Origin of the sequence: Thermobifida cellulosilytica TB100 (assembly GCF_001517975.1) — a bacterium.
Classification (GTDB): Bacteria; Actinomycetota; Actinomycetes; order Streptosporangiales; family Streptosporangiaceae; genus Thermobifida; species Thermobifida cellulosilytica.
This window is the reverse complement of record NZ_KQ950180.1, coordinates 1,284,357-1,337,617: the sequence shown is the minus strand read 5'-3', so window position 1 is coordinate 1,337,617 and position 53,261 is coordinate 1,284,357. Positions and strand designations below refer to the sequence as shown.

The following is a 53,261-nucleotide window of genomic DNA, read 5'->3' as shown; positions in this document are numbered from 1 at the left end:
GCAGACGGCGCACCCCCCGCGGGCGCGGGAGCCGCCGGAGCAGCAGCGGGAGCCGCCGCGGGCGCTGCCGCAGGTGCGGCGGCGACGCCGCCGCGCTCCAACCGCTCCAACCGGGCCGCCAGCGACAGCTCGTCGCCGGGGTCGACCGCGGGCAGCAGGATGCGCGAGCACATCAGTTCCAGCAGCAGCCGCGGCGCGGTGGCCCCGCGCATCTCCGTCAACCCCTTGTTGAGGATCTCGGCGGCGCGGGTCAACTGCGCCGCGCCGAGGCGGCCCGCCTGCTCGCGCATCTGCTCCACCGCATCGGGCGGCACGTTGATCAGGCCCTTGTCCAACGCGTCGGGCACCGCGTTGAGCACCACCAGGTCGCGGACGCGCTCCAACAGGTCGGCGGCGAACCGGCGGGGGTCGTGCCCGCCCTCGACCACCCGGTCGATCAGTCCGAACACCGCCGCCCCGTCACGGGCGCCCAGCGCGTCGACCATCTCCCCGAGCAGGCTGGAGTCGGTGTAGCCGAGCAACTGCACCGCGCCCTCGCGGGTGATGCCCCGCTCGTCGGAGCCCGCGAGCAACTGGTCGAGGATGGACAGCGAGTCGCGCGCCGAACCGCCGCCGGCGCGCACCACGAGCGACAGCGCCGCCGGGTCATAGGGCACGCCCTCCTCGGTGAGGATCTCCTCCATCAGCTCGCGCAGCGTGCTCGGCGGGATCAGCCGGAACGGGTAGTGGTGGGTGCGCGACCGGATCGTGCCGATGACCTTCTCGGGCTCGGTCGTGGCGAAGACGAACTTCAGGTGCGGCGGCGGCTCCTCGACGAGCTTCAGCAGCGCGTTGAAACCCTCGCGGGTCACCATGTGCGCCTCGTCGATGATGTACACCTTGTACCGCGAGTTCACCGGCGCGAAGAACGCGCGTTCCCGCAGGTCACGGGCGTCGTCGACACCACCGTGCGAGGCGGCGTCGATCTCGATGACGTCGATGCTGCCGCCCCCGTCGGGAGCCAGCGCCACGCACGAGTCGCACTCCCCGCACGGGTCGGGCGTGGGACCCTTCGCGCAGTTGAGGGAGCGGGCCAGGATGCGCGCGCTGGACGTCTTGCCGCAGCCGCGCGGACCGCTGAACAGGTAGGCGTGGTTGACCCGGCCGTTGCGCAGCGCCTGGCGCAGCGGCTCGGTGACGTGCTCCTGACCGCGCACCTCGGCGAAGGTCGCGGGACGGTACTTGCGGTACAGGGCGATGCTCACGGCGCGCTCACTGCTCCCTCCGCGGACCGGCGCTGTGGGGTCACAGGCTCCTCGGTGGCGTCCACGTCATCCATTCAACCCGGTTCCGGGGACAGGCGGGGCCTGCTTGCGCGCGATCGGCGGCCCGAAACGCGAAAGACCCCTCGCGCACCCGCCAGAGCCTACTTATCCTTGCTGCCTTCCGGCCCTGGGGAGGTTCATAGGATGACGCCGCACGAGGGGCTGCCCCAGAGTCTATAGGCCGCCGTGAGGTTTCGCGAACCCGGACACCGTGCAGGTCCGGGCCGTGGAGGCCCGGCGGGACCGGATATCGGTTCGGAGCACTGTCCGGTTCCATGTAGAGTGGTCCACGGAGGATTCGCCTAGTGGCCTAGGGCGCACGCTTGGAAAGCGTGTTGGGGGCAACCCCTCACGAGTTCGAATCTCGTATCCTCCGCACCGCCTGAACAGGGCAGCACGAAGGCCCCGGAGCGCACAGCGCCCGGGGCCTCGTCGTGTTTCCGTCTCAGTCGACTTGTCCGGACAGTCCTGTCCCCTGCCAAGCAGGCCGGGACGCGAGCTGTCAGGGGGCAGTGACTCAGCGTGTAATGGGAGACCCTCGTTGCGGAGGAAGACGAGCGGGGCAGGTTGATGCGTGCAGGTAAGAACGGAGCGGTGGGAACCTCGGGTGAGTCAGAGGTCCTGGCCGAGTTCCAGCGGCTTGGTTGGGCCGGTGTCATCGATGCCTGGCATGACACAGGCACGGACCTCTACCTACGACCGCGTGACAGCCGTCGGTACGAGTTGGGTGCTGTCATGAGAGCGCAGGTCAAAACAGGTCCGCCAGCGCCGGGGGCAGGGTGGTCCGCTGATGGGTGAGACGCCGGTCTCGGGAAGGCCCTCAGGGGCTGTCACGCTCCCTGAGGGCTTCGCACCCGTCACACGGCCTTGTCGGCCCTGACGTGTATTTCGATCTGTTCGAAGATGTCGGCGTCGGTTTCCTGCTGCCAGGCTGGCAGGTCGTCCCAGTCGGCGACATAGGAGGGCTTGGGGTCGGGAAAGTGCTTGTAGATCTGGCCGATCCAGCACAGGGCGACGAACCGGCCCTTCTGGGATCGGGTGAGTTTGGCGGTGGCGCCGTTGGTCGTCTCGACGAAGGCGGCGACCTGCTCGTAGACGGCGGCCGCGGCGGCCCGTTCCCAGTCGGGAGTGTCTTCCCAGGGAGCGATGTAACTCGGTTTGGGGTCGCCGGGATAGTGGTTCTTCACCCCGGCGATCCACGCGTCGCGAAACAGCCGGCCTCGCTCGTCGTGCACTTCAACTCCTCTGTCGATTATCCGGATGCAGGTCTGGTGAGGGCGGTGATGTCGTCGTTGAGCCGACGGATGCGTCTGTCGCGGAGCAGCGGTAACAGATACTGCTGGAGCCCTCGCAGTTTGCGGTTGATCACGCCCGATCCGGTCTGGCGGGCCGCCTCCACCGCCTCGGCGGTGAAGGCCACCACCTGCTCTGGGTCTCGACGCTGGACGCCGAGAAGCGCGAGGTCGGTGAGCACGCCTGCACGGCGTCGCACAGTAAGGGGTCCGCTCAGGGCCTTGGTGAGCGCTGTCTCGGCGAGGTCGGACCGTCCCAGTGCGACATAGCAGGTGCCGCGCTCCTCAGCCAGGCGCGAGCCGTCGAAGCGCAGCCAGCCACCGTTGTGGACCTGGCCGGGCAGGTCCAGAACCTGCTCCGCGGTGTCCAAAGCCCGCTGGCAGGCGTCTTGGTCTCCGAGACCGGCGAAGGTCTCAGCCTGCACGGCGGCGACCCAGTATCGGGTGGACAGTGTCGAGTCCCCGCGGCGTGCAAGGGCCGCGGCGAGTTCCAGCAAAGGGACCGCTTGGGGGAACTGCTGTTCATAGACCGCAACGAACGCGTGCCGTGTCAGTGCGCACGCCCAGAGGTCGAACGCTCCGGCCTCCTTGGCCGCAGAAGCGGCGAGGGAGTAGCAGTGGGTGGCGTCGGTGTAGTGGTTGCCGTCGAAGAAGATCTCTCCGGCCAACTGGAACAGGTCCGCGGTAAGAGAGCAGAGCCGCTGGCGGGCGGCCTCGTCGTGGGGCTGTTTGAGCTTGTCGGTCAGCACGTCGAGTTGGGTGCGCACCAGGGACAGCACCTGGCTTTTGGACGGGGTCAACCCGAAGACGCGCCATAGGTTGCTGTTCAACTGCGTGTACTCGTCCAGTGCGGTGGCATCCAGGCGCCCCGACCGTCCTGGAATAGAACTGATCGTTTGGTCGATGCCCGGTACGAACCCGGCAGATGGCAGGGCCAGCAGTGTGCCGGTGACACTGAACAGGCGCAGCAGTTCACGGCGGTTCATGTCGTCATTCTCCGGAGCACCCGTCTGGCCGGGCCACACCGGGAGCAGACTGCGGTCGTTTTGCGGATCCGGGCTGGCCTTCCTGGAGAGAGGGCGCTGGGGGAGTGGTTGTCCCACGGGACCGTTCGAGTGAAACCCCTCGACGGCGGGAGTGGTACAGGTTCTCGCTGAGATGTCCTCAGCATCCGACGTGTCGAGCGGTGCGCCTGCACCCGATGGTCCCGCCCTCATAGTGGAAGCTGGAGGGAGGATACCGAGGCCTTCCAGAGCCCTGCGCTTCTTGGCCGCATCGCGCAGGGAGCGCTTCCCCGATTCCATCTGCGAGACCATGCCCTGGGACAGGCCGGTCATGTTTCCGATGGCCTCTTGCGTCAACTCCGTATGGGTGCGCAGCAGCCGCACGATCCGCGTCACATCCGAGCGCGCCACCGCCTCGCGGACGTCAGCGCGCTGCCAGAAAGCGACGGGAATGCACTCGCATCTCCCCTCGGCACGGTCGTGCCCGCAGTGGCCGCAGATCACGGAGGCCATGATCTCCTAAGGAAGCCAGGTACTCCATAACAGATTATTACGGCCTGCAGCCTGGGCTCGGGTCTCCCAGCCCTCGCAAACCAGCGCAGCCAGACTGTGCGAGCACACAACACGTTCTTCTTCAGTGGACGAGGACCGGAACGAGTTGGGGAGGCCGCATGCCTGCTGGGTTCGCGGAGCCGGAGAGAATCCTCGGATCGACGAGGAGATCCACCGCAGGATCACCGACCTGGCCGACCCGAGCCGTCCCCGCCACTGGCACCCCTACTGACCCCGCCGTATCGGCAACCTGCCGACGACCGGGACTGAGCGGTCCAGGAATTCTCGCACCGCCGGGTGGGCAGAGTGCGCGGTGAAGCGTCGGACGAGCGAGTCGAGACAGCCACGGACACGGGCCGAAGCGGTCCGCTCGACCAGAGGAAGGACGGCCGTGCCGAGTGCGGCGGCCTCGTCGAGTTCGTTCTGAGCGAGTACCGCCGCCACACGCACTATGTGGGAGAAGGAGCGGCTGCGCGCGTAGTCGTCCCCCGTGCTCAACCTCAGACACTCCTCGGCATGGGTACGAGCTGCGGCAGCGCGACCGAGGTCGCGGTGGCAGTGGGCGAGTTCGTCGGTGAACTCGCAGGCGTCGAAGTATCCGATCCACTCAGGATCCTCCTCCGGCCTGCTGCGGACGAACTCCGTCTCGGCCGCGGCCATCGCCCGGGTGCAGGCCGCCGCGTCTCCGGCAGCGGCGGTCGCACGGGCCTCCATTATGAGGAACCGCGCCTTGATCGATCCGCGTTAGCCCCGCCACTGGCATCTCTACTGGTTTTAGTGGTTATTCCAATGTTTGAGACATTAGAGTCATCACACTTTATTGCAATCATTACCGGAGTTGTGCTTGTCCGATCCAGCGGTTCGAGGAACGCTGTAGAGCACCGACAGGAAAAACGTTCTACTCAGAAGCAAGGCGTCATCGCCCCTCATACGGGAGCACCGGTTGTGCGGCCCGGAGAGAGACCAGTTCTGTGACGTCCTGCTGGAAGCGCGGCACGATGTGCCAGAGTCTGAGACCAACTCGCCCTGAGCCGAGGAGAGGCCGTGCACCTGTTGACCGATCATCCGGGCTGGACCGACTCCGGAGTCCGCGTCGTCCGCACGAGCGACGGGCCGCGAATCGTCTCCGCTGTCACTCTGCCGCTCCAGTCCTGGGACGGAACGGCCGGACTCATGGTTGACGTCTACGATCCCGTAAACCTTGGCGAAGGCGTCCCTGAGCGGTTGCGGAAAGTGCTGTACGGGCGGGGCCCGGTCGCTCGGTTGCGCAACCCCGACCTGTGGGATGCCCTGGCCACCGCGATCATCCGACAGGTCATCCGCGCCGGCCAGGCCCGTCTCATGTATCAGCGGTTCAGCGCAGCTTTCGGTGAGAGCGTCACCCGCGATGGAAACCGTCTACGCGCCTTTCCCGCCCCGGAGACGGTTCTGGCGGTGAGCGACGCCGAGTACGCGCGCCTGGGCATGGCGTTCAAACGGCGTCCGCTGCGCGCCGCCGCCGAGGCGTTCCTCGACCTCGGTGACAAATGGGCGAGTCTGCCCCCCACCGACCTGGTCACCCAAGTGCAGTCGGTACACCGGATTGGCCCGTGGACCGCCGGTGCCGCTGTCGCCGACCACACCGGCGACTTCTCCCGCTACCCCTGCGGCGACCTGGCGGTCCGTACCTGTGCGGCTCAGGCTGCCCCTGGCCTGGCCTGGCCCGACAGCGAACCCGAGTTCGCCGCCCGCTGGAAGCGCTGCACCACCACTCCCCGCGAACTGTCGACCCTCACCGTGCTCACCCTGGCTCTGGGAGGACGCCGTGCACAGGAGTACGCCCCCGACTGACCCCATCCGCGGCCACAACCCCGACCACGCCCTGGACGCCCTGTTCGTCAACACCCCGCTGCGCGACTACGCCCAGCGTCCCCGCGTCAACGACTTCACCCTTCCCGTGCTGGGTGTCGGCTACATCGCCACCTACGCCGCCCACCGCGGGTTCAACGTGGGAGTGCTCGACGCCGAGGCGCTCGGCCTGTCGGTCGCCGACACTGTCGCCGCGGTCAACCGGGCACGGCCCCGCTGGGTCGGATTCAACCTGCTGGCCCCCACCTACGAGATCTCCGCGACCATCGCCTCGGGCCTCGATCCCGACATCAAGGTGATGGTGGGCGGCCACCAGGCCAAGGCCATGCCCACCCAGATCCTCACCGATGAACGCATGGCCCGCTGTGCGGCCCTGGTCATCGGCGAGGCCGAGACCCGTGTCGCTGAACTGCTGGACGACCACCACCGCCGCGCCGACCTGCCCGGCGTGATGTGGCTCGACCCCCTGCTGAAGACCCCGGTCACCGGAGGACGTCCCGGACATGGCCACCACCTCGCCCCGCCCGTCGACGGACTACCGTTCGTGGACCGTCGCTACCTCGTCCAAGACCCCTACTCTGACGCAGGGCGATGGGAGGCCGCCATGGTCGCAGCGCGTGGATGCCCCTACGACTGCTCGTTCTGCGGTGCCGCTGTCTCGGCCAATCCTGACGTCACCATCCGGGTGCGCAGCGCCGAGGGCATCGTCGCCGAGATGGAGCAGTTGCGCGACAACCTCGGCGTGACGGCGTTCCGCTTCGTCGACGACCTGTTCCTGGGCGCCCGGCGCGTCATCGACCAGATGACAGTCTGCTTCACCAAGGCGCGAATCGGTGACTGGGCGGTGTGGGACGCCACCGGCCGCATCAACGTACTGCACCGGCTCGACGAAGCAACCCTGGACCTGCTGGCAGCCAACGGGCTGCGTGAGGTCGCCTTGGGCATCGAGTCCGGCAGTGAACGGGTGCTGACCTACATCGACAAACGCATCACCCGCGACATGGTCCGCTCTGTGATCGTCCGCCTCCTTTCTCGCGGAATCAACGTCAAGGGCTACTTCATCCTGGGATTTCCCACCGAAACCCGCGAAGAGATGGCCGAGACTGTCGCCCTGGTCCACGAACTGTGGGACCTCGCCGACAGCGCTCCGGGCCGGTTCCGCTCCTCTGTGTTCGAGTTCCGGCCCTACCCTGGCACACCCGAATGGCGCCGACTGCTCGCCACTGGCCGCTACACCCCCACCCAACTGCTCAACTACACGGCGGTGGACCTGACCGATCAGGGAGTGGACGTGGCCCTGCACCGCCGCGACGAATTCAACTTCTCCACCGGCATCCAGTTCGGCGAGCCCACCGTCGAGGAAGTACGCGCTGCGCTGGTGGAACTGTCCCGCAGCGAGTACATGCGGAGGGCGGCGTGAGCGGTCTGTTCGTTGCCTTCGACGGTCCCGGGGGCGCTGGGAAATCCACCACCGTGAGACTCTTGCGCGAGCGACTTTCCGAGGAAGGGCTGCCGGTGGTCGCCACCACCGAACCGTCGCACTCCGCACTGGGCCGCTTCACCCGTGCCCACACCGGCGACTACCGCGGCCTGTCCTTGGCCTGCTTGGTCGCCGCCGACCGCTACCACCACCTCGACACCGAGATCCGCCCTGCTCTGGCAGCAGAACAGTTGGTGCTGTGTGACCGCTACCTTGCCTCGTCCCTGGTCCTGCAAGCCGGAATCGACGGCGTTCCTCCCGAATTCGTCCGCGCCCTCAACACCCACGTCGATCTTCCCGACCTGAACGTCATCATGACGGCCCCACCCGATGTGCTCCGCGAGCGGCTGACCACACGCGGCTCCCACGGCCGTTTCGAGGACGATCCCGCCAACACCGACCGGGAGTTCGTCCTCTACCAGGAAGTGCTTGCCATGCTGGAGGGTATCGGCGTTCCCACACTGGTGATCGACACCGGTTCTGATGTGGGAACAACGGTTTCCCGTCTCGCCGCAACCATCCAGGCGCTATGGTCGCACCGACATCTCTAGTAAGCCATCCCAGGTGAGGCCAGCCATGCCGGAGCGCTACCGCAGCATTGTCGACGTCCACGTCATCCTGCACCGGGACGGGGAGATCCTGCTGCTGGAGCGGCAGAACACCGGATACTGCGACGGCATGCTGCACCTGCCCTCCGGCCACCTGGAGGAGGGCGAACCGCTCCACCACGGCGCGGCCCGCGAGGCCCGAGAAGAAGTCGGGGTCGCCGTCGACCCCGACGACCTCGCCCTGGCCGCGGTCCTCCACCACCGCCAACGCCCCGACCTGGCCCGCATCGGCGTGTTCTTCACCGCCCGGAACTGGGAGGGGGAGCCCTACAACGCCGAACCCCACAAGTGCGGCAAACTCGTGTGGGCCGATCCCCACCTGCTGCCCCACAACACCATCGACTACCCCGCCCAGGGCATCCGCGCCTGGCTCGCCGGCACCGGGTACGCGCCCCACAACTGGCCGTCTTCCGTCGGCGGTCGACTCATTGATCTGGAGGAGAGGAAGAAGAGGCCCGTTTCCTGACAGCACCGGAGCACCTGTGATGGTCAGGGCCCGTATCTGCTGGTCGAGGGCGATATTGGTTGGGAGCTCCTGTGCCGGGTGTGACCGAAGCTGTCATGAAGAGGCGGAGTCCCGGCTTGTCCCTGTCTGTTATTACGTCCGCTATTGAGCTGGTCTATCACTCCTGCGGCTGCTGCGAAGCAGCTTGCTACTACCGAACCGGCAAGGATGATCCGTATGGTTGACCACTCGTTTCTCGCTCGACTCACTGCCGAGGCCGAGACCGACGGCGTACAACAACTCGTCGTCGGTGCAGTCGTCCAACACGATGGCAAGGTGCTGCTTCTCCAACGTCCTGAAGACGACTTCATGCCCGGCATCTTCGAACTCCCCAGCGGCAAGGTTGAGGCGGGCGAACAGCTTGACGCCGCGCTGGCCCGCGAGGTCAGAGAAGAAACCGGCCTGGACCTCGTCGCCGTCCGGCAGTATCTCGGCAGCTTCGACTACACCAGTGGCAGCGGTAAGAAAAGCCGACAGTTCAACTTCGCGGTGGACGTGCGCGAACCGGGGCCGGTCGTTCTCCAGGAGCACGACGCCTACACCTGGGCAGCCCTCACCGAGGACCCGCCCGTCACCGATGCCGTGAAGGACGTGCTGAGCAGGTACCGGGAGGTTGTCGGCGGCTGAGTCTCTGCCCCTCGGCATCTGCGGGTGCTGCTCTGTTCAGCAGCAGAACGGGATGAGGCGGCTCTGGTCTGTCGCATCCGGTTAGGGAGAATCTCCTCGTCTTTGGGGCCGGCTGCCCGCCCTGCCGCTGGCCAGTGCCCCTCGCTGTCCGGAACCCACCCGAGTTAGTCCGGTGAGCCCGCCCTCGCCCGCCTGGTCCTCGCGCCCTCCGGGGTGTCTCTCCCGGCCGAGGGCTCCGGGACTGGGGGAGGAAACCCCGGTACAGCCGCCCCTGACCGAGGCCACCTCTGGGGCAGCCCGTCCCGCAGGGCGCTGTGCTTCGGTGCCTCGGTGCTGTTCGCCGTGGGGACGGCCGGTCGCCTCGTCGGGATGTGGCGGTCTGCTGGAGGGTTTGCGGTCGCGCCTTTTTCCGTGGCGTTGCCGGAGGATGCACGCAACGTAGTGGGCTGTTGCCGGTCGCAGTGGCTGTCGCACGAGTTTTTTGCTGTGTACAATAACGTTTGGTGCCGTCCGAATTTCTTCCTGTGAGGCACAGAGCAGCTCTCTCTATAAAAGGAACCGAGAATCTTCGGTTGGGGCGGGAAGGATGTTTCGTTCCGCCGTTTTGCGGTAGGAGACCAATCGTCACTGCCGCGCAGGCCGGTGCTCCACAGACCGCGCGTGGGACGCACTGCGGCCGGAGACGGTCACGGGTGCTGTCGTGCGCGCAAAAGGAGGGCCCCCAAACGCGTGGCCGGAGAAACCTCTGCGTTTGAGAGCCCTTGCCGGGGCCTCGGTCTCAGAGCCCCAGGAGGATCATCGCCCAGCGGGTGAAGATCTCCAGGAGGTCTCCGAGGCCGAGGCCTCCTTCTTGGGTGCGGTCGTACACGCTGATCACGTCAACGATCAAACGCGCCACGTAGTTCCCGTAACGGACGGCCTCCAGATAGTCAGACCATACGTTCACCGACTTCTTGCGGTGCTTTCCGATGTAACGGGTTCTTCGCACCCTGTTCCCCTCTCTCTATGACCGCTCGGTCGACCGGACGGCCGACCGCTTCCTCCGGCTGGGATGCCGGAGAAAACCAGGACTTCACTGTTTGCGGTGCGGAGAAGGGACTTTCCAGGAGAGGGCCTGTGTCACCTTCCCGTCCCGGAGACGGGTACAGGAAAGCAAGACCGGCTCTTCCCTTTGTTGACGGGGTGTCAGGAAATTTGTCTGGGGAGACGGGAGGCACTCCCAGCTTTCAGGGTCCCGGAGTCCTCCGATTCACCCGGAGGTCTTCCAGCGCCCTGCGGGCCTGCACGGGTCTAGGTGCAAAGAGGGGGTATTCCGTCCGAGAACGCTCCCGGTCCGACGGACCCCGGCGGTCCACACAGTTTTCCTCGATGTCCTTTCCGTGGGACGTTGCTACCTGACGGACGATCATATCTTACCGCTTTGCCCCACTCGTCCCTTTGATGCATATGCACGTGCATATGCTAGAGATATACTTATAACTGCACGTTGCTGACTTCCTGATCCGAGATGAAAAGTCATAGTGAAAACCGGACAAGAAGCGTCAGACGTTCGCACATGTGCAAAAAGGGGATGGGATGTCGTGGTTGGCGGAGCGGAGTCGGAACTTCTACGAGTCTGATGCGCGGCGTTTCGCCGAATGGTGTCGGAAAAGAGGAGAAGATCCGCTTCCAGCCAGTGAAACGACCATCAGATCCTATGTAGCCCACTTGAGAGAGCATGGAAGAGCCGCCGCGACCATCAAACGGGCGCTCACCGCGATCCGGTACACACACCGCGCACACGGACTGGCGTTCCCCGACTGCCCCGTCGTCCTGGCCCCGCCGCCCCGCACCCGCAACAGCTCCGGACGGGCGCGCCCGCTGCGACTGGAGGAGCTGAGGCGCCTCGTCGACTCCCTCCCCTTGGACACCCCCGCCGGCCTGCGCGACCGCGCCCTGTTCCTGCTGGGCTTCTTCAGTTCGGCCCGCCCCCGCGAACTGCTGCTCCTCGACGTCGATCACCCGATCCACGCCCCCGACCCCTGGGCCCCCCTCCCCAGCCGGCGAGGCAGCAGGAGAAACACGCCGCTTGTACTCTCCGCCCTCCCGGACATGGCGGAACTGAACCCCCTCATCGCCGTGCAGGAGTGGAAGCGCCAACTGGCCGCACAGGGCATCCACGAGGGGCCGCTGTTCCGCCGGATCGACCGCCACGGACGCGTCTTCGGAGGAGACCGGATTCCGGCAGGCCGGTCGGCCGGAGACGGCCGCCTCAGCGTGCGGGGGTACAACGGCATCGTGCGCACCCGCGGTGCCCAGGCCGGTCTCGACCTCCGTGGCCTGTCCACCACCTCGTTGCGTCTCGCCGACCCGGCCCGACAGGCCAGGGAAAGGCGCCGCATGCACGCCGCTCGCAACGGTCGACCAGCGCTGAAGAGCGAATGGCGGTCAGTGGCGTCGGAATACCAGTTGACGCAGCGGAGGCAGCAGGAACTCCCTCGCAGCGGTTCGCCTTCCACCGATGGCCGACCGTCCGCTCCTCCCCACGTGGACGGGGCCCCGCCCGAGGCAGCGGGCGCGGAACCGCAGATCACGGGCCACCGCTGTCAGGACCGTGGTGGTCGGACGGCACGGTGCGAAGGCCCCGAGCGGCCGCGGCCCGAGTGCCGTGACGGGTTACCCTGTCCCCTCTGGTCCGGTGGACGAGGACGGGAAGCGGTGGGCACGAGCGATCCTGCGGCTCAGTGGCGGGTCGAGTTCGACGCGGAAGTGGTCTTCAGCAACGGTGGTTCCCTGCGGACGGAGGGCTTCCGCCTCGACATCCCCGGTGACGACATCAGTGACGCCGAACTGGGCGAACTGCTGGTGCGCCACCTCGGCCTCCTGATGGTCGAACGGACGACTATCACCCGCAAACAGCTCATCCGGGAACCCCACAAGGGCTCCCGGGGCACCGAGGGCAGCAACGGGGAGCGGACGGTCGTCGACCTCACCGGTGAGGCGACGACGGCCGCCCTGCCCAACGGCCTGGAACTGGAACGGTCGGTGGACCTGCCTGTCGCTCTGGTGCGGCTGCTCGGTGCGGAGAAGCCGGTCGCGGACCGGCTGGCCCTCGCCGCCCTGGAGCTTGCGGGGCACGCGGTCCTGGTCCACACGGGAACAGACGGCCCCTTCCTGACCGACGAGGCCGCGGAACTACTGGTGGAGTGGGGAGCGGCCCTGGTCGCCTCCGACGCGCGAGGCCCGGTGCCGGACCTGCTGCCCCGGGCCGGAGTCCCGGTGGTGACGGGACTGGCGAACCTCGACGCGCTGCCCCCGTTCGGTACCCGGCTGCACGCGGTGCCGTTTCCCGGGGCGGACGGGCCGCCCCGCGTGCGGGTCTACGCCGTCGCCGGAGAGTGACCCGAAGTCGGTTGCGCCCCGCACGAAGCCGTCCTCACCGCCGATTTCCCTTGTTTTGACGATGCAACTTTAGAGTGAAAACACTGTCATGGGAGTCCTCCTAGGCGGTTCCAGTTTTCAGGGAGGACTGCATGGCTGACACACTGCGTCCTGACATCCAGGCCGCGAAGGACCGGCTTCAGACGAAGATCGGCGCGAACCGCGAGATCAACAAGTTGGTCGAGTACCTGTGGGAGGGGGAGCAGGTCCAGTTGCTCGCGGCGGGAACCTACGGGGCCGGGCAAGGGCTGGTGGCGCTCACCGACCGCAGGGTGCTGTTCCTCCACGACGGGTGGCTGTCCAAGACCACCGAGGACTTCCCGATCGAGAAGATCTCGTCCGCGCAGTGGTCCTCGGGGCTGATGTTCGGGACGCTGACCATCTTCGCCTCGGGAAACAAGGCGGAGATCTCCCAGATGGACAAGAAGGACGGCAAGGCCCTGGCCGACGCGCTGCGGAACCGGCTGTCCGGCCCCGGCCAGCAGCAGACCGCTCCCGCGGCGCCGGTGGACTCGGCGGGCTCGTCGTTCGAGATGCTGAAGGCGTTGCGCGACCGGGGCGTGCTCACCCCGGACGAGTTCGCCCAGTTCGTCACGCGGCTGTGAGGTCGGGGACGATGCGCGGACTGTTTCTGGTCGGCATTGCCCTGGCGGTCGGCGGGATCGTGCTGGGGACCGTCCCGGTGGAGAGCGCGGGCAGCGGATGCGGCAGCGCGTTCGTTCCCACGAGCGGGTTCCACGACATCCTGGTGGGCAGCCAGGGGTGCTCCGAGGTGCGCTCCGCGCTGCTGCCGTGGGCGCTGTCGCTGCTCGCCATGGGAACCGTGCTGGTCATCGGCGCAGGGCTGGCCGTGCTGCGTGGGGCGTGCGGGAAGCCGAACACCGCGAACACTGGGGAGAAGGGGGAGGCGGCGGAAAGCCCCCAGGCTTGAGCACCCCGGGCCGTGCCGGGACGGCGGGTGCGCCGTCCCGGCTCACAGTTCCAGGTCGATGTCGTCGGCGCTGGTGGCCGCGTTGCGTTCGGGTTCGGTGAGCTCGGTGGCGGTGATGGTCAGCGAGTAGTGGCGGCGCGGGTCGAAGTCGGGGAACTCGTCGACGCGGTCGAGGACGTCGGCGACGAGTTTGCGCAGGAACACCCGGGGAGCCACGCCCACCTTGCCGCCGAGCTCGCCGGTGACGGCGGTGGCGAGTTCCGCGATGTAGGCGTTGTCGACCACGTCGGTGATCCGCTCGGGGTCGCGGGCGCCGCCCGCGTACAGGTCGCGGACGCGGCGGCCGAGCTCGCCGAGCCGTTGCAGGTCAAAGCCGGGCAGCCGCAGTTGGACCGCGCGCGGCGAGTCGAACCTGGGGTCGGTGGTGAAGTCGGTGGTGAGGCGCTGGGCGAGCGGGGCGAGGCGCTGCACGCCCTGCGGCCCGTCGTAGAAGGCGGGGGTGCCGGTGATGACGAGGAACAGGCCGGGGAAGCGTCCGGAGTCGATCTCGTCGAGGAGCTGGCGGAGCGCGTTGAGGGCTTTCTCGCGGACGTCGCCGCGGACCCGTTGCAGGGTTTCGATCTCGTCGAGGACGAGCAGCAGCCCGGGGTGGCCGCAGTCGCGCAGCACCCGCAGCAGCCCTTGGAGGAAGCCAAGTGCGCCGTAGTGGTCGAGGTCGCCGCGGACGCCGGCGGCGCGCCGCGCCGAGGCGGCCACGGACTTCTGCCCGCCGAGCCAGGCGAGGAGCGCTTCGGCGGTGGCGGCGTCGCCGTTCTCGCGGGCGGTGTGGTAGCCGCGCAGCGCCGCCGCGAAGCTGGGGGTGGCGACGGCGACGTCGGCGAGCCGGGTCTCCAGCAGCGTGTCGACGGCGCGGGCGAGGGCTTCGGGGTCGTCCTCGGTGGCTTCGCCCGCTTCGAGGACTTCTTCTTCGAGGGTGAAGAACCAGGAGTCGACGACGGCGCGCAGCGCGCTGGGCGGGTGGGTGGCGGTGGTGAGCCGTTCGGTGAGCCGCCGGTAGACGGTTTCGAGCCGGTGCAGCGGGGTCTCGGTTTCGGAGATCTGGATTTCGGCGGCGGCCAGTCCGGCGCGTTTGGCGCGTTCGGCGAGCCAGCGGGCGAAGAAGGTCTTGCCGGAGCCGTATTCGCCGCGGATGGCGTGGAAGGCGGCGCCGCCGCGGGCGACGGTGGCGATCTCGTCGTCGAGGGCGCGTTCGAAGCGTTCCAGGCCGACGGCGAACAGGTCGAGTCCGGCCTGGGGCACGGTGCCGCGCCGCAGCGCGTCGACGACGTCGCGGCGGCGTGCCGCGCTGACCTGGTCCGCCGGGGTGGTCACTGCTTCTCACCTCCGTGTCGTGGGGGTTGCCACCGCCGAACATACGCCACGCCGGGGCGCCGCCGTGACCGGGCGGGGCGGGCGGTGTCCGTGCGCCGTCCACAGCCTGTGGACGGCGCACGAAGAGGAGAGCCCTACTCGTCCAGGCGGAACTGCTGGCGGGCCAGGGGGACGTTGAGTCGCAGGCGCGCGCCGTTGTCGATGATCTCCAGGACCGGGTAGCTCTCCACGTTGAGCAGGCGTTGCAGCACGGTCATCAGGCCGTCGGTCTGGGTGCGCCGGAAGTCCGCCCGGCTGGCGGCTGCCATGGCGGACATCGTCCCTCCGGCCTCGACGAGCGCGTCGATCACCGCCGCGACCCTGTCCGGCGTCCACCGCTTGGCGGGCACGTACTTGCGCTGCTCCTTGTACACCTTCGACTCCACGATCTGCCAGCCGAGGGTGGTGCGCGTCTCCTCCGGCTCGGGTTCGGGCGCGGGCACGGCGGCGGGCTGCTCCGCGCGCGGCGGAGCGGAGAGCGCGGCCGTCCGCCCGGTCGGCGCGGCCGACGCGGCGGCGTCCTGGGGTGCGGGGCCGCCCGTCCACCAGGCGGGGGTCACTCTGTGTCCTCCCAGCTCCTCCCATTCGCCCGACAGCAGGTCGGGGGAGGGCGAGAACGCCAGGACGGGCACGGTCATCTCGGCGAGCGACACGCCACCGTGGTAGCCGCCGCGGCGCTGCGCGTAGCGGATGTCCTCCCGCCACGGCACCACGACCGTCCCGCCGCCTTCCCGCACGCGCGGCCCCGACACCGCCACCTCGCCTTCCTGCGGGGTTCCGGTACGCCAGCGGGCCGCTTCTGCCTGGCCGTCGGGGGTGCGGGCGGGGGTGCTGTCGCCGCGGTCCAGCACGTGCCCGTGGTCGGAGACCAGAACCACGGGCCGCCCGTAGGAGCGGGCCGCGTCGAGGAGTTCTTCGAGGTGGGTGATGTCGCGCAGCCGCCACCCGGTGCGGTTGCCCTGCGGCGAGTGGTCGAGGGCCTCGTCGATGGTGTTGAGCACCACGCCCACGACGGTCGAGGTGTCGGCGAGCGCGGTCTGGAGTTCGGTGGAGAACCGCTGCCCCGGTTCTCCGGCGATGTCGGCCTTGTGGAACAGGGCCGCGGTGGTCCGGCACTTCCGCCAGAACTCGGCGAACTTCTCCTTCTCCACGGCCTGTCCGCCTTCGTCGGGGGCGCCGCTGAGCAGGGCGGCCCGGCTGGTGCGGGTGACGGAGGGAATCATCGCGACGGCCGCCTCGCGTGCGCCCCTGCCCTTCTTGGCGACCTCGATCCAGGTTCCGGCCTCTGTGACCTCGGCGGCGAGGGTGACGGCGACGGCGCTGCTCATGCCGTCCAGGACGATGACGAGCGGCGCGACCCGCTGGTCCTTCCGCGGTGTCTTCTGGTCCTCGTACAGCGGCACGACGATCTCAGCGAGTACGTTCTCCACGAGCAGGCAGCCGCCGGTGGTGTGCGCCTGGTCGGCGGTGCGCGCCCACTGGGCGAGCCGCCAGGCGAACTCCGCGTCGAGGTCGGCCCGCCACTGCCGGACCCGGCGGCAGACGGCGGTATAGGCGGCGGCGACGTGCGCGTCGGCGTCCGGGTCGCCCGCCCACAGCACGGTGAGCGCGGCGTCGGCCCAGCCCCAGTCGGCAAGGTGGCGGGTGACGCCGTCGGCCACCGACGTGGGACCGGCACCGGGGTGGGCGAGGCGGCGCACCAGGCGCACGGCGGCTTCGGCGGTGCGGACCCGGTGCCGCCACAGGGGGGCGAGCCGGTGCTCGTTGAGCCGGGAGAGGGCCTCCTCGGCCTCCTCGGGGGAGCGGGAGAGGGAGTCGGCGAGGCCGCGTAGGCGGGCTTCGAACGCCGACGGCAGGTAGAGGCTGGCGGCGAGGTCGTTGCTGAGCCCGGCCTCGGCGGCGAGCGCGTCGGCCCGCCACAGCACTTCCAGCGCCCGCCCTCGCAGCACAGAGCGGTCCTGCCGGTGGTCGGTGAGCCAGCGGGCGAGGGCGCCCTCCACAGCGGCGGCGAACGGTGCGAGGCCGTCGGTGGGGACGCCGCGGCCGAACAGGGAGCCCAGGGCGAAGCCCGCTCTGGCCAGGTCGACCCCGGGGCTGGTGTGCACGGCGGAGGCGACCACGCCGAGCGGCATGGCGTCGCGGCCGCGCCCTTCGGCGACCAGGGCCATCAACGGGCGGACGGCAGGCCCGGCGACCTCGACCAGCCAGTCGGTGATCTCTTTCTGCTCGGCGGGGTCGAGCGCGGCGAACCACCGGGGGCCGGTGCTGGTGAGCGACCAGGCGAGCAGCGTGTCCGCGTCGGGCACGGCGTCGCGGTCGGACAGGTCGAGGCGGGCGGCGACGAGCGCGCGCAGCGCGGTGGCGCGGGTGAGGACGCCGCCGGTCTGCGGCCATCCGTCGCGGGGTTCGGCGTCGAGGAGAGCGTCGACGAGCCACCGTTCGGTGCGGATGCGCGGGTCGAGGCGGGTGGCGCCGAACCGCTGCCGCACGATCTCGACGCGGTCGGCGTTGAGGACGCGGCCGCGCACGGCGTGCCCGCGCAGGTCCCAGCCGATGGCGGCGTCGGGCACGTCGGTGACGACCACCAGGATGCTGTCGCCGTCGGGGTCGGCGGCGCGGTGGTCGTGCCAGGCGGCGGCGATGCCGAGCACCGAGCTGTGCTGGGCGACGGTGACGTCGCGCGGGCTGCCGTCGATGCGGACGGTGAACTCGGCGGAATCGGCGGGATCGTAGCGGCCGTGGACGAGGACGAGCCGCCGCCGCGCGTCCGGGTGGTCGCCGTCGCGGCCCGCGGCGGACAGCCGGTGGGCGAGCAGCGCTTCGAGGATGCGCCGTCCCAGCAGGGGCACGGCGGGTGCGTCCTGCGGGGCAGCCATCAGGCCTCCTCTCCGTCGGTCGGGTCGACGCCCCGCCAGGTGACCTGGATCTCGGCGTTCGGGTGCTGTTTCGCGTACGCGCGGATCTCCCGGAGCAGGTCGCCCATCTGCTGTTCCAGGGTGGAGGGGACGCTGCGCGCGGGGATGCGGCGGGTGGCACCGCTGCGGACGGCGGTGGAGGGCACCGGCGGGTCGCCGTGTTCGGTGAGGCTCACCTGCTCGGGGTCGGTGACCACCTTCTCCGGCGGGACGACGGGCGGCTGCGGGACGACGGACGGCGTGGGGGTGGCCAGTTGCAGCGCCCGGGCGACGAGGTCCCGCCCCTTCCGCTGGGCGCTGGCCAGCGCGTCGGCGAGGTTGTCGGAGAGGGCGAAGCCGCGCGCGGTCCCGACGAGGGACTCGACGGTCTTCCGGGCGTCGTCGCCCACCGAGTCGTCGCGTCCGGCGAGGGAGTGCACCTGGCCGAGGAGCTGCCAGTCGGTGGTCTCCAGGGCGCGTTTGACCTGTCCGGCCGAGGCGACGGCCCGGCCGAGCGTCTGGTCGTCGACGTCGTAGGCGACCGCGGCGAGCTCCCGCACCAGCGGCGTGTCGTCGTTCTGCCGCAGCACGCGTTCCACGAGGTCGACGGCGTGCCGGGCGGCGAGCGGCCGCGGGGAGTCGAACGCGCCGGTCAGGCCGAGCACGGCGGCGTGCTGTTCTCGGGTGAGCAGGGAGTACACGCCGTTGACGTCGGCTTCCACTGCGCGGGCCCGCTCCCGCACCGCCGCGGCGAGCCGGGCGACGTTGCGCGCGAACAGCACCGGCGGGACTCCGCCGACGCCGAACAGGGCTCCGGCGCGGTTCAGCGCGGTGGTGAAGTCCGCCTCGTCGGGCAGTTCCTGCTGGCGCAGCAGGTACCCGGGGTCGATCCTGCCGATCTCGGGCGGGGTGGCCGCCACCCCCCGGTACGGGTGGACCCAGGCGCGGTCGGAGAGCAGCGCGTAGGTGGCGATGATCAGGTCCTGGACGGGCGTGTCCAGTCCGGTCCAGCCGAGTTCCTCGATCCACGCGCGGAGCTGCGCCACGGACAGGTCGCGTCCGGCGTTCTTCTGGTGGGCGATCTGGTCGATGCGGCGGCGCCACTCGGTGCTGAGCACCAGTGGACCGTCGTGGACCTCGCCGAGTTCCAGCGGGTGCACGATCCGTTTGACGAGCGGGAGCTGGCCGCGGTCGACGGTGACGCGCTGCGACCCGTCCTCCATGGCCCGGCTGATCCAGGAGTGGACGGCGCGCAGGTCCCGCAGTTCGACGGCCTTGCGGGTGCGGCGGGGGTCGAAGTCGGGGTGCTTGGGGTGCAGGTGGTCGAACAGGCCGTCGACCAGCCCTTCCAGGGTGGTGGCGAAGCCTGCGCCGGCTTCCAGGCGAGGCCGGTGGTCGGGCAGCAGGCTCATGACGTGCCCGTCCTCGGGCGGGGGCGTGCTGGTGTTGGCCTCGTCGAGCCGGGCGATGCCGTAGAGCTGCGCGAGGACGGTGGTGAGCTGCGTTTTGAGGCTGTCCTGCTGTGCCTTGAGCTGGTTGCGCAGCCGTATCCGGTCGTCGGTGGACAGGTGGGCGGCGTAGTCGTCGAGGCGGTCGTGTTCCAGTAGGTAGTTGATGCGTATGAGGCGGCCGAGCTGGGCGGCGCGCTGCGGCGACATGTGGACGGGCAGCCACACCACGGTGGGGTGGTGGTTGCGTTCGTCCTGCCGCAGCCGGTGGACGCGCTGCGCGTCGTCGCTGGGGTAGTGCCCGGGCTTGTCGAACGGGTAGTCGAGGACGAACCGGACGTGTCCCGCGACGCTCGGCTCGAACTCCTGGTCGGGGAGGTCCTGGCTGTCGCGCACGTTGCCGAACACGAACTCTGCGGTGCGCTGGCTGCCCCGCCACACCACCTCGCGTCGGCACACGAACTCGCCGGTGTCGGTGACGCCGAGCTTCTGCCACAGGGTGTCGCGGACCCAGCGGCGGCGGGCGCCGGGGCGGTCCTGTTCGGCGACCTGGTCGAGCAGCGGCTCGACGTCGAGGTCGGACAGGTGCAGGCTGAACATGGGGTCCTCGTCGCCGTCGGCGCGCAGCTCGCCGAACTCGGCCTGGAGCTCCCGCAACTGCCGGGTGGCGAGGCGGGCGTCGTCCAGGGTACGGGTGCGTTTGACAGAGCCGTGGTTGAGCGCGGCGAGCCGCCGCCCGGTGAGCCGGGCGAACGCGGGGACGTCGGGGGCCAGGTAGGCGAGCAGCAGGGTCTTCACCAGGCGCAGGACGCCGGCGTAGTGCGGGTTGTCGGCCCCGTACTTCTCCCGCAGGTGCGCCTCGACCCGGTGGTAGAAGTGGACGGCCTGTTCGCCCTCCTTCTTCAGCCGTTCGGTGAACGCGCCGCCCATGCCTGCGGCGAGCACGTCCCACAGGTCGCCGAGCGGGATGACCTGGCCGATCTTCAGGTCGTCGCGGCGGCGGCCCAGCAGGTCCTGGATGAGTTTGAGACCGGTGCGCTCGCGTTGCAGCGCGCCCGACAGCGCGACGAGCACGTTGAGCAGGGCGGGGGTGAGTGGGTAGACGGCGCGGAAGTCGTCCCAGTCGGCCCCGGTGACGCCCTGGGCGTCGAGGAGCGCGTCGCGGACCTCGGCGCCGGCCCGTTCCACACCGGTGAACGCGGCGTCGATGATCTCGGCGGCGCCGGGCCGGGGTTTGAGGACGCGCTCCTTGATGATGGCGGGCAGGTTGCGGTCCTCCAGGTTGATCACGTCGAACCGTTCGGCGAGGTACTCGACCTGGGCTTCGAGGTTCTTCACCTCCAGGCCGGTGACGTCCTCGCCGACGAGCTGGGAGAGGTTCCGCTGCCGGGAGATGAAGGAGACGATGGGCACGGGCCGGTCGGCGTTGCCGGACTCGATGATCTTGACGAGCTTGTTGACCTCGCGTTTCACGAAGTCCTGGTCGGACATGTGGGATTGCAGCCACAGGATCAGCTCGTCGATGAACAGGACGATGCCGTCGTAGCCGAGCTGCTGGGCGTGGCGGCTCATGACGGCCAGCCCGTCGTCGAGCGGCAGGAAGGCATCGGCGTCGCCGCTGGCGCCGCGCGCGTAGGACTTCATCGGCCCGGACAGCAGTGCGGAGACGAGCCGTTCCCGTAGCGGGTCGCCGTGCGGCGCGGCGAAGGCGCGGTCGAGGAGTTCGCCGGTCCACCCGGTGGCGGGCTCGTCCAGCGGGGCGAGGTCGTCGTCGAGGGGCGCCAGGTCGTCATCGTCGGGGGCGGGGCCGCTGCTGTGGGCGAGCTTGCGGATGAACAGCTCGTCGCCTTCGACGGCGCGGTTGGCGCGGGCGTCGTCGAGGAGCGCGTCGGAGCGGTAGACGGCGGGGGTGGGCGCGTCGGGGTGCTGCCTGCGGACGGCGGCCACGTATCCGCCGAGCAGCGCCGAGTCGAGGTCGGTGGCGCCGACCAGGTGGTAGGGCACCATCAGGAAGCGGCGTGCGCGCAGCCAGGAGTCGTGGTCGGCGATGATCTCGCGCAGTCGGGGCTTGGCGAGGGTGGCGGGGTGCCGGTTCAGGACGGCGTGCAGCACCGTCATGAAGTGGCTCTTACCGGAGCCGAACGAGCCGTGCAGGTAGGCGGCGTGGGACACGTTGTCGCGCACGGCGGCCCGAACCAGGCTGAGGGCCTGCTGGAAGGCGGTGCGCAACTGGTCGGTGACGACGTACTCGTCGACGCGAGCGGCGGTCTCGTTGAATCCGCCGGACAGTTCGACCTTGAAGTCTCCGGCGTGGACGTCATCGGGGGCGGGGATGTCCAGGACGTCGCGGAGGAAGACGTCGGTGGTAGGCGAGGGGGTGGGGGACATACGTGGTGCGGCTTCCTTCTGGCAATTACTACCGGGAGTGTTCGAGAGGGGTGGTCCTTGGTGCTAGCTCGGGACGCCGGTGGTCTTGAGGAGACGGAAGACAAGCACTGGGTTGTTGCCTGATCTCATGGACTAGTGGCTCCGTGTTGTTGTTCATGGGCGCCAGTCGGCGAGGTCGGCGTCGGTGAGGTGGTGGCGTTCCTGCTGGTCGGCGAGCCACTGGGCGATCTGCTCGGCAGGGCTGCCGTCCCAGTCGGGGTCGTAGTCGCTGTGCCACTGCTTCACCCACGGCAGCAGCTCTCGGACCCCGGCAAGCAGCGGCGTGACCTGCTCCCTGGTCCAGTTGTCGCGCTCCCCCCGGTCCTCGACCAGCCGCATGAGCGCCTCGGCCTGCTGCTGGTGGTTCCATCCGGCCCAGCCCACCACCAGGGTGGGGTCCGAGGCGGGACCGGCACCCGGATAGGAGATGAAGCGTTCCTTGGGCACGTCGAGCTTGCCGCGGTTGGCCCAGTACGAGGGTTTGCGGAAGTCGGCGGAGGTGTACTTGGGCGGCACGGGGATGTCGAGGCGCTTCTCCTTCTCGCCTTCGGCGAGATTGGCATTGAGCGCGTCCTCTTTGCGCTGTAGGTCCCAGACCTTCTCCCACTGCTCGCGTTTGCGCAGTCCGGAGGGCTTGTAGCGCAGCGCCGCCAGGTAGGGCACATGTTGGTCGGCCGTGATCTTCTCCAGCACCTCGACCAGCCGTGCGTCGGGACGGCCCAGGTGGTCGGCGGCGTACATCTCGGCGACGGACACCACCTCGTCCCCGTTCGCTCTGCGGGTGAGCGCGTCGGCCAGCTCGGCGAGCGTCATCGCGCAGGGCACGTCGGCCAGCCCGTCCCGGTCCCGGAACCACAGGGCGCGGTCCTCGCACCGGTCCAGCAGCCAGGATTCGAGGGCGGCCTTCTCCTTCTTCTCCCACGGCTCGGACTGCCAGCGCCGCTTGTACTCCGGGCGTTCCAGGAGCGCGATGTCCTTGCGGGACTCGATGACCTCGATCCGCTTGGCGACGACCTTCTTGTAGGCGTCGGGCCAGTGGGCGGGGATCTCGGTGATCGGGGTGGAGCCGTGGCGGCTGAACCACTCGGTCTTCGCTTCCCCGGAGGAGAGCTTGCGGGCAAGCACGATCTCGAAGGCCCGCTCGCCCAGCTTGATGTCGGGAACGTCAGCGGTGTCGGGCAGCACCAGCTCGGCGAACTCGGCGTCGTTGAGAAGGCCGTAACGGTGGTAGACGTCCCAGTCCAGCTCCTCCTGGAGCGCGATCATCCGGGAGCGGACGGCGGTGTACTCGGCCCGGGCCTCGTTCAGGCGGGCACGGGTGGGGGTGGCGGACTCGATGGCTGCGGAGGGTTCCAGGGAGGACAGGCGCTGGGCAAGGGAATCAAGCTCGCGGGCACGCTCCAAAGGGAAGGAAGTGGGGAGCGGGAACTCTTGGAGTTTAGTTCCGGTGAATTCGTAGCTATGAGACCAAGGCTGGTCTGAACTTCCACCCCCAGAGTTCGCAGATCCACCTTTCTTCTGGCTGACTTGTTTCATCCAGAAGCACGCTGTTGAGGAATTCAATAATCCAAGCAGCTCTAGGTGCTGGTCTTCTGTGGAATCTTTGGGAAGTTTGATCACTGGAGCGGATTGTTTGAAAACTTTGTTGTCGCGATCCAATGAGAAGTGGTTGTGTGTGGAGACGAAAGAAAAAGGAATGGCCCAATTATGGGCGTTTTCATCCTTGGGTATTTGGTGCCATTCATACCATGGCCGACTGCTCTCAAAATAGGTTCTTCCGTTGAAGGTGATACGCCTTCCAAGTGAAGTGCGAAAGTTCCACATATGTCTAAAAATTGAACTAGCGTCAAGCTTGACAAGCCTGCGATTTTTGTCGTAAGGAAAGAATATGGAATTGGGTGAAGAGAGGCTCCAATTTCTAACATCTTCTCCCGTGGTCAGAGGTTTGATTAGGTGGCTGTTGGCGGCAGATCTTTTCCATTGTTCGGCTTTCATTTGCATGATCTCGTCGGCATGGGTCATGCCCATGAATCCGATTCGGGTCACTTTGTCTGAAAGTTTTCCTCCAAGTGATTTTTCTATTCTTTCCTGGAGGTTGGGGGCCCCGCTGCCGCTTAGGTTCCAAGGGTGTTCTTTGAAGTTCTCCCAGGGCAAATCGGCTACGCTCACCCATTCACTCTCGTTTCCTGGCTGTCCGAGTTGCTTAACAATGGCGGACCAAACAAGTCCTTTGGCCGGGGTCTTCGGCTGGGATGGTTCTCCTCGAATGCCGAGAACTGTGCGTACTTTCGCGGTATGGGAATTCAGTATGTTACGACCGACGAGGATGACTGTAGGGGTTCCGTGGCCTGGTATATAGGCTCCTGAGGTGTCGATAATATGTGTTAGGCGAACTCTATTTCGAAAGAAGTTGTTGATGAGTTTTTTGCCGAACTCGCGTTTCATGAAAGAATTTGCGGTGATCTGTCCAACAAATCCGGCGTCGGTCTGGTTGCCGCCGGAGCGCTTGGCCAGGTTGAAGAATCGCTCGGCAAACGGGACCGACAAGGCGTAGGTCCCCGAACATGATCCATAAGCGGAACGATAGTTCTGATTCTCTTGTTTATCCTTGACGGTGATGTAAGGTGGATTTCCCACGACCACGTGGTAACTATTAATGCCGAGAAGGTCTACACGCTCGGTGTAGTCCAATACGTCCTCAGTGGAGTAGGTGAAAATCTGTCGATCCACTGTGAAAATGTCCTCATCGGGACGCCATGCATCTCGTCCATGTATCAGTGAATCACCTACTGCGACGTGGATGGGAAACTCCGGAGCCTGGTCCAAGCGTCGAACTCCTGCCTCTTTGAGGACAGCGACGAGTAGGCGGAACCGGGCAATGCTGGCCGCGAACGGGTTCTTGTCGCAGCCGTGGACTGAGTTCAGGGACTTACGGATCAGTTTCCAGTCGTCAACTTCTGTCCCGGCAGCCTCGCGGTGCTCCTTCAACAGGCGAGTGAAGAGGCTGATCAGGAAGTGGCCACTGCCACAAGCGGGGTCGATGGTGCGTAGGCCCTTGTGGCGCCAGATCACTTCACCGGAAGCGTTTTTTATCTCAAGTTCTGGCTCCAGTCCGAATTCATCGATGGCGGGAGTGAGGGTGAGGTCTAGGATGAAATCGATAACAAATTGGGGAGTCTGCAACAGGGCGTAGGTCTTGCGAGCGTGCTCGCTCAGGTCCTGGTAGAGGTCGCCAAGGAAGCGGGTGTCCAGGTTCTCCCGGTCCTCGAAGACGTGGACGAGTTCACCGTCGGGACCGCGTCGTCGCCAGAAGGAGAGCAGAGCACTCGCAGCCTCGTAGCTGGGAGTGATCTGCCACAGCGGGTTGTGTTTCCGATCGAACAGTCCGGCGACCGTGGGGTGGCAGTCGGCCAGGTGGGTGAAGGCAGCGATGAGCCAGTCACGGTCGTTGTATTCAGGATGCTCCCGGAAGAAGGCTTCATGCCGAGCCTCAGCCAGCTCCAAGCGGTCGCCCGGTCCGGCGATCCAGGGGTGTTCGATCAGTTCGTTGTCCTCACAAAACCGCACAAACAGCGTCCCCAGCACCCAGGCCACCGCAACCTGGGTCACTCGTTCGTCCCGCCAGGACTCGTAGGTGGCAGCGGTGCGGCCCGCCTTGCGTGCCTCTTGGTACTCCTCGTCGAGGGAGATCCTGAACGCTGGTTCCTCGCTGCGAGAGCGCAGATCCCCTTCCAGCAGCGCGATCTGCTTACGCAGATCACCTAGCAGCCCGCCGTGCTTCGCTCTCCGGCCCACCACCGGCGCCTCCCTGTCCAGTTCACGTCTCCTGGGTCACACGACCTCCCATCTTGCCGATCTTCCGCTATTTTTGTTGGCTATTTTCTAAATATCCTGTTCAGGGCATGTCCTGCTCGAGGAGAGGAAGGACGGGACTCCGCGGTAGCGGTTCTTGACTCTACGAACGGCGGTGACACTAGGGACGTCGGCGATCGCGACGCGGTTCTGCTGCTGGGGGTGGCTCAAAGTACGCCAGTGGGTGCTAGCGTCGACAGGGTTGCGGCGGGCTCTGGGCTGGCGTCCCTCCGTCCTGCCAGCTCATGAGGCCTTCTTCATGGCCACAAATCGGGATAGCATGACTGTGGAACGAGTACACGGAAGCCCTCGGTGACCAACGTCGCCGAGGGCTTCCGTTCGTTTGGTCAGAATGCGTCCTGCTTGACAGCATCGATGAAGGCACGCCACTCGGCAGAGGAGAAGAGCAGGCTTCCCTGGTCACGGTTCTTGGTGTCACGGACAGCGGTGACTCCGGGGTGTCGGCAACCTCGACGCAGTTCTGTTGCTGGGTGTAACTCGAAGTACGCCAGCGAGCACTTTCAGGAAACACGTGCATGGTGTTCTCTATGAGGAACTCCTCCAGGAAGGCAACCGAGTCCTCGACCGACAGCACGGTCTTCTCCAGCGCCGTGAAGAGCCGTTCGTAGTGCTGTACCTCTTGCTCCTCTTCGAGGAACAGACCGTCCAATGGCTGCTCCAGGTAGACCACCGGCAGGTCATGAGGGAAGCTCATCACGACGAACGAGCCGCCCATCGCAGGATGTGGACCGATCGAGTTCGGCACGATGCGCACCTGGACGGTGGGACGCTGCACAGCAATCAGGTGCCGTATCTGCCCCGGGGCCGTCTCGCGCGGGATCTTGTGGATCGCGGCCTCGTCGACCAGTGCGGTGAACAGCGGGGCGTCAGAGCGCTCCAGGACCTGTCGACGCATCATGTGTGCTTCCACCCGACGAGTGATCTGGTGTTCATCGATGACCCCGGAACCCCGAACGAGCGCTTCCGTGTAGTCCGGGGTCTGGAGCAGGCCCGGAACGCACAGGGCTTCGTAACTCCGCAGTTCGTTCGCCTCGGTCTCCAGGTCGATGTAGGTGCCGGTGCCGAGGATGTCGCGGTAGCCGATCCACCATCCGGTCTGCCCGACCTCCTTGGCCAGCTTCACGTAGGCGGCGCGTTCCTTCTCGTCGTCGACTCCGTAGACGTCGAGCAGGGTGAGCAGGTCAGCTTCTCGCAGGCGCTGGAGCTGCCGGTTCTCGATGCGGGTGATCTTGGCGGCCGACCACGGACGTTCAGGGCTCCGCTTCTTTGCCTCTCTGGCTGCGGCGTCGACCGTGTAGCCCTTGTCGGTGCGCAACTTGAGCAACCTGTCGGGCAAGACGCCATCGGCGGAGCGTGGGACTGGCAGCCACCTCGGGGCTCTTCGCTGGAGGCAACGTCGAGTGCACGGGGCAGCAAAGGGGAACCTGAACCGTTCTCCTGTCGGCGGCTTCCGCTGCTGCCTCACCTCTACTAGCTAACCGGCCTTCTCCGGCCCGTGTCTCGGTTTCCACAGCCCGTCCCACGTGACACGCACGCCGCCGATGACGGACGAAGGTGTGACAGGGCTGGCCGACTTCGACCGCTGCCCCGCCGGTGCCCGACTGTCCACGGTGCCGTTCTCTAGGACGGACAAGCCCGGGGGCGGGCTAACGGCGTCGCCGACGGGTGACGGAGACTTCTCCTCCGGTCCCAGGGGGGATAGCATGGCGGCGGGAATAGGTTGCGCGAGGTCCCGGCCTGGCCGGGACCTCGTGATGTTTCAGAGTTCGTTGTTCTTGAGCGTGGTGAGGAACGCCTGCCACTCTGCGGCGTCGAACACCAGGTGCCCGAGCTCGCGGTGTTCGGAGTCGCGGACAGCGGCCCCCCGCTTGAAGCGGGCCACCTCGACGCAGTTGTTCAGGTCGCTGTAACTGGACTTGCGGAACCGCAGTTCACCGTCTGGAATCAGGTTGCCCATCGTGGCCTCCTAAAGCATCTCCTTCAGCATCTGAAGCGATGCGTCCGGGGGACAAGCAGATGTTGTGATGTGGTCGAAGATGCGTCTGTACCGGTCGACTTCTTCCTGATCTTCCAGGTAGAGCCCGTCGGCGTCGGTCTCCAGGTAGACCACGGGATTCACGTCCGAGGGGAAGTCCATGATCACAAACGGCCCTCTGAGACCGGCGTGCATCCCCGAGGAGAAGGGCAGGATCTGGATCGTCACCGTGTTGTCGGCTTCCGCGACGTCGATCAGATGCTGGACCTGCTCCCGGAAGACCTCTTTCGCTGGGCGGAATCTCAGCAGCGCGGCCTCGTCGATGACCGCCCAGAGTTCGGGAGCGTCGTCGAGGTCCAGCAGCGCTTGGCGCCTACGGCGAGTTTCCAACGTGCGGTCCACGTCGACAGGGGTGCGGCGAATTAGCGCTCGCATCATCAGCCGGATGTAACCGGGAGTTTGGAGCAGTCCCGGGATGATCGCCGGCTCGTAGGTGTGGATGCTGTGGGCCTCGGCCTCGAATGCGGGGAAGTCGTCGGTGAAGACGTCGTTGTACTTGGACCACCAGCCGCGTTCGCGCGCCTGCCGGGTGAGGTTGAGGATCGCTTCACGACGCTGCTTGTCGGTGACGCCGTAGATATCCAGCAGGCCCTTGACCTCCATGACGGTCGGGCGTAGACGAGCGCCGGTCTCGATGTTGCTGATCTTGCCCGCCGACCATTCGGTGGCGTTGGCAACGTCCTCGATCGTCATGCCCGCTTCTTGGCGGGCACGCTTCAGCTCCGCGGACAGACGTCGGCGACGAATGGACTGCCGCTGTTCAGCCATGCTCTCGCTCCCAGGCTCCGACCTGCTTAAACGGATGCTACGGGGCGGACTGTGAAATACGCTAATCACTCATTCTTGAATTTTTCAGGCATGAAGAAGTGGAGATTGATGATTCATCTATGAGAAATTTTTCTATGTAGATTGAAAATCTGAAGATTCAGGTTCACGATGGATGGGCAACCTGTTCCTCCGCCGGACCTCCCATCCGGCCTGTCATGCGTGAGGAGACGCCCATGCGTCTGGTCCACACCTTTGTTCCCCTGCTGGCGGCGCTTCCGCTGCTGCTGGCCCGCGCCCTGCCGCGGACGCGCCGGCCGGTCGCTGACCGGCCCGACCCGGCTCGTGCCCGACGACCGCAGGTGGCCCGGCCCGCGCCCCGCGTCCCACGGCCCCGTCCCTACGTGCCGCGGCACGCCGTGCCGCCGGTGGTGGACGACGCCGAGTTCCACCGGGTCGCCCGGCGGCACGCGCCGCTGTGGCAGTTGAGCTACGAGCCGCACGACCTCGTGCCGTACCTGGCGCGCCACCGGGTGCTGGGGGACCTGCTGGTCGGCTGCACCGACCTGGACGCCCTGGACTTCACGCTCACCGAGTTCACGCCGCCCGGGTACGCCCGCGCCTACCTGGGCCACCACCGGTGAGAGGAGCGGCGAACATGCTGAACCTCACCCCCGAGGAGGCGCGCCTGCTGCGCGACCTCGCCGACAGCCTCGTGGCGGGCACGCGGGACCGCACCTACTGGCTCACTGGTGTGCGGCACACCTGCCTGACGCTGCTGCACCAGATCGCCCTGTGGCTGGGCGAGTCCTGCGGCGAGTGCCACCCGCTCACCGGCACCGGGTGCGTCCGTCCCGACGGCCACGTCGGCTTCCACACCGACGTGTTCGGCCACCTGTGGCCCCAGGACCAGAACGGGACCACACGGACGGAACCGGAGCCGGAGTCGTAACCGTCGTCACCGAAGCCGCCGTGCCCCGACGGTCGGAGAACCCCGACGGGAGGACGTCGGGGCGCGCCCCTCCGCCGGTTCCCGTCCCGGTCCGTGCCGGGACGGGGGCCACTTCGTCGTTCCGGAATCCGTCAGGCCGCCGCGGAGCCGTTCTCCGCCAGGCGGGACAGGAAGTCCTCGCGCAGCACCGCGCGCTCGTGGTCGCCCAGCACCTCGACGATGCGGCCGTCCAGGCGCGGCGCGGCCTGCGGGGCGTCGGTCGGGCACAGCAGCCACAACCCGTGCGGGTCCGCCCCCGACCGGCGGGCCGCGTTCTGCCACCCGGTCAGCAGCGCGTGCCCGCCCGCGTCCGCGTAGCGGGTGGTCAGCCCCGCGTTGTGCAGCAGCAGCACCGTGCGCGGCCCCGCCTCCGCGACCCGCTCCCGCAGCCGCTCCTCCGTCCGCTGCCAGGCGGCCCGCACGTAGGAGCGCAGCCCGCGGCTCAGCTCGCCGGAGGCCGCGAACCGGGCGTCGCTGCGCAGCACCGCCTCCCACTGGCCGCGCTCGTCGGCGATGCGGCGCAGCTCGCCGAGGAACACCGCGCCCAGGTCCACCGGAGTCAGCGGATAGGCGGCGGCCAGCAGCTCCGCCACACCCGGCAGCTGTCTGCCGCGCAGAGTCAACGCCAGGAAACCGCCCCGGCGCAGCGACTCGCCCAACCGCTCCGCCAGCAGCGCCACCGGGTCGCGTCCCGCCGCGGCCGCCACCACGGCCAGGTCGGTCGCGACGTCGGTGTGCCGCCCGGTGGTAAGGGACGACAGTCCGCTGCCGGTCAGCGTGACCGCGGGCGGCAGGAAGCGGCGGCTCTGCGGGTCGTACTCCAGCGAGAACCCGGCCTCGCGCAGCGCGTCCTGCACCTCCATCCGCGTGGGCTCCCCCAACTCCAGGTCGGGGAAACGGGACCGGATCCGCGCCAGCAGCTCCTCCGCACTCACCCCGTGCCCGGGAAGCACCCCCGCCGCAGCCTGCGAGATCCGCAGCGCCCGCACCAACCCCAGGTCCTTCGGGTACAGCTCAAGCCGCGGCGAGTACCGGGCGTTCCCGGAGACCGCCGCCGCCAACGCCACCAGGCGCGTGTCGGCCAGCGGCGCCATCCCCTCCGGAACCGGCACCTGGCGCAGGTTCCGCAGCACCGCCGAACGGTCGGGCAGCGGATCCGCCGCCACCAACCGGGTCGCGACCTCCCCCAGCCGCTGTGCGTAGTCGGCGAGGTCCGCGGGAACCGGGTCGTCGGTGCCGGGCAGCGACTCGGCGGCCACGAACACCCGGCCGCCGCGGCGCAGCACCGCCAGCCGGGGCTGGTTCTCCTCGTCCTTGTTCTTCTCCCACAACTCCGTGTCCAGGGCGGCGCGCACCACCGCCGACGCCAGGGCGGCGACCCGCCACGGATCGTCGGCCCCCTCGCGGGTCCCCCGGCGCATCCTCAGCTCGGCCGCCAACTCCTCGACGACCACCACACCGCCGGCCGCCCGCACGTGCTCGACCAGCTCGTCGCAGACCTCCCGCAGCTCCGGCAGCGCCGCCCACCGCTCGATCGCGCCGCGGTGGTACGTGGACACGGTCGGCTGCTTGACCCCGAGCCGCTCCGCCACTTCGAGCTGCGTGCACCACGGCGCCAACGGCGAAGGAGACCCGTCCGCCGCGGGCAGCCCCAGCAACAGCCGCACCGCCTCCGGCCTGCGGCCGCGCTCCTCCGGCTCGGGGGCGACCAGGGCAGCCAGCTCCTCCACGCCCAGACGGCGTCCGGCCCCGGCCTCGCCCGCCTGGTCCGCGGTCGCGTGCGGGGCCGCAGCCGAGGCGGGCTGCTCCGGGCGCTGCCCCAGCCGGGTGCGCCACTGGCGGTGGCGGCGGTTCAACTCCCTACGGACCAGCGTGCCCGTGCCGCGCGCCCGGGAGATCAGGTGTGGCGGGATCTCCAGCAGCTCGCCCACGGTGGTCGCGCCGAGCTGGTGGGCCGCCGACTCGGCTGCCGGAGACAGCCCCGCCGCCCCCAGCGGCGTGTCCAGCTCGGCGGCCTCGGCCGCCCGGTCCCGCGCCTCCTCCACCGACACCGAGGGGGAGGCGTCCACCGTCGCGGGAGTGCTCGGCGGAGCGGTCGCGTCGGCGGTGGCGAACACCTTCCGCCACGCCTCCCGCATCTGCCGGAGATCTTCGAAGCGGCGGTGCGCGTCGCGGTGCAGGGCTCGCTCGAAGAACTCGACCAGTCCCGGGCGCAGCGCCGGGTCGAACAGCTCCACCGCCAGCGTGGGAACCTCGTCGTCCCTCATGGCCGGGTTGGCGGTCTCGTCCCCCCAGCGGGGGCGCTCCCCCGACGCCATCTCGTGCAGCGTCACCGCCGCCGCGTACCACTCGGCGTGGTCGTCGTAACGGCTGCGGCGCGGATCGGCGCCCAGGAACGGGTCCACGTAGCCGGGGGTGCCCGCCCGCAGGTTCTCGTCCGACGCCTTGGTCAGCGAGAAGTCGAACAGCTTCAACTCCCAGGAGCGGTCCGCGCGGCGAAACAGCCCCAGGTTGTCGGGTTTGATGTCGCGGTGGCGCACCCCCTGCCCGGCCAACTGGTCCAACGCCACGAACAGGTCGTCGCCGAACCGGGCCAACTCGTGGTAGGTGAGCCGTCCCTCCGAGCGCAGCCGCTCGCCCAGCGACCGCTCCCCCGCGTACTCCAGCAGCAAGACGGTGCGGCCGTGCATCTGGCGGGGGCCGTCGATCAGCCGCACCACGCGCCCGCCGCCGACCTTCTCCAACGCCTCGGCCTCGTCGCGCAGCCGCGCCGCGCGGGCACCCTCGTCCAACGCCACCTTGAGGACCCGCGTCTCCGAGCGCATCTCCCCCTCGGGGGTGACGACCTCGGCGCGCACCAGCAGCACCCGCGACGTCGCGCCGGTGCCGAGCACCCGCTCCACCGTCCACCCGTCGGCCACCTGCTGGCCCGGCAGCACCTCCAGCGGGTCCACACCCGCCGACGCCGACTGCTCGACGGCGGTCCGCTGCTGCTCGAAGGCGTCCAGCTTCTCGAGAAAAGCCGCCACAGATGTGAGGCGGTCGGCCACGTCGGCCCGCGTCACCGAGAAGACCAGGTCGTTCAGCTCGTCCGGCACCTCGTCGGCCACCGTCTGCGGCCGCAGCCCGCCGTCCACCCGCAGCCGCTGGAGCAGCTCCGAGCGGTTCGCCGCGGGCGGGCGACCCGTGAGCACCAGATAGGCGACCGCGCCCAGCCCGAACAGGTCCAGGTCCCCCGGATCGGCGTAACGCTGGTCGAACTCGGGGGCCAGGTACACCTCGGCGGCGTCCGCCACGTGCTCGCTGTGGAGGCTGGACCTGCCCACGGGAGACAGCGGCGTGGTGTCGAAGTCGCGGGCCGCGACCTGCCAGTCGGTGACCCGCAGCACGGGACGGGAGCCGTCGTCGCGGCACGACACGTACACCGACCGCGCCGCGAGCGCCCGGTGGTACAGGGACCGGTCGTGGGCGTACCGCAGCGCCTCGGCGAGCTGGCGCACCAGGTTCAGGCGGTCCGCCAGCGACAGCGAAGTGCCGTACGTGTCCAGGTAGGAGTCCAGGCGCAGGTCGGAGGAGCGGTGCCGGAACAGGATCGCCGGGCAGCCCCGGTGGTCGCGGAACTGGAGGGCCTGGACGATGCCCCGGTGGTTGATGCCCTGGAGGACCTGGTACTCGCGTTCGGCGGCGCGTTCCACGGCACGCCGGGCCTTCTCGTCGGCCTGGTCGCCCACCAGGTAGATGCGGACCCGCCCCTCCTCGCGGATGGGGTGCTGTCGCACCGCCAGCCGGTCCTCCCAGGTGGGGCCGCCGTCGATCGGGCTCTTCGACAGCTCCCAGTCGTCGTCGAACCGGAGGTGGGCGGTAGAGGCGCTCACCCCGATCTTCTTCATCAGATCGGGCAGCAGTTGCGCGAACCGGAACAGTTCCCGGCGGGCCGTCTCCGAGGAGGACTTCGGCGGCAGTGCGAGCAGGTCGTCCCAGATCCGGGGCAGCCCCGTGTCGCGGTCGTTGCGGCCGTAGACGTTGATCCGCTGCTGCTCGTCCAACTCCGAACGCAGGTCGCGTGCGGACAGGAACACCGCGGCCTCGACCCGGGGAATGACGACGTGGGACCCCGACGCCTTTGCGGCCCAGACCAGCCGGTCCTTCAGCTCCCGGGCCTTCATCTCGGTCAGGTGCAGCGGGTTGCGGAGGGTGCGGACCCGGTCCGCGTAGTGGAAGTTCCAGGTGCCGCCGTTGTTGACCAGACGGCCGGAGTGCGCCTTCAACTCCAGCAGGAACAGGCCGCGCGGCACCAGGATCAGTAGGTCGCACTCGTTGACCCGGCCGCTGCCGGCGGTGAAGCAGAAGGTGGCCCAGGCGCGGAACGGCTCGGCCGGAGGCATGAGCTCGCGGATGTGGTCGAGCGCCTCCTGCTCGTGCGGGTAGGGGGAGGGGCGCTCCTGGAACCAGCGGATCACCCGCGGCGGGGCGGGCTTGGGGATGCGCTTCAACCGGGAGGGGTCTCTGCTCGCTGCCGCCATCGTCCGTCCTCCACGAATGCTGCGACCTGCTGCCGACCGGCGTGAGGGAGCCTACCGGCCCGGCCGGACAATTCGCCAAGAACAGACGGCAGCCCGGTGACGGGCGCGGAGCCCCGGGACGTTCGGGGCCCGGGGCTCCAATGGGGCGTCTGTGCTGAGGGCGTCGGGGCCTGGATCACCCCAGCCGCACTTTGCGGCGGGTGACCCGGTAGATCGCCCGCCGCCACCGGGCGCGCGGCAGCGGGGGAAGGCTGGCCAGCCTCCGCTCGTACCCGGGACGGTTCAGGTCCCACAGGTCCTCCGGCGCCGAGGAGGCGACCGGGTTCGGCACGACCGGGGGAGGCTCCGGCAGAAACCCGGTGAACTGGACCGTCGTCGGGATGTCGTCCGGCTCCGGTGCCGGGGAGACGGCCTGGAAGGGCTCCTGGGCGGGTTCCGGCCCCGGCGTGGAATTCGGATCGATGACCCGGGCGAACTCCTGGACCAGCCCCGCATCGGGCTCGGGGGCCGGTTCCGGTTCTGGAGCGGGGGAGACGGCGTGGGGCGCTTCCTGGACGGGCTCCGGTCCGGGTTCCGGCGGGGTGGCCTGGGCCGTGACCTGGGCGGGCTCCGCTTCCCGTTCCGGTTCCGGCAGCGGCGGAGCGGGCTCCGGCTCAGGCTCCGGGGGAGGAGCGGTGATCCGGGCGGTCTCCCGGACAGGCTCCGGTTCGGGCTCCGGCTGCGGTTCGGGTTCGGTGACCGGCTCGGGAGGCGGCGCAACCGCCCGGGCGGGTTCCGGCTCCGGTTCCCGTTCGAGAGCAGCCTCCGGTTCGGGAGTCGGATCGGTGACGCTGACGGTCTCCCCGACCGGGTCCGCTTCCGGCTCGGGGGCCGGTTCCGGTTCTGGAGCGGGGGAGACGGCCTGGGCGGTCTCCTGGACGGGCTCCGGTTCGGGTTCCGGTGCGGTGGTCTGTGCCGTGACCTGGGCAGGCTCCGCTTCCGGTTCCGGTTCGGGCGTCTCCAGGGCCGCCGGGGCGGTCTCCGGCTCCGGTTCCGGCTGCGGGGCAGGCTCCGGCTCGGCGGGCTGCGGCGCAACATCCTGGACCGGTTCGGGCTCCGGCTCCTGGACCGCCTCCGGCTCCGGAACAGGGACGGGAGGCGGGGCAGGAGGCTGCGGCACCTGCGGGGGTTCCGGGGACGGCGGCACGTCCGCCACCGGCTCGCGGACCGGCTGCTCCACCGTCCTCGGCGGCTCCGGGGGCCGCGGCGGCGTGGGAACCGGCGGCGTCGGGACCGGAGGCGGGAAGGCCACCGGGGTTGGCTGCGCCTCGACCGGCGGGCTCGGCGGAGGAGCGGTGTGCGCCGCGGACCGGGGGTACCGCGGAGGTTCGGGAGACAGCGGCTCCGGCGGCGACACGGGGTGCCGCGGCACGGCAGGGCCGGAGAGGAACGCCTCCGCCGCGGAGTCCGCGGGGACCGCCGTGACCGGGGCGAAGCCGAGAGGATTCGCCGCCCCCCTCGCATCCTGGGGGCCCGAAGGCTGGTCGGAGGCACCCCGGCGGCGCGGGCGGGGCCGCGGCGGCGGCTCGGGCCTGCCCCACGGCGGGGGCAGCGGAGTCACCCGCGGCCGGTTGCCCGCCCAGGACGCGGAAGGTCCGGTCGACCAGGAGGAGGCGGAGGCCCGTGGGCCGGTCTGCGGGCCGGTGTCCGCTCCTTGCTGGTGGCTCGCCTGCGGCCCGGTCTGCGCCTGCTGCGGCCGGTTGCCCGCCCAGGACGCGGAAGGTCCGGTCGACCAGGAGGAGGCGGAAGCCCGTGGGCCGGTCTGCGGGCCGGTATCCGGTCCCCGCTGCGGCCCGGTCTGAGGTCCCGTGGGATACGGGGGCACCGGTTCCGGGGCCGGGTGGTGGATCGGAGGGGGCGGGGGAGGCGGATACGGTCCGGGGACGCGCGGCGCGCCCTGCGGGCCGGTGTCGGACGCCGCCCCCTGCTCCCGGCCGTGGCGGCGGGGCTCCTCGGGACGCGGCCGCCGGCCGTCGGGCTCGGACTGGTCCGGCGGCGGACCAGCGGGAGGACGTGGCATCGTCTCCTTCTCCTTCCGGAACTTCCCCCGACCGGTCGTCACATCGACCGGCGGAGCACCTCCGCGGCCACCTGCGTCACGGTGGTGTGCGTGGCCCGGGCGAGGCGGCGCGGGTCGATCACCGAGGTCGCCGACAGGTGCCGGTCGCGGCCCAGCCGGAAGACGCCGATCCCGTCCCCGCGCAGCAGGTCGACCGCGCCCGGCAGGTCGTACGTCGGGTCCGTCCCGACCTCCGGGGCCACGAGGACCACCACGGTCCGCCCGGGCGCCGAGTCGTCGGCGGCGACCAGGCGGTCGAGGATCCGGCCGACGCCGACCACCCCGTCCCTGGTCTCCTCCGCCACCAGCACGTGGGCGTGCGCGTCGGCGGCCACGGAGTCGCGCAGCTCCGCGGGCAGGCCGCTGCCGGAGCGGATGACGGTGACCCCGAAGAACCGGGACAGCGGGAGCAGCGCCTTCCGGTAGGCGCGCACGTCCAGGCCGACCCTGCCGCCCGGGCTGCCCGGGAGCAGCCACAGCCGGTCCCGGACGGCGGACAGCAGCGGCTCGACGGCGTCGAACGAGTCCGGCGGGGCCTCCCGCGCGATGTCGACGAGCGACTGCCGCGCCTGCGCCCCGAACCGCCGCGCCAGCGGGGCCTGGCCCGAGGCGACGTCCAGGGCCAGCACCCGGTCCTGTCGGTAGTGCGCGAACACCAGGGACAGCAGCGCGGCCACGGCACCCCCGTCGGCGGCGTCGTGCGGGCCGTCCACCGCGATCCGGCGGCCGGTCACGATCGGCCGCTGCACCGCGACACCCGTCTCGACGGCGGAGAGGACGTCGTTGACGGGGCCGAACGCGCGGACGAGCCAGCGGCCGGCCCGGCGGGGCAGCGGGTCCCCGTGCACGGCCGCCGGAGCGGCGGTGTCACGCGACTCCAGGACCTGGCCCATCTCGTCTTCCCTCCCCGGCGGCGGATCAGAACGTGTCGAGCAGACGCTGGTAGGTGCCGAACACTCCGAGCGCCACCGGCACGAGCACGACCAGGGCCACCGCCTCGCAGAGCCCGGCCAGGCGCCGCAGCCGGGCGCGGACGTGCTCGGGCGGGTCCGTCATGAGCGCCAGGACCGGGAAGACCAGGGCGGCGCCCAGCACCCCCGCGGCGGGCCACACCGTCCACCCGGTCGCACCGGCCCAGGCGAGCGCGGGGGCCGCCAGGACCACCACGGTTGCGGCCAGCAGGGACGCCTTCTCGACGACCAGCGGGAACATGCGGGAGCGGCTCGCCACCACGATCGCGAGCAGTCCGGCCAGCGCTGCCGTCCACCCGTTGAACTCCGCGGCCAGCCCCACCCCGGCGGTCGCCGCGAACACGGCCACGGCGACGGTGGCGAGCGCCATGCTGCGGTGCACCTCGGTCAGCGCGCCCAGCACGTCGGAGCGGCCCACCTCCGTTCCCGCGCTGCGCCGGTCGTCGAGCGCGGACAGCCCCGACAGGGCCAGCGCGGTCCGCAGCAGCACGCTGAGCAGGACCACGCAGGCCACGGCCGTGGCCGCCGCGATGTGCGCGGGCTCCAGGCCCAGCAGGTGCCCCGCCGACCACAGGGCGGACAGCAGCAGTGCCAGGCCGCCGCCGACCAGGCCGGCCCGGCCGAGCGGGCCGAGGCCGAGGCTGAGCACGAGCAGTGCCGCGAGCGCGGTCCACCCGCCCCACAGCGTCCAGGAGGGCAGGTCGTTCAGTTGCGCGGCGTACCACAGTGCGAGCCCGCCCAGGGCGCTGCCGGTGAAGGACAGCGCGGTGCCCAGCGGCTCCCGCCAGAACCGGCCCAGCAGCGGTCCGAGGAGGAACAGCGCCGCCGCCGCGCCCGCGACCGCTGCGAGGCCGGTCGCGCCGCCCCACCCCGTCCAGACGACGTCGGCCAGGGCGAGGGCGAGCACCGTCGCGGCCGCGGTGGCGGTCCACCGGGCGGCCTCCGGGGTCCACCGGCCGCGGTGCTCGTCGAGGGCGTCGCTCACCGTCTCGGGGACCTCGTGCACCACCGGGGCGGGCAGCGGTTCGTCGGCGCTGACCAGGCGCAGCACCGCGCCGTCCGGCACGCCCTTGTCGGCGAGCGTGGTGTCGCCGTCGAGGATGACCCCGGAGGAGGTCGTGAGGTGGCGCAGCCGGGGCGGGTTCTCCACCGGGTCGCCGAGCAGTTCCAGGACCTCGGGCAGCAGCGCGCCGATCGGCTCCTGGGAGGGCAGAACGGCGTCGACCCGCCGCCGTTCGCCGACGAGCGTCACCCGGCTCCAAGACGTCATCGGGCTCTCCCAATCTTCTTCCGGGCGCTGGGCCTCGGGGACTCCTCGGATGTCGGTCTAGTCGGGAACACCGGTCACCTCGACCCGCTCCAGGTAGCCGTTGCGCAGCAGCCAGCGGATGCTCGGCAGCGGCACCACCTGGGTGAAGCCGCTGGAGTCGATGGTGTAGCGGACCGCGCCGCCCGGGTTCGCCCCGGAGGCGGGGGACAGCGAGGCGTTCACCATGAACGGGTAGATGACGCGGTACCGATGGTAGACCGGGGAGACGGTTGCGGGGCCGGCCGTTGCGGAGGGGGAGGAGCCGACCTCACCGGAGGGGGAGGAGCTGGCCTCTGCGGAGGGGGTGGCGGAGGGCGAGACCGAGGGGAGGACGGAGGGGGTGCGGGCGTACTCGGGGAGGCCCCGCTCCGCGAACGGCGTCCCGTCGGGGAAGAGCACGGAGCCGCTCTCCGGGCCGAACGCGTCCACGAGCAGTCCGGGCTCCAGCGTCACCTTGGCGGAGTTGCCCGGGTTCTCCGACAGCCGCATCTCGACCTGCGCGACGAACTCGGCGCCCTGCGCGGCGGCCTGCTGCTCCTCCTCGAAGGTGAGCCGGTCGGGTGCGGACTCCACCAGCGCCAGCTCCTGGTGGAGCCAGCGGGCCGTCTCGTCCTCGGTGAGGAACTCCGCGCCGGTGCGGCCCTGCTGGAACTCGATGATGCTGACGGAGTAGCCGTCGACTCCCCCGGTCACCAGGTAGTAGCTCGCGACGCTGTCGGGGGCGGGGCGCGGTTGGTCCGGCAGCACGTACAGGTCCCTCGGGACCCCCGCCCGGTCGAGTTCTTCGGCGAGCATCTCGAAGGTGACCTGGGTGCCCACCCAGTCGGCGGGCAGCGGCGCCGTGGCGGTGCTGGACGGCCCGGTCGCGAGCTGCTCCTGCTGTTCCTGCTGGCTGCGGAGCTGGCTGCTGGCGAACGACCAGCCGACGGTGCCGGCGCAGGCCACCGCGGCCAGGCACACGCTCGCGACGATCTTGGAGATGCCCTCGTCCAGGCGTCGGCGCGTGCGCTGTCCGCCGAAGAGCACGGCCTCCCGGAGGCGCTTGCGGCGGACCGCGACCGACTCCAGCAACTGGCTGTCGTAGTCGCGGGCCATCGGACCTCCCTTCCGGGGACGTGCGGGCCGTGGGACGGGCCGGACAAGGCTGGGGAGGGGCGCGGTCGGCCCCTCCCGGAAGTATGGAGTGAGAACGGTGTGGGTGTGCGCCCCGGTCAGATGGCCTGCACGGCCGAGCGCGCCTTGCTGAGCGCGTTCTGTGCGGTGCCGTCGTTGGCCTCCAGGGTGCTGCGCACCAGGTCGATGATGTCACGCACCTCGTTGGCGGCGCTGTGCCACTTCAGTTCTTTCTCGCTGTACTCGTCGGAGACGCCGGTGGCCTCGAAGTCGGCGAGCGCCCGGTCGACGTCGGCGTCGCGCTCGCCGATGATGGCCTCCAGGCGGCTCATGATGTTGTGGAGATTGCCCTGCGCCTCCTGGGAGGCGCCGACGTCGTAGCTGTTGCGTCCGTCGCTCATCGGGGGTCCTCTCTGGTCGACGGGTCAGGCCGTGCGGAACTTGGCGGCGTCGAAGTTGGCGGCGCTCATGTTGCGGTTGGCCTCGTCGGCCATGGTCTGGCTGCCTTCGGAGAAGGCCGCCTGCATTCCCCGCTGTCCCTGGTTGATCGACCCGAGGCCGGCGTTGAGGTCCGCGGTGATCTGGTCGGCGCGGGCCTTGAACGAGTCGAACGCGGCCTTTCCGGGGCCGTTGAACTTCCCCGACAGCGGTTCGGCGGCCTGGATCAACTGCTTGATCAGGTTGCCCAGTTCGTCCTGGGAACCCGAGGTGTTCTGCGCCAGGGTGACCAGGGTCTGGTCACCGAAGTCCCAACGGGATGACGACATCTGCTCACCTACTCCTCGCTGAACCTGCGGCGGGACGTCTGCCGGGTGAGACGCTCGCGGGGAGCGTTCGGTTTCCGGAAAACCAATCAGATTTTATCGGAGGGAGATGAGACAGTAGAAGGAGGTTCAAAGGACTGCATAATACATGGAGAAAGCAGATCGGAGAACCGGCGGCGGAACGGGAGCCCGGGGGCGGTGAAATGAAGTTCGAGCTGGTGGAGCCCGCCGACTGGGACGGCGGGGAAGAGCAGGAGGAATCTGCTGACGAGACGCGAGAGGAGGAAGAGAACTCTTCCGAGGAAAACGTCGAGGCGGTCGGCGAGGAGGCCGAGCCGTCTCCGATGGACCGCCTGAGGGCCGCCACCGCGGAATTGAAAGCCGATGTCAGAGCAAGTGCGGCGCAGCTCGGCCCGGTGTTGGCCCGGTTGCAGGAGTGCGTCGCCTCGTACGACTCTGGTGCGGCCGTTTCCGGCCACGGCTCCGGGGTCCGTCCCCCCAGCAGTTTCCGGGCGGAGAGGTTCGGCGCGCCGGGCCGGTGAGACCGCACGTCGGGCACGGATCCGCGGCACGGCCGGACACGTCGGAGAAATGAGCGAAAGGAGACGGGCGCATGTCCGGATGGGATCTCAACCCCCGGGAGATCAGCGTAGTTCTGCAGAACGTCGGAAACCACGTGGGCGGTGAGGACGGCAAGGGCGGTCTGGTCGGCCTGCTCGAGACCTTCGGCACCCATGTCGAGGAAGCGGGAACCGCGTGCGAGAGCGGTCCCATCAGCATGGCCCTGGGGGAGTTCGTCGAGGAGTACAGCGGAAAACTGAAGGGGATGGTCAACAAGAGCATCAGTGCCATCACCGGTTGCAGTGACGCCACCATGGCGTACGTGAACGGCAACCTCGAAATGGCGGAAAGGGCCCAGCAGAGGGTCAGTCAGACTCCGGAGCAGCTTCCGGTCTGATCCGGTCGACCGAAACCCGCTCCCGCGGTTCCGTGTTCTCCCTGGTCATCGGGGATGTGAAAACAAAGGGCGGAAAAAGGGGAACCTCGCGGCAGCGGAGAGTGTCCAAACCTGGCGAAGAGAAACGCCGGCCGGGGCGTGGCCCGGTCGGTTGACGGGGACTCTGGGGTGCGGTGATGAGCGACGGAGTGATCGATCCGGACAAGATCTCGATCCCGAACGCTGATCCTGACGCGATCGAGGCCGTGGGGAAGGCGCTCAAGGACGACGGTTCCGATATCGGTCAGGCCGGTGCCGACATCAAGGCCGCCTGGTCGGGGTTGGAGGGGAACTACATCGCGCCGGAGTCCGAGGAACTGCTCGCGGCGGTCAACCCGGTGGCCGACGACGCCGATGCCATGGAGACCAACATCCGGACCGTCGGGCAGGCGCTGGTCGACTTCGCCGCCGAGATCCGCCCCATCCTGGAGCGGTGGCGGTCGCTGAAGGCCGACGCGGTGACCCTGGCCAACCGGATCAGGGGCGACGACGACTGGCGCAAGGACGAGGACACCGTCGAGGAGCACAACCAGCTCAACGACGACCTGCTGGCCGTGCAGAACGAGTACATGGCGGCCGAGCGGGAGTGCGCCAACAAGATCACCGCCCTGTTCGGCGGCACCCGGTTCGTCGCCGCCAACCCGGACGGCTCCACCACGGTCCGCGACGGCGAGCAGCTCTACGGCTTCACCGAGGCCCCCACGGGCATCGAGACGCCGTGGGCTACGCCCCAGGAGTACGACGCGCCGTGGTGGGAGGACGTCTGGGACGGCATCGCCGACTTCGGTGTCGGGATTGCCCAGGATCTGGCGGGCATGGTCGGCCTGTACAGCGAGGAAGGCGGCTGGGGCGTCAGCTCGTGGAGCGAGTGGGGCTCCAACCTGGGCGAGTACTGGGGCGGCACCCTGGAGGGCCTGGGCAGCCTGGTCGGCCTGTACGGCGAGAACGGCTGGGGCGTGGGCTCGTTCGGAGAGTGGTGGGGCAACTTCTCCACCGGGTGGACCGAGTTCGCGCACGCCATCGTGCCGTGGCGGGAGTGGGGCGACCGGCCCGGCTACGTGATCACCCAGACCGTGCTCAACATCGGCAGCATGTTCGTGGGCGGCTCCGGCGTGGTCAAGGCGCTGGCGCAGGGTGCGCGCCGCGTCGGCGGCCGGGGCCCGGACGCCCCGGACGTGGACGCGCCGTCGTTGAGCCGGGTGGACGCCTCCGACCTGTCCGGCGGCCTGGACTCCGGCCAACTCCGGGCGAACCTGGGCGACGCCGTGGACGGGCTGGACATCGACACCTCCCGGCTGGGCGACCTCAACAACGCGCTGGCCAGGGCCGACGCCTTCGGCGACTCCGGTTCCCCGTCCCGTCCCACCGGCGGCACCACGTCCTCGCCCACCGGCACGGCCACCGACAGCCCCTCCTACACCCCGACCTCCTACAACAGCAGCAGCACGCCCAGCGGCACGGGCGGCACCGGAGACACCCCGGGCAGCACGAACGCCGACGCGCCCGCGCCGTCCCGCGGCGGGGACGGCACCCCCACCCCGGACACGGGCGACAGCGGTGCGGGCTCGCGCGGCACGGACACCCCCGCCGTCGTCCACTCGGACGCCCCCGGGGCCGACCGTTCCGGAAGTGGCGACCGCACCGGTGACCGCGACACCGCCGACACGGCGGCCGACCTGCCCACCACCGAATGGATCGAGAACCAGGTCAGCCAGTTCCGCAGCGAACTCGACCTGGCCGAAGTGGACGGCGGCATCGCCAACCGGCTGGCCGAGGACCGCCAGCCCGCCCTGGTCCACGCCGGAGCCCCCGAGGCCCGCATGGAGATGGGCGGTCACAACTCCGGCGGCAGCAGCTCCCACGACCTCTCCCCCAGCGCCCACCACACGGACCCCGGCGGTTCCGGTGGAGGCGGCGGGTCCGGTCCCGACGGCCCCGGTGGAGGCGGCGGCTCTGGCCCCGGAGGCGGCGGGCCGAACGGTCCCCATGGGCCGGACGGTTTCCACGGGTCGGGCGGAGACGGCGGCCGTGGCGGGTCCGGCGGTTCTGATGGTCCCCACGGGCCCGACGGGCCGGACAGGGGCAACGGCTCTGGTGGGCAGGGCGATGGGCGTTCTGATGGGGGCACGTCCTCGAACGACGGCTCTGGTGGGCAGGGCGACGGGCGCTCTGATGGGGGCACGTCCTCGAACGACGGCTCTGGTGGGCAGGGCGACGGGCGCTCTGATGGGGACACGTCCTCGAACGACGGCTCCGATCCCGATGTCGAGGGTGCTCCCGGAACTCCGGAGAGGGTCGGCAAGACCTTGGAGGAGCTGCAGCAGCAGGGGCCGCTCGGGGACAAGTTCACCCCCGACGTGGTCGAAGCCCCGAACGACCCCTTCAAGCCCCACGAGCGGGAGATCGCCGACCTGCGTGCGGAAGAGGGGAGGCACGTCACCGGGCTCCCCGAGGACCACTCCAGGCACGGAGAGGCCCACCCGGACGCCTTGGAGCGTTCCGGTCCCGACGACCCCGGGCAGTTTGTCGAGTACAAGACCCTCGAAGGGGAGAGTTGGAGGTCGGTGGACAAGACGGTCCGCAAGGCCCTGAAGAAGTTCAGTGAGGACAGCTACGACACCATCATCGACAGCGGGGACATCGTCCTGGACGGCAGGAAGACCGTCAGTTTTGACAACGCCCTCCAGGGAGTCGAGAACCGTCTCCGCCAGGAACTCCAGAAGAATTCCTCGAAGCTCGACCGCGTGGGGAACATCGACGTCTACACGAAGGACGGCCACAAGCTGACCTATCGTGACGGGGTCATCTACAAGGACGGGGAAGCGTTCAAGAAGTGGGAGAACGGACGATGGGTGGAACTGTAGACTTCTACATCCGGGACTTCCCCGGGCTGGTGCGGCTTTCCGTGGCGGCCGCCAGGGCCTTCCGCTCTCCCGCGCTCATGGCGGGCGCCGAAGAGGCGCGTTTCTTCGTCGACCTCGAAGCCCTCGTCGGCGTCCCCGGCACCGCCGAGGTGACCGTCGAGGAGCTGCTGGACGAGAGTGGCGAGGGAGAAGAGATGTTCTCCGGCACGGCCCTCGAATCCTGCAGGTACGAGATCTCCGTGGAGTTCAGCCGCCGTACCGAGGCCGAGGCTCCCGGGCAGGGGCGGAGCATCGGGCGGAAGCTGTTCCAACGGCTCGTCGCCCTCAACACTCCGATGGTCTATGCGGTACACGACGCGGAGGCGCTCGCCGCGGAGTTCTCCCCCGAAAACGGGGTACGGGACTTCACGCCCCCCGTGGACATCACCGACGAGTCGCTGAAAGCGGAGTCGGTGCTCTCCTCGCCCGTGCCCAGGCCCTCCCCCGGAAAGCCCGGCCCGACGGCCGCGAACGTGTCCTTCAGGGTCTCCTCCTTCGGCAGGCTGGTGATTTTCGAGCCCCTGGAGGGAGACGGCGGTGCCGCACTCGGCCCGATCATCGAACTCAGGTCCTCCCCGGAGGAGACCGAACTGGTCGGGAACGCGGCGGAGGCGGTGGTCGACTACCTGTCCGGAGGAGAACTCGGCGGGCGGGTGGACGACCCCCTCGGAGTGATCGCCACGACGATCGGGACGACGCCCGAGAATTTCACAGACCAGGCGCCCTGCTTCCTGGTCACGGTCGGGAGCGGGGAGGCGGCGGTCGCTTCGTGGCGCTTCCGGGGAGGTGCCGGGGCGCCCGGTGGCCCCGGTCGCGAGGTGCTCCGTGCGGCCCTCCCCGCGGACAGCGGGGCATGGGGTGCTCTGCTGCGGCAGGCGTTCGGCGAGGTCCGTGGAGGCTCCTGACCCCCCTCGGGGGGAACAGCGTGGCGCCGACGACGGATGACCAACGCAAGCCCCTGACCGCGGTTGTGCCGGTGAATCGCCGTCCGGTTCCGCTCGGTCGGGTGAGACGGTCCGCAGGGTTCCTGCTCGATGGCGGCGTGGCGCGGACCGTTGATCGGACCGCTCTGTTCGGGGGCGGAGCCGTCCGAGAACCCCGGAACGGTCAGGGGCGACGGGGAGGACCTCGACATTCGAGTACGACATGGCCGTGTACCGAGAAGCCGTTCACCGTGTGGGCTGTGGAGTACCACCGTGACGGGGCGGGTCGTTGCGCCGACGAACCGGAACGACTGCGGGCACGGTCCGCTCGCCCCCGATGGACGAGCCGACCAGAAGGATCGTGGAAGAGGCGGGGGAGAGGATCCCGCTCTGATTTCCCCGTGGTTGTCCGCATGTGCTCTCCCGGACGCTGCACTCCGTGACGAACTGGTGGAGAAAACAAGGGAGGAATTCCAGTGACGGACGGATCGGTTGCGCGTCTCGCCCGGCGGATAATGAACATCGACTGGACCGAGAAACCGGGAAACAGGCTCTCCCAGGTGAACCTCATGCGGGAGTACCTGCGTCGCTCTGCCTGGTGGTCTGAGGAGATCGGTTCGCTGTGGCCCTTCGACGACTTCGCTCGGCGGGTCGACCCCGACGTACGAGCCGACCAGAAGATCGTGGAAGAGATGGAGGAAAGCCTCCCCACCCTGGTTTTCCCCATGGTCGTCCGCACGTGTTCCTGGTCGCTGCACTTCGAAGCCCTGCGGGATGCTGAGATCCAGATCCCCGACCTGCCGGATCCGTTCGAACCGCTGCTGCTCATGTACGAGCGCGGGAACTCGTTCAGCATGGAAGGTACAGGGTACGTGGAGGTTGGAACCACGGCGATACCAAAATGGAGTAAGGACGAATACCTCAGCTCCGAGCCTTTTGCTCACATGGACCGAGAACAGTTGGACGACATGGACAACTGACTCCACGGGACCAGACGGAGATGCAGATGGCAAGTCCGTTCGAGCCGCTGCTGTTGATGTACGAGCGCGGCAGCGGGTTCTCCTGGACGGGACGGGCTTCATCGAGGTGGACTTCGTCAGCTTTCCCAGAGGCATACGCAGTGAGTACTTCACGGATGAACCGCATGCGCTCATGGATCCGGCCGAACTGGACGCGATGGACCGGTGAACCGGCTGCAACGGGCGTCCGGTAGGGGGAAGCACGCCCGTTGGTGCCGCTGCTCTCGGAGGGCGGCGGGCCGGACCCGTGCGGGAGAATCGGCGACGCGAGCGGTGCGAGAAGAGCCGGAGCGGCGGTTCCGCGACGGGCGTGCGGCGCACTCGACGAACGGACGGAGAAGCGGTGGCCGAGCAGTCTTCACGGCAGGGCGGAGACCCGGCGGTTTCGGCTCGGGAACCGGAAGCGGTCAAGGCCGACGAGGAAGACCTCGACTTCGAATACGACATGGCCGTGTATGAGGGGGAGTCGTTCACCGGTGAGGCGGTGGAGTATGACCGTGACGGAAAGGTGGTCGCGCTGACGACCTACCGGAACGGCTATGAGCACGGTCCGCAGCGGCAGTGGTTCCCGGACGGGACCCTGCGGGTAGAGGGGACGTCCTCCTGCGGGGTCGGAGCGGTCGGACTCTGGAGGGAGTGGGGCCCGAAGGGAAATCTCGTCGGCGAGAGGGAGTTCAACGAGATGGGATTCATCGTGGCCCTGCGTGAGTGGGACGACGAGGAAAACCTGGTGAAGGACGAGATCCATCCCGGTTCCGTCGAAGAGGCCAGGACGTGGCCGTCCGGGCGGGGGTGAACCGCGGGAGTCCGCGAGGGCGGTCTACCCGACCGGACACGAATCCGGCCGGGGCGAGGCCGGGGCCCGGTCAGGGCTGTTGCGGTCAGGGGATCGCGGTGAGGCCGCTGCGTGAGGTCTCGCGGCCTCTCCTCAGGAGGCCGGGGTGTTCACCGCCTCCCACTGAGGGCACGGGCGGCAGCGGCGTCGGAGGGGAGAAGGTCTCCGCTGGACGTTCTCCCGGGGCACGGACATGCACGACTGTCACGGGGCCCTCGTGTGCACGGACGGGCTGGGACGCTCCACCGGCGACCCGGCAACGGTCATGGCGAGAGCAGCCCGGACGCTGGGCGACTACGCGGAAGGCGGGTGGAGTGTGTCCGGTACGCAGAGTGGGTTTTCCTCGGCATCGGAGCTGATGCGGAACGTTCTCCTGCTTCTCGAAGGCGGGGTTTCCGGTGCGGGGGCCTCCAGGGCGGAAGGGGCGATGGAGTGGATGGCCGATCTGGGGCGTCTGTTCCGGGAGGCCCCTCCGGGGAACGGGGAGTTGCGGGAGTTCAGGAACCGTCTCACCGATCTGCTGGGCCGTGAGCCCAACCTCACCGGTCTGCGGAGGTACCTCCACCAGTGCTCCCTCTACGCGCAGCGTGGCCGTCTCGACGGTTTCGAGAGTGCCTGCTGGATGCGTACGGGGCTGGAGGTGTTGAAGGAGGAGTGCGTCGCCTGGGAGCGTCCCTCCAGCGCGGGTATCCGGGAGGAGTTGGAGGAACTCGAGGAGATCGACGAGATGATCGAGAGAGTTGCGGACGAGGCTCCTCCCGTCGCCGAAGAGGACGTCCCCGGCTGGGTTCCGGAGTCGCACTGGTGGTGGCGGGCACCCGAACAGCAGGGGATGAGCCGGGAGGAGCGGGAGCGGCGGCTCTACTACGAGGCGTACGACTTACTGGATGAATGGGCTGAGAAGCATTGACCGGGCACCCTCCGCAGAGGCGGCCGTAGCAGAGCAGAAGCCGGACGGTTCCGGTCCGGGCCGCCGCGTGCAGCCTTTCGGCCGCCTCCTCCGGATCGGGGGCCGGCCAGGCTGTTCACCATTGTCTCCTCCCGCGGACGGTCCGTGCGGTACGGGGTACTCGGAAGGGAAGGCGGGGCCGTTCGGGAAAAGGCCGGGCGCGGTCCGGAAAAGGTGAACGGAAATCCTCGCGCCGACGTCGAACCGGATGACGGCACGTCTCCGGAAACAGGTCGGGCGCCGTTCTTCCGGCACCGCGGGGGAACTGCGGCCGGTCCGGTGTCGGAGCCGGCGGAAAAGGGCAGGGAATCGGTCGAGTGCCGGGGCCTCCGCCGTTTTCCACAGCCGGACGTTTTCGGGGGATGCTGTTCGCAGCGCCTTATATACAGTACGTGTGGTGCCTGCCCCGCTCAGGTCCCGAGACCACCGAGCCGTCCATCGAAGGGAGTGCTGGTGACCACCCGCATCGTGCACCGGCCAGCACGGACGGTCCACCCGCCCGCGCAGCGCGAGACCCGCAACGTCGAGGCGCCGCCCACCCTGCCCGAGGGGAACGCCCAGGGCAATCCCCTGATGGGCCTGCTGCCCATGGTCGGCATGATGGCCTCGCTGACCATCATGATGGTGCTGCGCAACCCCGCGTTCATGGCACTGGGTGCGGTGGTGCTCGTCGTCGCGCTGCTCGCCGGCGCGGTCATGATCTTCTCCCGGCGCGGCCAGGCCGCCCGGCAGCGCCGCGTCCAGCGCGAGCGGTACCTGGAGTACCTGGAGGAGCTGCGGGAGGAGCTGAGCGAGGAGGAGCAGGAGATCCACGCCCGCGCCCGCCTGCTCAACCCGCCCCCCGAGGCGCTCTACGACATCGTGCGCGACCCCACCCGCCTGTGGGAGCGCCGCCGCAGGGACGACGACTTCCTGCGGGTCCGGGTCGGCGTCGGCCGCATGCCGGGGCAGCCGCTGCGGCTCGCCGAACGCGGCACCGCGCTGGCGCCCACCGACCCGTTCATGCTGTCGGAGGCCCAGGGCGTGATCCGGCGCTTCACCACGCTCCCCGACATGCCGCTCACCGTCCCGCTCGACATGGTCGGCAACGTCAGCGTGGTGGGGGAGCGCGAGGACGTACTGCGCCTGGTGCGGGCGCTGGTCGCCCACTTCAGCGTGTTCCACGCCCCCGAGGACGCGGCGCTGGCGGTGATGCACGGCGAGGACCGGGCCGACGACTGGGCCTGGTTGAAGTGGCTGCCGCAGGTGCTCGACCCGCAGCGGCGCGACGGCGGCGTCCCCGCCCGGCTCGTCGCGCCCACCCCCGCGAAGCTGGGGGCGCTGCTCTCCGACGAGCTCCGCTCCCGCACCGACTTCGCCGCCGAGGTCCGCCGCGGCATGGGCAAGCGCGAGGCGTACCGGATGATGCGCCGACTGCTGGTGGTGCACGACACCCACGGCGGGGTGGCCCACGAGCTGGTGCGCCCCGACGAGGCGGTGGCCCCCGCCGACCTCGGGGTCACCGTGGTCCACCTGGTCGCCGACCAGGTGGACGAGCCCGGGGACGTCAGCATCCGCCTGACCGTCTCCGGCGACCAGGTGCGGGTGGAGGACCTGCGCGCCGAGACGCCGGTGCGCTTCTCCGGCACCGTCGACGACGTTCCCGCCGCCACGCTCGAAGGGCTGGCGCGGATGCTCGCGCCGCTGCGGCTGTCCGCCGAGTCGATCGAGGAGACCGCCGCCGAGGGCGGAAGCGTCGACTTCACCACCCTGATGGGGGTGCCCGACCCGGGGAACATGGAGGTCGAGCGGCTGTGGGCGCCCCGCAGCGAACGCGCGTTCCTGCGGGTGCCCATCGGCGTCGACGACATGGGCCAGCCCGTCATCCTCGACCTCAAGGAGGCGGCGCAGCTCGGCATGGGGCCGCACGGGCTGTGCGTGGGCGCCACCGGCTCCGGCAAGAGCGAGATGCTGCGCACGCTGGTGCTCGCGCTCGCCGCCACGCACCCGCCCGACCGGGTCAGCATGGTGCTGGTCGACTACAAGGGCGGCGCCACGTTCGCGCCGTTCGAGAAACTCCCGCACGTGGCCGGGGTCATCACCAACCTGGAGGACGACGCCGCGCTGATCGAGCGGGTCTACACCAGCCTCTCCGGCGAGGTGCAGCGCCGCCAGCAGGTGCTGCGGGACGCGGGCAACGTGGCCAACATCGGCGACTACACCTACCTGCGCACCCAGAACCCCTCCCTGCCGCCGCTGCCGCACCTGCTGGTGATCATCGACGAGTTCGGCGAGCTGCTCACGGCCCGCCCCGACTTCATCGAGCTGTTCCTGTCGATCGGCCGGATCGGCCGCAGCATCGGCGTGCACCTGCTGCTGTCCAGCCAGCGGATCGAGGGGGGAAAGCTGCGGGGCCTGGACACCTACCTGTCCTACCGGCTGGGGCTGCGCACCTTCTCCGAGGAGGAGAGCCGCACCGTCCTCAACACCCCCGACGCCTTCCACCTCCCGGCGCTGCCCGGCTTCGGCTACCTCAAGGTCGACACCAGCGTCTACCAGCGGTTCAAGGCGGGCTACGTCTCCGGGCCCTACCGTGGGCCGGTCGTCGAGGAGGAGGAGACCCGCAAGGGGCCCCTGCCGGTGCGCAGGTACTCCGCCTACAACACGGGGGACTCCGAGCAGAGGGCGTCGGCGGAGACCGAGGAGGAGCCGATGCCGGAGCGCTCCTCCGGTCCGACGCTGCTGGAGGTGATGGTCGGGCAGCTCGCCCGCCACGGCGAACGGACCCGCGACATCTGGCTGCCGCCCTTGCCGGAGGCGACCACCCTCGACCTGGTCACCGGCCCGGTGCAGATCACCGGGGACGCGATGCGGCTCCCGGTGGACCCCGGGGCGCTGCACGTCCCCGTCGGGCTGCTCGACGACCCGGCGAGGCAGTGGCAAGGGCTGTGGAACATCGACCTGACCGCCTCCGGCGGCCACCTGGCGATCATCGGCGGCCCGCAGACCGGCAAGACGACGCTGCTGCGCACCCTGGTCCTGTCCACCGCGCTCACCCACACGCCCAGCCAGGTGGCGATCTACGCGCTCGACCTGGTCGGCGGCGGCCTCCAGGCGCTGTCCGACCTGCCGCACGTCGGCGGCGTCGCGATCCGGACCGACACCGAGCGGATCCGCCGCACGGTCGAGGAGGTCCGGGACATGCTGGACCGGCGCCAGGAGATCTTCCGGGAACGCGGCATCGACTCCGTCCAGCAGTTGCGGCGGATGCACGCCAGGGGAGAGGTCCCCGAACTGCCGTGCGCCGACGTCGTGCTGTGCATCGACGGGTTCGGCGAGATCCGCAACGACTTCGACGAGATCGAGGACGCGATCTCCGACCTGTTGCAGCGCGGCGGCGGCTACGGCATCCACGTGGTGGCCGCGATGCTGCGCTGGAACGACGTGCGCATCGCCATGCAGGCGAACTTCGGGCAGAAGGTGGAGCTGCGGCTCAACGACGCCTCGGACTCGTCGATCGACCGCAAGCTCGCCGAGACCATCAGCCCCAAGACGCCCGGCCGGGCGCTCACCGACAGCAGACTGTTCGGCCAGATCGCGCTGCCCCGCATCGACGCCAAGCCCAGTGACGAGGACCTGGGCGAGGTCGTGGCGAAGACGTGCCGGGCGATCAGCGGCGCCTGGCGGGGGCCTGTCGCGCCGCCGGTGCGGGTGCTGCCGTACCAGTTGCCGGCCGCGACCCTCCCCGGTCCGGAGGAGACCCGCCTGGTCCCGATCGGCGTGGACGAGCGCGGGTTCGAGCCGGTGCTGCTCGACCTGTTCGACCGCGACCAGAACCTGCTGGTGCTCGGCGACGGGGAGTGCGGCAAGACCAACCTGCTCCGGCTGGTCGCCGAGGGGCTGATGGCCCGCTACGCCCCCGGCGAGATCGTGTTCGCGGTCATGGACCCGCGGCGGACCCTGCGCGACGCGATTCCCGAGCCCTACCTCGGCGGCTACGCCAGCAACCCGCGGGTGTGCGCGGGGCTCTCCGGCGGGGTCGCCAAGGAGCTGGAGGGGCGGATGCCCGACGACACCGACCCCGACTCCCTGGAGAACCAGGGGTCGGTCACCCCCCGCATCGTCGTCCTCGTGGACGACTACGACCTGTTGACCGCGGCGGGGCAGAAACCGCTGTCGCCGTTCGTGCCCTTCGCGGCCAACGGGCGCGACATCGGACTGCACTTCGTGGTGGCGCGCCGGGTCGCGGGCGCCAGCCGCGGCCTGTACGACCCGCTGGTCCAGGCCATCCGGGAGGGCGGCACCGGCGTGGTGCTCATGTCCGGCGACCGGAGCGAGGGGCAGCTCTTCCCCCGGGTGTACGCCAGCGCGCAACCGCCGGGTCGGGGGCTGTGGATCAGGCGCGGCGATGCTCCCCGACTCATCCAGACCGGACTGCTGGAACGCTGACGAGGAGAGACGTTGACCTACGACGTGGTGGCGCTGGTCGAGCAGGCCCCGGACCTGCGGTCCCTGGTCAAGGGGATGGTCGGGGCCGGTCGGGAGCTGAAGGTCAGGGGTGCCGGCGGGGGCGCCGTCATCCAGTTGTGCGACGAGCAGGGCCGCCCCCTGGTGGGGGTGGAGGCCGCGCAGCGGGTCGACGTCCCCGACGAGGTCGAACGGCTGCTGGGGGCGGAGGCCGCACAGCGGGCGCCCGACCCCTGCTGGTGGGTGGAGGCCCGGGCGGTGGACACCGACGAGCGTTCCGTCGCCGTCGCCCACCGGTTCGCCGACGAGATGACGCGGCGGCTCGGCGGCACGGTCTGGTCGTCGCCGCCCCGGCTGCGCCGCCACCTCCGCCAGGACGCCGAACGCCACCCGGCGGTCGCCGTGACGGCAGAGAAGGCGTGGGTGATCGTGCAGGACCGCCCGGTGGTGCCGATGTCCTCCTGGGTGGTGGACGCCTTCGCGGAGTGCGGGAAGAGCGGCCGGGGCCTCCAGGTGGTCACCCCGGCGGACTCCAGGATCACGTTCCCGCTGCGGCTCCTGCTGAACAGTCTGAAGGCCCGCTGGGTGGTGGAGAACCCGTCCGGCGGCCACTACGACGGCTTCTCCGGCGTCCCGCTGGCCTGGAACGACGAGACGGGGTTCGCCCCCGCGCCGGCGCAGGCGGGTGCGGCCGGTCCGGTCACCGGGTTCGCCCGGGGCAGCGGCGGCACGGGCTGCCAGCTCCTCGTCGACCTGAAGGTGCGGCACACCGCCTCCGAGTACCTGACGCTCGGCGGTGCTGCGGAGGCCCTCGCCGAGAGCCTCGGCGGGGCCGCGCCGGCCGCGTGGGGGTTCGGCGAACCGGCCCTGTCCCCGTGGGACCGGTCCGCGCTGACCCGGGAGTGCCGCCGCCGCGCCCCCCGGCCCACCTGGCTGGTCTTCGCCGGGCAGGGGGAGGACGGACGGCGTTTCGTCGGCACCCAGCAGGTGAGGCGGG

Annotated in this window: 38 protein-coding genes, 1 tRNA gene, 1 other RNA gene and 1 pseudogene; 21 read left to right on the top strand and 20 right to left on the bottom strand. The window is 69.5% G+C overall.

All coding sequences use genetic code 11. The annotated features are described in order from the left end of the window. A partial coding sequence (locus AC529_RS20790; RefSeq protein ID WP_232306584.1) for a DNA polymerase III subunit gamma and tau occupies window positions 1–1,244 on the bottom strand: 1,244 nt, incomplete at its 3' end. Between the two features lie 131 nt (window positions 1,245–1,375). Next, window positions 1,376–1,471: signal recognition particle sRNA small type (gene ffs / locus AC529_RS05720), an RNA gene on the bottom strand. 124 nt (window positions 1,472–1,595) lie between these two features. Here ffs and AC529_RS05715 point away from each other — a divergent pair. Further along, window positions 1,596–1,680, top strand: a tRNA-Ser gene (locus tag AC529_RS05715). Between the two features lie 481 nt (window positions 1,681–2,161). Here the strand turns inward: AC529_RS05715 and AC529_RS05710 are convergent. The 3 genes from AC529_RS05710 to AC529_RS05700 form a co-directional block, all read right to left on the bottom strand. Beyond that, entirely contained in the window at window positions 2,162–2,539 is a 378-nt protein-coding gene (locus AC529_RS05710) for a hypothetical protein (protein WP_068754131.1), read from the bottom strand. A gap of 17 nt (window positions 2,540–2,556) precedes the next feature. After that, window positions 2,557–4,113: a helix-turn-helix domain-containing protein gene (locus AC529_RS20345; RefSeq protein ID WP_198156298.1), complete on the bottom strand. Its 1,557-nt coding sequence runs from the start codon at window positions 4,111–4,113 to the stop codon at window positions 2,557–2,559. 264 nt (window positions 4,114–4,377) lie between these two features. Next, window positions 4,378–4,866, bottom strand: a complete 489-nt coding sequence (locus AC529_RS05700; protein WP_068754129.1) for a hypothetical protein — start codon at window positions 4,864–4,866, stop codon at window positions 4,378–4,380. A 330-nt stretch (window positions 4,867–5,196) separates the two neighbouring features. Between AC529_RS05700 and AC529_RS05695 the strand changes: the two genes are divergently transcribed. The 5 genes from AC529_RS05695 (at window position 5,197) to AC529_RS05675 (ending at window position 9,220) form a co-directional block, all read left to right on the top strand. Then, on the top strand, window positions 5,197–5,982 hold the full coding sequence (locus AC529_RS05695; protein ID WP_198156297.1) for a DNA-3-methyladenine glycosylase family protein: 786 nt from the start codon (window positions 5,197–5,199) through the stop codon (window positions 5,980–5,982). After that, entirely contained in the window at window positions 5,957–7,420 is a 1,464-nt protein-coding gene (locus AC529_RS05690; protein ID WP_068754127.1) for a B12-binding domain-containing radical SAM protein, read from the top strand. Before AC529_RS05695 ends, AC529_RS05690 begins: the two co-directional genes overlap by 26 nt. After that, a complete protein-coding gene (gene tmk, locus AC529_RS05685; protein ID WP_083947944.1) occupies window positions 7,417–8,031 on the top strand; it encodes a dTMP kinase in 615 nt (204 codons plus the stop codon). The genes AC529_RS05690 and tmk overlap by 4 nt, the downstream gene beginning before the upstream one ends. A 25-nt stretch (window positions 8,032–8,056) precedes the next feature. Next, on the top strand, window positions 8,057–8,554 hold the full coding sequence (locus AC529_RS05680; RefSeq protein ID WP_068754125.1) for an NUDIX hydrolase: 498 nt from the start codon (window positions 8,057–8,059) through the stop codon (window positions 8,552–8,554). Between the two features lie 216 nt (window positions 8,555–8,770). Then, window positions 8,771–9,220: an NUDIX domain-containing protein gene (locus AC529_RS05675; RefSeq protein WP_068754581.1), complete on the top strand. Its 450-nt coding sequence runs from the start codon at window positions 8,771–8,773 to the stop codon at window positions 9,218–9,220. A 778-nt stretch (window positions 9,221–9,998) separates the two neighbouring features. On the opposite strand, the gene AC529_RS19975 is transcribed toward AC529_RS05675, so the two are convergent. Further along, on the bottom strand, window positions 9,999–10,166 hold the full coding sequence (locus AC529_RS19975; protein ID WP_157080059.1) for a hypothetical protein: 168 nt from the start codon (window positions 10,164–10,166) through the stop codon (window positions 9,999–10,001). Window positions 10,167–10,795: 629 nt separating this feature from the next. Here AC529_RS19975 and AC529_RS21305 point away from each other — a divergent pair. The 4 genes and pseudogenes from AC529_RS21305 to AC529_RS05660 all read left to right on the top strand — a co-directional run. Then, window positions 10,796–10,984, top strand: a pseudogene (locus tag AC529_RS21305) (site-specific integrase); the annotation flags it as partial. Window positions 10,985–11,917: 933 nt separating this feature from the next. Continuing rightward, window positions 11,918–12,601 carry a cyclase family protein gene (locus tag AC529_RS20785; RefSeq protein WP_068754123.1) on the top strand — a complete coding sequence of 228 codons (684 nt, stop codon included), beginning with the start codon at window positions 11,918–11,920 and terminating at the stop codon, window positions 12,599–12,601. 131 nt (window positions 12,602–12,732) lie between these two features. Beyond that, on the top strand, window positions 12,733–13,245 hold the full coding sequence (locus AC529_RS05665; RefSeq protein ID WP_068754120.1) for a PH domain-containing protein: 513 nt from the start codon (window positions 12,733–12,735) through the stop codon (window positions 13,243–13,245). An 11-nt stretch (window positions 13,246–13,256) separates the two neighbouring features. After that, on the top strand, window positions 13,257–13,571 hold the full coding sequence (locus AC529_RS05660) for a hypothetical protein (RefSeq protein WP_157080058.1): 315 nt from the start codon (window positions 13,257–13,259) through the stop codon (window positions 13,569–13,571). A 42-nt stretch (window positions 13,572–13,613) separates the two neighbouring features. Here the strand turns inward: AC529_RS05660 and brxD are convergent, their stop codons facing one another. The 7 genes from brxD to AC529_RS05625 all read right to left on the bottom strand — a co-directional run bounded on the left by brxD (window position 13,614) and on the right by AC529_RS05625 (window position 28,426). Further along, window positions 13,614–14,942, bottom strand: coding sequence for a BREX system ATP-binding protein BrxD (gene brxD, locus AC529_RS05655; protein ID WP_068754116.1), 1,329 nt, complete (start codon window positions 14,940–14,942; stop codon window positions 13,614–13,616). Window positions 14,943–15,076: 134 nt separating this feature from the next. Beyond that, a complete protein-coding gene (gene pglZ, locus AC529_RS05650; protein WP_068754114.1) occupies window positions 15,077–17,857 on the bottom strand; it encodes a BREX-2 system phosphatase PglZ in 2,781 nt (926 codons plus the stop codon). After that, window positions 17,857–21,711 carry a PglY protein gene (locus tag AC529_RS05645; RefSeq protein ID WP_068754110.1) on the bottom strand — a complete coding sequence of 1,285 codons (3,855 nt, stop codon included), beginning with the start codon at window positions 21,709–21,711 and terminating at the stop codon, window positions 17,857–17,859. Before AC529_RS05645 ends, pglZ begins: the two co-directional genes overlap by 1 nt. A gap of 153 nt (window positions 21,712–21,864) precedes the next feature. Further along, entirely contained in the window at window positions 21,865–25,548 is a 3,684-nt protein-coding gene (gene pglX / locus AC529_RS05640; RefSeq protein WP_198156296.1) for a BREX-2 system adenine-specific DNA-methyltransferase PglX, read from the bottom strand. Window positions 25,549–25,789: 241 nt separating this feature from the next. Then, on the bottom strand, window positions 25,790–26,938 hold the full coding sequence (locus AC529_RS21385; RefSeq protein ID WP_449353666.1) for a helix-turn-helix domain-containing protein: 1,149 nt from the start codon (window positions 26,936–26,938) through the stop codon (window positions 25,790–25,792). 444 nt (window positions 26,939–27,382) lie between these two features. Beyond that, entirely contained in the window at window positions 27,383–27,580 is a 198-nt protein-coding gene (locus AC529_RS05630) for a DUF397 domain-containing protein (protein WP_068754106.1), read from the bottom strand. 9 nt (window positions 27,581–27,589) lie between these two features. Beyond that, the gene (locus tag AC529_RS05625; RefSeq protein WP_083947942.1) at window positions 27,590–28,426 is read right to left on the bottom strand and encodes a helix-turn-helix domain-containing protein; all 837 of its coding nucleotides are present in this window, start codon (window positions 28,424–28,426) and stop codon (window positions 27,590–27,592) included. A 233-nt stretch (window positions 28,427–28,659) separates the two neighbouring features. Between AC529_RS05625 and AC529_RS05620 the strand changes: the two genes are divergently transcribed. Continuing rightward, entirely contained in the window at window positions 28,660–29,067 is a 408-nt protein-coding gene (locus tag AC529_RS05620) for a hypothetical protein (RefSeq protein ID WP_068754102.1), read from the top strand. A 14-nt stretch (window positions 29,068–29,081) separates the two neighbouring features. Continuing rightward, window positions 29,082–29,375: a hypothetical protein gene (locus AC529_RS05615; RefSeq protein WP_068754100.1), complete on the top strand. Its 294-nt coding sequence runs from the start codon at window positions 29,082–29,084 to the stop codon at window positions 29,373–29,375. Between the two features lie 131 nt (window positions 29,376–29,506). Here AC529_RS05615 and pglW read toward each other — a convergent pair whose 3' ends face one another. The 7 genes from pglW to AC529_RS05580 all read right to left on the bottom strand — a co-directional run bounded on the left by pglW (window position 29,507) and on the right by AC529_RS05580 (window position 40,195). Beyond that, a complete protein-coding gene (pglW, locus tag AC529_RS05610) occupies window positions 29,507–33,937 on the bottom strand; it encodes a BREX system serine/threonine kinase PglW (protein ID WP_068754098.1) in 4,431 nt (1,476 codons plus the stop codon). A gap of 175 nt (window positions 33,938–34,112) precedes the next feature. Continuing rightward, window positions 34,113–35,156, bottom strand: a complete 1,044-nt coding sequence (locus tag AC529_RS05605) for a hypothetical protein (RefSeq protein WP_068754096.1) — start codon at window positions 35,154–35,156, stop codon at window positions 34,113–34,115. An 878-nt stretch (window positions 35,157–36,034) separates the two neighbouring features. After that, on the bottom strand, window positions 36,035–36,928 hold the full coding sequence (locus AC529_RS05600; protein WP_068754094.1) for a MinD/ParA family ATP-binding protein: 894 nt from the start codon (window positions 36,926–36,928) through the stop codon (window positions 36,035–36,037). 25 nt (window positions 36,929–36,953) lie between these two features. Continuing rightward, complete coding sequence (eccD, locus tag AC529_RS05595) at window positions 36,954–38,276, bottom strand: type VII secretion integral membrane protein EccD (protein ID WP_068754092.1); 1,323 nt, start codon at window positions 38,274–38,276, stop codon at window positions 36,954–36,956. 57 nt (window positions 38,277–38,333) lie between these two features. Further along, window positions 38,334–39,410 (bottom strand): TNT domain-containing protein, encoded by a 1,077-nt coding sequence (locus AC529_RS05590; protein ID WP_068754090.1) that lies wholly within the window; start codon window positions 39,408–39,410, stop codon window positions 38,334–38,336. Between the two features lie 116 nt (window positions 39,411–39,526). Continuing rightward, window positions 39,527–39,829, bottom strand: coding sequence for a pore-forming ESAT-6 family protein (locus AC529_RS05585; RefSeq protein WP_068754089.1), 303 nt, complete (start codon window positions 39,827–39,829; stop codon window positions 39,527–39,529). 24 nt (window positions 39,830–39,853) lie between these two features. Next, complete coding sequence (locus tag AC529_RS05580) at window positions 39,854–40,195, bottom strand: hypothetical protein (protein WP_068754087.1); 342 nt, start codon at window positions 40,193–40,195, stop codon at window positions 39,854–39,856. Window positions 40,196–40,395: 200 nt separating this feature from the next. On the opposite strand from AC529_RS05580, the gene AC529_RS05575 reads away from it, so the two are divergent. The 9 genes from AC529_RS05575 to AC529_RS20340 form a co-directional block, all read left to right on the top strand. Further along, entirely contained in the window at window positions 40,396–40,734 is a 339-nt protein-coding gene (locus AC529_RS05575) for a hypothetical protein (RefSeq protein WP_068754085.1), read from the top strand. 71 nt (window positions 40,735–40,805) lie between these two features. Continuing rightward, complete coding sequence (locus tag AC529_RS05570) at window positions 40,806–41,150, top strand: DUF6507 family protein (protein WP_068754083.1); 345 nt, start codon at window positions 40,806–40,808, stop codon at window positions 41,148–41,150. 176 nt (window positions 41,151–41,326) lie between these two features. Continuing rightward, a complete protein-coding gene (locus AC529_RS05565; RefSeq protein ID WP_157080057.1) occupies window positions 41,327–44,053 on the top strand; it encodes a hypothetical protein in 2,727 nt (908 codons plus the stop codon). Further along, entirely contained in the window at window positions 44,038–44,997 is a 960-nt protein-coding gene (locus AC529_RS05560) for a hypothetical protein (RefSeq protein ID WP_068754079.1), read from the top strand. Before AC529_RS05565 ends, AC529_RS05560 begins: the two co-directional genes overlap by 16 nt. 494 nt (window positions 44,998–45,491) lie before the next feature. Continuing rightward, window positions 45,492–45,995: a hypothetical protein gene (locus tag AC529_RS05555; protein WP_068754077.1), complete on the top strand. Its 504-nt coding sequence runs from the start codon at window positions 45,492–45,494 to the stop codon at window positions 45,993–45,995. A gap of 382 nt (window positions 45,996–46,377) precedes the next feature. Next, a complete protein-coding gene (locus AC529_RS05550) occupies window positions 46,378–46,830 on the top strand; it encodes a toxin-antitoxin system YwqK family antitoxin (protein ID WP_068754076.1) in 453 nt (150 codons plus the stop codon). 355 nt (window positions 46,831–47,185) lie between these two features. After that, entirely contained in the window at window positions 47,186–47,779 is a 594-nt protein-coding gene (locus AC529_RS05545; protein WP_157080055.1) for a hypothetical protein, read from the top strand. Between the two features lie 492 nt (window positions 47,780–48,271). Then, window positions 48,272–52,246, top strand: a complete 3,975-nt coding sequence (gene eccCa, locus AC529_RS05540) for a type VII secretion protein EccCa (protein WP_068754578.1) — start codon at window positions 48,272–48,274, stop codon at window positions 52,244–52,246. A 12-nt stretch (window positions 52,247–52,258) separates the two neighbouring features. Continuing rightward, window positions 52,259–53,261, top strand: a 1,003-nt coding sequence (locus AC529_RS20340) for a DUF6177 family protein (protein WP_068754071.1), incomplete at its 3' end; no start/stop codon positions are given.

Excerpts from the sequence above, each read along its gene's own strand:
- AC529_RS05680 (WP_068754125.1), top strand. The coding sequence starts at position 8,057 with ATGCCGGAGCGCTACCGCAGCATTGTCGACGTCCACGTCATCCTGCAC.
- AC529_RS05600 (WP_068754094.1), bottom strand. The coding sequence starts at position 36,928 with ATGGGCCAGGTCCTGGAGTCGCGTGACACCGCCGCTCCGGCGGCCGTG.
- AC529_RS05700 (WP_068754129.1), bottom strand. The coding sequence starts at position 4,866 with ATGGAGGCCCGTGCGACCGCCGCTGCCGGAGACGCGGCGGCCTGCACC.
- AC529_RS05625 (WP_083947942.1), bottom strand. The coding sequence starts at position 28,426 with ATGGCTGAACAGCGGCAGTCCATTCGTCGCCGACGTCTGTCCGCGGAG.
- AC529_RS05630 (WP_068754106.1), bottom strand. The coding sequence starts at position 27,580 with ATGGGCAACCTGATTCCAGACGGTGAACTGCGGTTCCGCAAGTCCAGT.
- AC529_RS05615 (WP_068754100.1), top strand. The coding sequence starts at position 29,082 with ATGCTGAACCTCACCCCCGAGGAGGCGCGCCTGCTGCGCGACCTCGCC.
- AC529_RS05675 (WP_068754581.1), top strand. The coding sequence starts at position 8,771 with ATGGTTGACCACTCGTTTCTCGCTCGACTCACTGCCGAGGCCGAGACC.
- AC529_RS05660 (WP_157080058.1), top strand. The coding sequence starts at position 13,257 with ATGCGCGGACTGTTTCTGGTCGGCATTGCCCTGGCGGTCGGCGGGATC.
- pglZ (WP_068754114.1), bottom strand. The coding sequence starts at position 17,857 with ATGGCTGCCCCGCAGGACGCACCCGCCGTGCCCCTGCTGGGACGGCGC.
- AC529_RS05590 (WP_068754090.1), bottom strand. The coding sequence starts at position 39,410 with ATGGCCCGCGACTACGACAGCCAGTTGCTGGAGTCGGTCGCGGTCCGC.
- eccD (WP_068754092.1), bottom strand. The coding sequence starts at position 38,276 with ATGACGTCTTGGAGCCGGGTGACGCTCGTCGGCGAACGGCGGCGGGTC.
- AC529_RS05580 (WP_068754087.1), bottom strand. The coding sequence starts at position 40,195 with ATGTCGTCATCCCGTTGGGACTTCGGTGACCAGACCCTGGTCACCCTG.
- AC529_RS05565 (WP_157080057.1), top strand. The coding sequence starts at position 41,327 with ATGAGCGACGGAGTGATCGATCCGGACAAGATCTCGATCCCGAACGCT.
- AC529_RS05570 (WP_068754083.1), top strand. The coding sequence starts at position 40,806 with ATGTCCGGATGGGATCTCAACCCCCGGGAGATCAGCGTAGTTCTGCAG.
- AC529_RS20345 (WP_198156298.1), bottom strand. The coding sequence starts at position 4,113 with ATGGCCTCCGTGATCTGCGGCCACTGCGGGCACGACCGTGCCGAGGGG.
- AC529_RS05585 (WP_068754089.1), bottom strand. The coding sequence starts at position 39,829 with ATGAGCGACGGACGCAACAGCTACGACGTCGGCGCCTCCCAGGAGGCG.
- AC529_RS05575 (WP_068754085.1), top strand. The coding sequence starts at position 40,396 with ATGAAGTTCGAGCTGGTGGAGCCCGCCGACTGGGACGGCGGGGAAGAG.
- AC529_RS05560 (WP_068754079.1), top strand. The coding sequence starts at position 44,038 with ATGGGTGGAACTGTAGACTTCTACATCCGGGACTTCCCCGGGCTGGTG.
- AC529_RS05665 (WP_068754120.1), top strand. The coding sequence starts at position 12,733 with ATGGCTGACACACTGCGTCCTGACATCCAGGCCGCGAAGGACCGGCTT.
- AC529_RS05620 (WP_068754102.1), top strand. The coding sequence starts at position 28,660 with ATGCGTCTGGTCCACACCTTTGTTCCCCTGCTGGCGGCGCTTCCGCTG.
- pglW (WP_068754098.1), bottom strand. The coding sequence starts at position 33,937 with ATGGCGGCAGCGAGCAGAGACCCCTCCCGGTTGAAGCGCATCCCCAAG.
- AC529_RS05645 (WP_068754110.1), bottom strand. The coding sequence starts at position 21,711 with ATGTCCCCCACCCCCTCGCCTACCACCGACGTCTTCCTCCGCGACGTC.